Genomic DNA, 57,671 nt, shown 5'->3' with positions numbered 1-57,671 from the left:
CCGCCCAGCGCGTGCCCAGCGCCCTCGCGGCGGACCTCGATCCTGCGTCCGGTAGCGTTCCAGGGCCATGACCGACAGCCCGGCGGACGCCACCCCGTACGAGGTCCTCGGCGTCCCCGCGACCGCCGACGACGACACCCTCCGACGCGCCTACCGTCGGGCCGCGCGTGAGAGCCACCCTGACCTCGGTGGGGACGCCCAGCGCTTCCGCCGGGTGCAGGTCGCCTGGGAGCGCATCGGGACGCCCTCGGCCCGCCGAGCCTACGACGCCGGGACCCTGCGCGCGGGGTCAGCGCCCTCTGGATCGGCCGCGTGGCGGTCGGACACCGGGCGTGACGCCTACGCACCCCCGTCCGCCCGACGTGACTCCCGCCCGCGGGCTCGGTCGTACGGGCACCCCGGCGGGCGCTCCCGCGAGGTCTTCCTCGCCGCCGAACGCGAGTGGGTGGGCCTCGGCGACCCGATCGAGGACCCGTACGACCCGACACTCGTCCGGTCGGCACCCCGGCACGTCCGGCGTCTCCTGGGCGAGGCGCTGGCCGAGGAGGCGACGGCTGCGATCATCGCGGAGATGGGCATCGGCGTCACGGTGTGGCACGACCTCGACGCCGGTGCCGAGGGCAAGCTCGACCACGCGGTGCTGACGCCCACCGGACTCTGGGCACTCGAGTCGATCGACTGGGGCGGCCCGGTCGCGGTGGAGCACGGCGAGGTCGTCGGCGAGACGCTCGGCCCGGGGGAGCAGCCGGTGAAGGAGCTCGTCCGCGCGGCCCGTGCCGTGCAGAAGCAGACGCGGGTCCGGTTCACCGGCCGTGTCCTGGTGGTGCCGGACTCCGCGGTCGACGAGGACGTCCGACTCGTCGGGACCCCCCGCAAGCCGACCGCGTTCATCGTCCGTCGGAGTGCGCTCGGGCAGGTGCTCTCCGGCGTCTGGTCGCCCGAGGGCTCCGTCGACGTCTTCGCGGTCCGCGACCGCCTGCAGCAGACCGTCCGGTTCGTCTGACCCGACCAGCAGCGCCGCCCGGCCAGCAGCGCCGCCCGTCGCGCGCCGTCGGGTCAGTACCCGCGGAGCTTCTCGAGGTCCCGGCGCTCCCGCTTGCTCGGCCGTCCGGCCCCGCGCTCCCGGATCGGGACGAAGCCGGCTTCCTCGCGGGGCAGGCGCGGCGGTGTGCGGTCCTCGAGGTGCTTCGCGGCCTCGGTCGCACCGACGCGCTTGAGGATGATGCTCTTCACGACGACGATCCGGTCGAAGCCGGCCTGGCGCACGCGGACCTCGTCCCCGGGACCGACCGGCTGGGACGGCTTCGCCCGCTCGCCGTTGACGCGGACGTGGCCGGCCTTGCACGCGGTCGTCGCCGCGGACCGGGTCTTGGTGATCCGGACCGCCCAGATCCAGCTGTCCACCCGGGCCTTGTCCATCCGGCCACCCTAGCCGCGCCGGTCCTGCGTCCCCTCGACGTCCCCTCGACGTCCGGTCGACCGGGCCCGCACGTCCGGTGCGAGCCCGTAGCCTCGGAGTCATGACCGACCCCGACCCGCCGGCCACGGTCCCGTCCCAGGCGGCGATCGCCCGCACCCGGGCCCTCGTCGTGCTCGACGGCGCGGCACTCGGTGACCGGCTCGTCGTGCGGGCGCACGACGGAGCCGGCGCGCGGGACGCGCTCGGCGAGCTGACCGGCCGGACCGCCGAGACGGTGACGATCGCCACCCGTCGCGGACCCGTCACCGTGCTCCGGTCCGACGTCGTGGCCGCGAAGCCGGTGCCGCCGCCCCCGCCGCCCCGGGCACCCTGACGGCGTCCCGGCGCGGACGAGCCGGCCGCCTGACCGGACGATCCACCCCGTCCCGGCGAGCCGCCGACGGCACTCCGGGACCGCGCACGTAGCCTCGCTCCATGGCCGTCCCCGACCCACCCGCCGCCGCAGCCGGGACCACCGAGGACCGCACCGCCCGTGTCCGGTTCACCCGCCCGACCGGCTGGCGTGTCGAGGACGCCCCCGGTGCCGACCTCCGCGTCCGCGGTGACGACGTCGTGCTCACGGTCCGGTCGCGTCCCGGCGACCGGGCGATCGGGGACGAGAACGCCTCGCTGCTGGAACGGCTGCCGGGGTCGGTCGACGGCCTGCTCCTGCTCGGCTGTGACGTGTGGACGACGGCCGGTGCCCCCGCACGGCTCGTCGAGTACGTCCGCCCCGACGAAGAGGGCGACGTCGTCGGTGCGCACCTGCTGCTCGTCACGGGTCGGCACCGCGTGGACGTCACCGTGGAGCGTCCGCTGGCCCGGATGACCGCCACCGACGACCCGGTGTTCGCCGTCCTCGACTCCGTCCGGACGCTCGACCGCGTCACCGCCACCGAGTCCCGGACGCTCGAGGCGCTCCCGGTCCTGCTCGCCGGTTCGACGCTGACCCGGCCGTCCCTCGGCGCCGAGGCCGTCGCCACGCTGCAGGACCTCGCCGGCAAGCGCTGGAACCCGGCGCTCCTCCGCTCGGACGGTGGCCGGGAGCTGGTCGCCGCCGACCTCGTCGGTCGCTTCGGGACGGTGCCGCCGGACACCGCCGAGGTCCTCGCGCCCTGGGCGGACGGGGTGCCGCCCACCACGCTGGACCAGCACGACGACGACGGGCGCGTCACGCGTCTCCGGGCCTGGGCCGGCACCGTCGTCGACACGGGGGCCGACGGTCGGTCGGTCATCGCGTCCGTCCGGCGGGACCGGGTGGTCGGACTGATGGCCGGGAGGCTCGGAGTGCGCCCGACGTGGACCTGGCCGTTCCGCACGCCGGTCCTGTCGAGCGACCTGCTCGACCGTCGTCTGGCGGGCGGCCCGTCCGCCACGGCCCTGCCGGACGCCCTCGCCGAAGCCGACCCGACGCTCGCGGCGTTCTGGGCGGCGCCGTGGACCGTGTCCTCGCTGCTGGCGCCCGGTCGGACCCGTCCCGTCGTGGTCGTGTCCGCGGCGGGGATCGGCTTCGCGCGGGTCGGCCGCGCCGAGGGCGGGGCGACGGCGTTCAGGGCCGAGGCATCCGCCAACGTCTACCGGTCGGTCGTCCGCGCCGTGCTCGGCTGACCGCCGCCCCGGTCGACACCGGACGGCGGACGGCGGACGACCCCGCGTGGACGGAGCGCGAGCGTCGTGCCGTCGGTGCGGGGCCGTCGGTGGCGGGCCGCCGGTGCGCGCCCGGTCAGGCGGCCGGGCCGGCGGTCAGGGTGACGGTCGCCGTGGCCGCGGTGCCGTCGGCCGTCGTGTAGCCGACCGTGACCCGGTCGCCGACCGCGTGCCGAGCGACCGCCTCCGTCAGCTCGGATGCGCTCGTGACCGCGGTGCCGTCGATGCTCGTGATCGTGTCGCCGGCGGCGAGCCCGGCGGCCGCTGCCCCCGATCCCTCGACCGTCCCGGCGACGGGCACACCGGAGGTGGTCCCGGTCGCCGCGCTGCTGACCTGCACGCCCAGGAACGCCGGCAGCCCGATCGTGATGGTGTCCGAGGCCTCGCCCGCCAGGATGTGCGCGGCGATCGACTTCGCGGTGCTGATCGGGATCGCGTAGCCGGTGACGTCCGCCGAACCCGAGGACGCGGCGGTCGCCATGCCGACGACCTCGCCCTCGCTGTCCAGGACGGGACCGCCGGAGTCACCGGACACGATCTGCGCCGCGACCTCGATGAGCCCGGTCAGGGACTCGGTCCCGGTACCGGACTCGCTCTGCACCTGGATGTCCTGGTCGGTCGCGGTCACGGTGCCCTCGGCGGCGACCAGGTCACCCGTGCCCTCGGCGTTGCCGACGTCGGTCACGGTGTCGCCGGTCTGGACGCCGTCGTCGTCGAGCGCGACGGTGGACAGGCCGGACGCGTCCCGCAGCTGCAGCACCGCGACGTCGTTCGTCGCGTCGGTGCCCACGACGTCAGCGGTGTACTGCTCCCCGGTCGTCTCGTCGGTCACCGTGATCGAGGTCGCGCCCTGGACCACGTGGTTGTTCGTCAGGACGGTCCCGTCCGCGGTGAGGACCATGCCGGTCCCGGCGGCCTGCTGCGCGTCGTCGTAGCCGATCACGGTGTCGATCGTCACGACGCCCGCGGTCTGCGCGGCGGTCGCGGGTGTGGCTGCCGCCTGCGAGGTCCCACTGCCGCCGGCTCCCGTGCCGTCGGTACCCGTGCCGCCGTCCGACAGGCCGTCCGTCCCGCCCTGGTCCTGGCCGGGGACGGTGAAGCCGTCGATGCCGCTGCCCGCGGATCCGGGACCGGGGACGGTCGTCGTGCCCTGTGACCGGCTCGAGGTGGCCGTCGTGCCGTGCGACGACAGGCCGAGCGCCGTCCCGCCGGCGGCGCCCACGATCGCGAGTGCGGCGATGCCCGACCCGATCGCGAGCCCGACACGGCGACGACGACCCGTGGTCCCCGGAGCGGCCCCGGGGGCGCCCGTCCAACCCTGCGGCGCGGAGGTGGCCCCGAGCGCTGCGCTCCCGACGCGGTACGGACCGCGACCGTCCGGGGAGTAGGCGTACGGACCGGACCCGTCGGGGGCGAAGAGGTACGGACCCGAGCCGTCGAAGGCGTGCGCTGCGCGGAGCGTCGACGGGTCCGCGTGCGGCGGCTCCCACGCCGGTGCCTGCTGCTGTCCGGCATCGTCCGCGGCTGGGGTCGGGGTCTCGTTCATGGTGCTCTCCGGTCGTCCGCACGGCCCGGTCGGCCGTCGATGGGGACCAGTACAGGCCCGCTGCCCATGACCGTCCTATGAACCACCCGAGGCCCGGCCGAGCACCCGCTCGGGAGTCGCCGGACGCCGGTCTCCGCGGCATGCCGGCGATCGGTTAGGCTCGCCGCACCTCCCATGCGTCCCCGATCCGTCGTGCCTCCCGCACCCGCGCCCGCGTCCCGGCTCGTGCTGGCCGTCGTCCTCGCGGTCGTCGCGCTGGCCGTCGCCTGCGCCCTGAGCATCGCCGTCGGGAGCCGACCGATCCCGCTCGGCGTCGTCCTCGACACCCTCGCGCACCCGGGCCGCGACGACGAGACCGGCCTCATCGTGCTCGGCAACCGGCTGCCGCGGACCGTCGTCGGGCTCCTCGCCGGCGCCGCACTCGGGGTCGCCGGCGCCGTCATGCAGGGGGTCACCCGCAACCCGCTCGCCGACCCGAGCATCCTCGGCATCAACGCGGGGGCCGCCCTGGCCGTCGTCGTGGGGATCGCCGTGTTCGGCGTCAGCGGGACCGCCACGTACCTGCCGTTCGCGTTCGCCGGAGCCGCCCTCGCCGCGCTGCTCGTCTACGGCATCGCCGCGGTCGCCCGCGGTGGCCTCACCCCGGTCGGCCTCGCGCTGTCCGGCGCCGTCACCGCCGCCGCCCTCTCCTCGATCACCACCGCGGTGCTCGTGACGAACGCGTCCCTGCTCGACCAGCTGCGCTTCTGGCAGGTCGGCGCGCTCGCGGGCGGGGACCTCGGCACAGCGGGTGTGGTCGTCGCGCCGGTGGTCCTCGGGCTCGTCGTCGCGGTCGGGCTCGGTCGTTCGCTGAACACCCTCGCGCTCGGCGACGAACTCGCGGCCTCCCTGGGCCAACGCGTGGTGCTCGTGCGCGCGGTCGGGGCCATCGTGACGGTGCTGCTCGCCGGGTCCGCGGTCGCCGCAGCCGGACCGATCGCCTTCGTCGGCCTCGCCGTCCCGCACGCCGTCCGGCGCCTGTCCGGACCCGACCACCGCTGGACGATCCTCCTGTCCGCGGTCGTCGCGCCGGCCCTCCTGCTCGTCGCCGACGTCATCGGCAGGGTCGTCGCCTACCCGGGGGAGCTCCAGGTCGGCATCGTCACGGCGCTCATCGGTGCGCCGGTCTTCATCGCGCTGGTCCGGTCGCGGGTGGTGCGGGGCCTGTGAGCACCACGCCGACCGAGAGTGCACCGGCCACCGGCGACGCCGTCCGCCGTCGGGGCGGGACCGCGCGGCGGGAGCTCCTCGTGCTCGTCGCCGCGCTCGTCGTGCTGCTCGGCCTCGTGCTCGTCGGCCTCGGTGTCGGCGAGATCCCGTTGTCGCCCGTGCAGGTCCTCGACGGTCTGCTCGGGCGGGGTGACGCGGTCTCGGACTTCGTGCTCGGACAGCTGCGCGGGCCGCGGGTCCTCGCCGCGCTGCTCGTCGGGGCGAGCCTCGGCACCGCCGGCGCGATCGTGCAGAGCGTCGTCCGCAACCCCATCGCGAGTCCGGACATCATCGGCATCACGTCCGGGGCGAGCGCCTCGGGTCTCGTCGCGATCGTGCTGTTCGGCGCCTCGGGTGTCGCCCTGTTCGGCGTCGTGCTCGTCGGCGCGGTCGCGGTCGCGGTGCTCATCGCCGTGCTCGCCTGGCGCCGGGGGATCACCGGGAACCGGGTGGTCCTCGTCGGGGTCGGTGTCGGCGCGGTCGCCCTGAGCATCACCGGGTGGCTCCTGACGAGCGGGAGCGTGCAGCAGGCGGGGACGGCACTCCTGTGGCTCTCCGGCAGCCTCAACGCGGTCGACCGCACCGTCGTCGGCGCGCTGCTCGTCGGCTTCGTCGTCCTGATGGTGCTCGCGCTCCTGCAGTCGCCCCGTCTCGGTGTCCTCTCCCTCGGCGACGAGGTCGCGGCCTCGCTCGGCCTCCGACCCGACCGGGCCAAGGTGCTGCTGCTCCTCACCGCCGTCCTCCTCACCGCGGCGGCGGTCGCCACCGCCGGTCCGGTGTCGTTCGTCGCGCTCATGGCAGCGCCGATCGCCAGGAGGCTCGTCGGTGGCGGACGCCCCGCCCTCGGCCCGGCCGCCGCCGTCGGTGCGGTCGTGACCCTCGGCTCCGACCTGGTCGCGCAGTTCGCCCTGCCCGGGGTCACGCTGCCGGTCGGGGTCGTCACCGGGGTCGTCGGAGCGCCGTACCTGCTCTGGCTGCTCGCCCGCGGGCGCTGAGCCAGCGCACCCCGCACAGTTCGTCGGTCGGGCGCGACCGAGCGTGTACCGCAGCGCTCCCGACGGACGTGCACCGGGCCTCCAGGCGGGGCGCAGGCGACGGTCGGACTCGCCGGGACCACCCCCGGATGCGGGTCCGCGCGCACGCTTGCGGTATCCCGCAGAAGGGGGTCAGAACCCCCCGTCCGGGGGTCCGCTCCGGGCGCACGGTCGCCGTACCGTCGTCCACGAACACCGGACTCCCGACAGCGGCCACACCCGACGGCCACTGGTCCGGTACGAACGAAGGACAGCATGCCCGAACAGCTGGACGACGCCCCGATGCGCCGTCGACAGTGGGGGGCCGAGCGGCGGACCCGGCCGCTCGACACCATCCACGCTCGCCCCTCCGACCGGAAGCTCGTCTCCGGCCGTGTCGCCATCATCCTGACGATCGCCTTCTGGCTCGCCTACCTCGTCTACACGGTGATCCGACAGTTCCTGGACTACGGCACCGAGAGCTTCCGGTTCACCACCGAGGCCGTCTCGTACCTGGTCGTCGTCACCTTCCTCACCTTCTCCGCCCTCATGCACCTGGTCGCCCGCCAGGGAGCCCTCGAGCGCTTCGCGACCCACGTCCGGGTCCCGCGTGCGGAACTCGACCGGCACTTCGCCGAGGGACACGGGTCGCCGCTGACCGTCCTCGTGCCGAGTTACGCCGAGGAGCCGGACGTCGTCGCGACCACCCTCTGGTCCGCCGCCCTGCAGGAGTACCCGTCCCTCCGCGTCGTCCTGCTCGTCGACGACGACCCGTTCCCCACCGACCCGGAGACCGCCGCGAAGCTCGAGCGCACCCGCGCCGTGGCGGCGTCCATCCAGGCGCAGCTCGCGGCCCCGTCCCACCGCTTCCGCGAAGCCCTGTTCTTCGCCGAGATCGAGGCCGAGCAGGCGCCGATGGCCTCCGTGGCGGCCCTCCGCACCCTGGTCGCGCACCACCGCTGGGCCGACGCCTGGCTCCGCCGGCACGCACGCGAGCACGGCATCGCCGACCACGTGGACCACTTCTTCCACGACCAGGTCCTCGTGGGCCTGGCCGACGAGTTCCGCCTGACCGCCGAAGCACTCGACGCCGCCATCACCGACGCCGGCGACCGGGAGGTCACCGACGTGACCTCGGCCCGTGCGGTCGAACTGCAGCGCCGGCTCACCTGGACGTTCACCGCCGAGATCACCACCTTCGAGCGGAAGCGCTACGCGAACCTCTCGCACGAGGCGAACAAGGCGATGAACCTGAACTCCTACCTCGGCCTGCTCGGCGGCGCCTACCGGTACGAGGAGACCGCATCGGGCACGGTCCTCCGCACCGTCGCGGACCCGGCCGAGGCCGACCTGGTCGTCCCCGCCTCCGACTACGTCCTGACGCTCGACGCCGACTCGGTGCTCCTGCGCGACTACTGCCTGCGCCTGGTCTACTTCCTCGAGCAGCCCGAGAACGCGAACGTCGCCGTCACCCAGACCCCGTACTCGTCGTTCCGCGGTGCGGCCACCCGCATCGAGCGCCTGGCCGGTGCCACGACCGACATCCAGCACATCCTGCACCAGGGCATGTCGAAGTACGGGGCCACGTTCTGGGTCGGCGCGAACGCCGTCATCCGCACCCGGGCCCTCCGCGACATCGAGGAGACCGAGACGGTCGGCGGCTTCGAGGTCAAGCGCTACGTGCAGGACCGCACGGTCATCGAGGACACCGAGTCGAGCGTCGACCTCGGCATGCACGGCTGGACGCTCGTGAACTACCCGGAGCGACTGTCCTACAGCGCCACCCCGCCGGACTTCGGCTCGCTCATCGTGCAGCGACGTCGCTGGGCCAACGGCGGGCTGCTCATCCTGCCGAAGTACATCCGCCAGGTGCGTGAGCGCAAGGCCCGCGGGGAGCGCGTCAGCGTGGTCGAGATGGCGCTCCGCGTGAACTACATGGCGTCGATCGCGTGGGGCTCGCTCGGGCTCATCTTCCTGCTGGCCTACCCGTACGACTCCCGGCTGCTCAGCCCGATGGTGCTCCTCGCCGCGCTGCCGTACTTCTGGCTCTTCGCGAGCGACCTCAAGTACTGCGGGTACAAGCGCACCGACATCCTCCGCATCTACGGGTTCAACCTCATCCTCATGCCGGTGAACGTCGCCGGGGTGCTCAAGAGCATCCAGCAGGCGCTCACCGCGAAGAAGATCCCGTTCGCCCGCACGCCGAAGGTCCGGGACCGCACCGCCTCGCCCGCGCTCTACGTCCTCGCGCCGTACGCGATCGTCGCCTTCTCGGTGTTCACCTTCGTCCGTGACTTCGGCGCCGAGAACTGGGGCAACGCCACGTTCGCCGCGTTCAACGCCCTGCTCGCCACGTACGCGATCGTCGCCTACATCGGTGTCTGGAACTCCGTGGTCGACGTCTTCCTCTGGGCGACCGGGTGGATGTTCTACGACCCGTCCGCCCGCGCCGCACGCCGTGCGGCCCGCAAGGAGGCCCGTCTCTCCGCGAAGGCGGGCCGGCGCGGCCTGGTCCCCGAGCCCGTGCCCGCGACCGAGGACTGGCGCTCGGTGCTGTACTTCGGCCAGCGCGGCACCACCATGCCGGAACACCTGGCGACCCGGCACGACACCGTGCACCACGACGAGAAGACGGCGGCCTGACCATGAGCACCACACGACGACTGTCCCCGATCCGCGTGACCGTGGCCGCCGCGGTGGCCCTCGCGGTCGCCGCCGGAGGCTACGCCGGGCTGGACCGCTGGCAGAGCGCCCAGGCCGCCGAGACGGTGAAGCCCTGGTTCGCCGCCTACACCGACGTCACCGTCACCCCGACGTTCCCGTTCGAGGACGTCAAGTCGACGGCGGGCCGCGACGTCATGCTGTCCTTCGTGGTCGCCGACCACGACGAGGCGTGCACGCCGACGTGGGGCGCGGCGTACGGGCTGCAGGAAGCGGGCGACCAGCTCGACCTCGACCGGCGCATCGCCCGACTCGAGCAGCAGAAGGGCGCGGTCGCGGTGTCGTTCGGCGGGCTCGCCAACGACGAGCTCGCGACGACCTGCACCGACCGGAGCAAACTCGTCTCGGCGTACCAGAGCGTCGTGAAGCGGTACGACGTCTCGACCGTCGACTTCGACATCGAGAGTGACGACCTGACGAAGGCCGACGCCGGCAAGCGCCGTGCGGCAGCGGTCGCCGACCTGCAGGAGCAGCGCCGCGCCGCCGGGCACCCTCTCGCGGTGTGGCTGACGCTGCCGGCCGCACCCGGCGGGCTCACCGCGGACGGCACCCGGGCGGTCGCGCAGTTCCTGCGTGCCGGGGTCGACCTGGCCGGCGTCAACGCGATGACGATGGACTACGGCGCGAGCAAGGGCTCGAGCCAGAGCATGTACTCGGCATCGGTCGAGACGCTGCAGCAGGTCAAGCGCCAACTCGGCATCCTCTACACGCGGGCCGGGACCCCGCTCGGCGACCGGACCCTGTGGCACAAGGTCGGCACCACCCCGATGATCGGGCAGAACGACGTGCAGGACGAGGTCTTCTCGCTCACCGACGCCCGCAAGCTCAACGCCTGGGCGAAGCAGCAGGGTCTCGGGCGCATGTCGATGTGGTCCCTGAACCGCGACACCACGTGCGGCTCGAACTACGTCAACCTCTCCACCGTGTCGAACTCCTGCTCGGGCGTGGACCAGGACGGTGTGCTCTTCGCCGACGTGCTCGGCAAGGGCTTCGGCGGCGGCATCGTCGCGGCCTCGGGCGACGTCACGAAGGCCGAGCCGTCCTCGACCGTGCAGCCCACCGACGACCCGTCGACGAGCCCGTACCCGGTGTGGGACGACGAGGCCTCCTACCTCGAGGGCACGAAGATCGTCTGGCACCGCAACGTCTACGAGGCGAAGTGGTGGACCTCGGGCGACCTGCCCGACGACGCCGTGCTCAGCGCGTACGAGACGCCGTGGCAGCTCGTCGGCCCGGTGCTCGCGGGGGAGAAGCCGGTCACACCGCTCACGCTGCCGAAGGGCACCTACGCGGGGTGGTCCGGGACCGCGGCGTACGACACGGGCGACCGGGTCCTGTTCGACGGCACGCCCTACCAGGCCAAGTGGTGGAACACCGGCGAGAGCCCCGAGGCGTCCACGAGCGACCCGGACGGCTCGCCGTGGACCCGCCTGAAGGACGCCGAGGTGAAGGAGATCCTGCAGGACGTCCGCGCCGGGAAGGCAGCCCCGGAGGGCGCGACGCGCTGACCGGTCGCGGTCCGACAGCCACCGGACAGGAGGCTCCCCGCCGGTCGGCGGGGAGCCTCCTGTGTCCCCTGTGGACGGGGCTCTCGCCGACCGGCTGGTTTCCGATACGCTGGGCGACCAAGAGGAGGAGGTCCACGATGCCAGATCCAGTGGTCCCGCAGCCGGGACGACGAACCCCGGAGCAGCGGCTGGTCGACACCACGCTGACCTTCAGCATGGAGAACGCCGCGGCGCTCACGCCCGAGGCCGGAGTCTCCGCGGAAGAACGCGACGCGATCTCGGCGCTGCCGTCGGGGTCGGCGCTGCTCGTCGTCCGACGCGGTCCGAACGTCGGAGCACGGTTCCTCCTCGACTCCGACGTCACGACGGCCGGACGGCACCCCGACGCCGACATCTTCCTCGACGACGTGACGGTGTCCCGCAAGCACGCGGACTTCATCCGCCGCGGGACGTCCTTCAGCGTGCAGGACCTCGGTTCCCTCAACGGGACGTACTTCGACGGTGTGCGCATCGACGAAGCGCTCCTCGTCGACGGGTCGGAGGTCCAGGTCGGCAAGTTCCGCCTGACGTTCTACGCCTCCCGGGTCGACCTGGCGCGCCTGGCGAACGCGTAGTGGCACCCCGCTCCGCGGCGGCGCGGGCGGTGTCGCCGGCACCGGACCTGCTCACGATCGGACAGGTGCTGGCGCGGCTGAAGCCGGACTTCCCGGACCTGTCCAGCTCGAAGCTGCGGTTCCTCGAGGAACGCGAACTCGTCACCCCGGTCCGGACGCAGAGCGGGTACCGGAAGTTCTCGCAGGCCGACGTCGACCGACTCCGGATCGTGCTCGGCCTGCAGCGGGACCACTACCTCCCGCTCAAGGTCATCAAGGAGTACCTCGCCGACCTCGACGCCGGCCGCGAGCCGACGCTGCCGGGCGGTGGGGACGTGCCCCGTCCGTCCATGCTCGGGCGGGAACGGCGGTACTCGCGCGACGAACTCCAGCGCGTGGCCGGAGCGTCCCCGATGCTCGTGGGGGACGCGGTCTCGTCGTCCCTGCTCCCCGCGGCGGACTCCTACGGGGAAGAGTCCGTCGGCGTCCTCAAGGCCCTCGTCGAGCTCCAGCGCTCCGGGATCGAGCCGCGACACCTGCGCACCTTCCGCGCGACCGCCGAGCGGGAAGTCGGGCTCATCGAGTCCGCACTCATGCCGGTGTCGCGGCGGGGTGACGCCACCTCGCGCGCGAAGGCGCTCGAACTCGCCCGGGAGATCGCCGGACACCTCGAGGTCATCCGCTCGTCACTCATCCGAGCGGCCATCGGTCGGCTCGACTCGTGAGCGCTCCGGAGCGGGTCGACCCTCGACGGCCGTCGGTGCCGGGGCATATCCTCGACACGCCGGACGCGCCGGAGCGGATGTCCCGCCTCCACGCCGCCCGACTCGCTACCGTGGACCTCGGAACAACTCTCAACCCGCTGTTGAAGCTTCGGGTGGGAGCTCGATCGTCGTGGAAGGCAAGCTGATGAGTGGGAACGATGTCCCCGGTACCCCGTCTGACATGACGCGGTACGACCTCGGGCTGCTGTTCACCGACGGCCTGCCCGAGCACGACGAACAGAACGGGTACCGCGGCACCGTCGCCGCCAAGGCAGCCGGCATCAGCTACCGTCAGCTCGACTACTGGGCCCGCACCGAACTCGTCCAGCCCACGATCCGCGGTGCTGCCGGTTCCGGGTCGCAGCGCCTGTACGGCTTCCGCGACATCCTCGTGCTCAAGCTCGTCAAGCGTCTGCTCGACACCGGCATCTCTCTGCAGCAGATCCGCACCGCAGTGAACCAGCTCCGCGAAGCCGGCGTGAGCGACCTGGCGCAGACCACCCTGATGTCGGACGGTGCCTCGGTGTACCTGTGCACCTCCGACGACGAGGTCATCGACCTCGTGTCGCGCGGCCAGGGCGTCTTCGGCATCGCGGTCGGCAAGGTCCTGCGCGAGGTCGAGTCCTCGCTGGTCGAACTCGACGCCACCCCGGCCGAGGACCCGAGCGACGAGCTCGCCGCCCGCCGGGCGACGCGCGCCTCCTGACGCGCGGGGCGCTCGCGCCTCCGCGGCGTCGGGGCCGACCGGCGGGATGCGCCGTCCGCCCCAGGTTCCGCAATTGCGGCATTTCGTCGCTCCGGATGCCGGGATCCCGGAACCGCGACGAACGCAGGCGGCACGTCGTGGAACCTCGACAACACCGACCGCAGCCAGCGGGGGCGCAGACCGCGTCCCGCAGACTCGTCGGTGTCCCGCGGGTTCGCCGAGCGGTCGCGGCCCGGCGCTCCGACGCGCTCGACCCGACGGGCCGAGGCGCGCTCGGCAACCTGAGCGGGACGCCGTGGCCGCTCGGCGATCTGACCGAGCTGGCGTCCGGTCCCGGAACGACGAAGGGCCGCCCACCGGCGGCCCTCCACGACGTCCGGCGCGGACTACTCCGCGCTGGCGCTCGCGCCGTCGGCGTACGGACCGATCTTGCCCGTGCGCATGATCCGCTCGAGCAGTTGGTCGAAGTTCCGCGCCATCTCCTGCGCGGACTCACCCGGCCAAACGTGCAGGGGCTTCGCGGCACCCTGCGCCTGCTGGAGCGAGGTGCGCTCGGGCAGCTGCGGGGAGAGCACGAGCGGCCCGAACATGTCACGGAGTTCCTTGATGCGGAACTGGTGCTCGAGCGACTGCACGCGGGCGCGGTTGACGATGATGCCGAGGGGCTGGAGGCGCGGCGAGAGTCCGCGACGGATCTCCTCGATCGCGCGGAGGGCACGGTCGGCGGCGGCGACGGAGAACAGGCCGGGCTCGGTGACGACGGAGACGCGGTCCGACGCGGCCCAGGCGGTACGGGTCAGGGCGTTCAGCGACGGCGCGCAGTCGATGAGGACGAGGTCGTAGTCGGCCTCGACGTTCGCCAGGGCCTCCTCGAGCTTCCAGATGTCGCGGATCGACGGGTGCGGGCCGTCGAAGTTGATGGCCGAGGGCGATCCGACCATGACGTCGATCTTGCCCTGGGACCCCTTCGTCCAGCCGGAGGGGGCGATCGCCTGACGGACGATCTTCTCCTTGGGGTTCTCGAGGACGTCGGCCACGTTGAGGTGGCCCGTCAGGTCGATGTCGAGTCCCGTCGACACGTCCGACTGGGGATCGAGGTCCACCACGAGGGTGCGCAGACCCTTGGCGAACGCTGCCGAGGTCAGGCCGAGTGTCACGGTCGTCTTGCCGACACCGCCCTTGAGCGAGCTCACGCTGAGTACATGCACGATGAGCAACGTTACCGCCAGTAGGGTTGTGAGACCTCAACCCGGGCTGAAAGGGACCTCGTGTTCGACAAGATCCTGGTCGCGAACCGTGGCGAGATCGCCATCCGAGCCTTCCGCGCGGCGTACGAGCTCGGTGCCCGCACCGTGGCGGTCTACCCCTACGAGGACCGCAACTCCCTGCACCGGCTGAAGGCCGACGAGGCGTACCTCATCGGGGAGCGTGGCCACCCGGTCCGTGCCTACCTGGACGTCTCCGAGATCATCCGCGTCGCCCGCGAGTCCGGTGCCGACGCGATCTACCCGGGTTACGGCTTCCTGTCCGAGAACCCCGAGCTCGCCGCGGCGGCCGCCGCCGCGGGCATCACCTTCATCGGTCCGGGTGAGCACGTGCTCGAGATGGCCGGCAACAAGGTCACCGCGAAGGAGCACGCGATCGCCGCGGGGGTCCCGGTCCTCGCGAGCACGCCGGCCAGCCGCGACGTCGACGAACTCGTCGCCGGCGCCGAGGCGATCGGGTTCCCGGTGTTCGCGAAGGCGGTCGCCGGTGGTGGCGGACGCGGCATGCGGCGGGTCGAGACGCCCGCGGAGCTCCGTCCGGCGCTCGAGGAGGCGATGCGCGAAGCCGACAGTGCCTTCGGTGACCCGACGATGTTCCTCGAGCAGGCGGTCCTGCGTCCACGGCACATCGAGGTGCAGATCCTCGCCGACGCGACCGGTGACGATGCTGGCACCATCCACCTGTTCGAGCGGGACTGCTCGGTGCAGCGGCGGAACCAGAAGGTCGTCGAGATCGCACCGGCGCCGAACCTCGACCCGTCGATCGCGGCGGCACTGCACCGCGACGCCGTGGCCTTCGCGCGCTCGATCGGCTACGTGAACGCGGGGACGGTCGAGTTCCTCCTGGACACCGTGGGGGAGCGCGCCGGCCAGCACGTCTTCATCGAGATGAACCCGCGCATCCAGGTCGAGCACACCGTGACGGAAGAGGTCACCGACGTCGACCTCGTGCAGTCGCAGATGCGGATCGCCGCGGGGGAGACGCTCGCCGACCTCGGCCTGTCGCAGGACGGCGTCGCGGTCCACGGCGCCGCGTTGCAGACCCGCATCACGACCGAGGACCCGACGCAGGGGTTCCGACCCGACACCGGCCGGATCACGACGTACCGCAGCCCGGGTGGCGCCGGCGTGCGGCTCGACGGCGGCACCGTCGCCACCGGCGCGCAGATCAGCCCGCACTTCGACTCGATGCTCGCGAAGATGACGTGCCGCGGTCGTGACTTCCCGGCGGCGGTCGCCCGCGCCCGTCGTGCCCTCGCGGAGTTCCGCATCCGCGGCGTCAGCACGAACATCCCCTTCCTGCAGGCCGTCCTCGAGGACCCGGACTTCGCCCGCGGGGACGTCTCGACCGCCTTCATCGGGGAACGCCCGCAGCTGTTCGACGGCCACGTGTCGAAGGACCGCGGCACGAAGGTGCTCAACTGGCTCGCGGACGTCACGGTCAACCGGCCGAACGGTTCGCCGGCCGCCCACGTGGTGGACCCGGCGCTGAAGCTCCCGGCCACGGACCTCGCTGCGCCGGTGCCGGCGGGGCAGCGCGACCTGCTGCTCCGGGTCGGCCCGGCCGCGTGGGCCGAGGCGCTGCGTGCGCAGACCGCCCTCGCCGTGACCGAGACGACGATGCGCGACGCGCACCAGTCGCTCCTCGCCACCCGCGTCCGCACGAAGGACCTCGTCGCGGTCGCCCCGCACGTCGCCAGGCTCACCCCGCAGCTGCTCAGCATGGAGGCGTGGGGCGGCGCGACCTACGACGTCGCGCTCCGGTTCCTCGGGGAGGACCCGTGGGAGCGCCTGACGGCGCTGCGCACCGCGATGCCGAACATCCCGATCCAGATGCTGCTGCGCGGTCGCAACACCGTCGGGTACACGCCGTACCCGACGGAGGTGACCGACGCGTTCGTCGCCGAGGCCGCCGCGACCGGCGTCGACGTCTTCCGCGTGTTCGACGCGCTGAACGACGTGAGCCAGCTCCGCCCCGCCCTGGAGGCCGTGCTCGCCACCGGCACGGCGGTCGCCGAGGCGGCGCTCTGCTACACCGGCGACCTCCTGGACCCGGCGGAGGACCTGTACACGCTCGACTACTACCTCCGGTTGGCCGAGCAGATGGTCGAGGCCGGCGCGCACGTCATCGGGATCAAGGACATGGCGGGCCTCCTCCGCGCCGGGGCGGCCGAGCGGCTCGTCGCCGCCCTGCGTGCGCGCTTCGACCAGCCCGTGCACGTGCACACGCACGACACCGCGGGCGGGCAGCTCGCGACCCTGATGGCGGCGTCCCGGGCCGGAGCGGACGCGGTCGACGTGGCCGCGGCCCCGATGGCCGGCACGACGAGCCAGCCGAGCATGTCGGCCCTGGTGGCGGCGCTCGCGCACACCGAGCGGGACACGGGCATCGACCTCGGCGCCGTCGGTGACCTCGAGCCGTACTGGGAGGCGGTCCGTCGGGTGTACGCGCCCTTCGAGTCCGGGCTCGCCGGCCCCACCGGCCGGGTCTACAAGCACGAGATCCCGGGCGGACAGCTGTCGAACCTCCGCCAGCAGGCCATCGCCCTCGGGCTCGGCGACCGGTTCGAGCAGGTCGAGGACTGGTACGCCGAGGCGAACCGGATCCTCGGCCGTCCGACGAAGGTCACGCCGTCCTCGAAGGTGGTCGGTGACCTCGCGCTGCAGCTCGCCGCGGTCGACGCCGACCCCGCGGACTTCGAGCAGCACCCGGAGAAGTACGACGTGCCGGACTCCGTGATCGGCTTCATGGCGGGGGAGCTCGGTGACCTGCCCGGGGGGTGGCCCGAGCCGTTCCGGTCGAAGGTCCTGGCCGGACGCGACGTCCGGATCGCCGTCACCCCGGTGCCGGAGCACGAGCGCGCCGCACTGGACACCCCGGGCACCGTCCGGCAGCAGGCCCTGAACCGCCTGCTGTTCGAGCAGCCGACGCGCCGGTTCCAGGAGGTGCGGGACGAGTACGGCGACCTCTCCGTCGTGCCCACCGTCGACTACCTCTACGGCCTGCGCCAGGGGGAGGAGCACGTGGTGCCGCTCGGCAAGGGCGTGAACCTGCTCGTCGGGCTCGAGGCGATCGGCGAGGTCGACGCCCAGGGCGTCCGGACCGTCATGGCGACCATGAACGGGCAGCTGCGGCCGGTGGCCGTGCGGGACCGCTCGGTCGTCGTCGAGACCAAGGCCGCCGAGCAGGCGGACCGATCCGACCCGAAGCACGTCGCCGCCCCGTTCTCCGGGGTCGTGACGCTCAAGGTCGCCGTCGGTGACGTCGTCGAGGCCGGACAGGCCGTGGCGAGCATCGAGGCGATGAAGATGGAAGCGGCCATCACGGCCCCCGTCGCGGGGACCGTCGGCCGTCTCGCGATCCCGGTGACCCAGCAGGTGGACGCCGGCGACCTCTTGGTGGTGCTGCAGTAACGTGACCGTCCGTCCCATCCGCCTGTTCGGCGACCCCGTCCTCCGCTCACCAGCCGATCCCGTCCGGATCGGTTCCGAGGGGATCCGCGACCTCGTCCAGGACCTCGTCGACACCGTCAAGGAGCCCGGTCGTGCCGGCGTCGCGGCGCCGCAGATCGGTGTCGGACTCCGTGCGTTCTCCTACAACGTCGACGGCGAGGTCGGGTACGTCCTCAACCCGGAGCTCGTCGAGACCGCAGGCGAGCCCGAACTCATGGACGAGGGGTGCCTGTCGGTGCCGGGTCTGGCGTACCCGACGCGACGGTTCCCCTACGCCAAGGTGCGCGGCGTCGACGTCGACGGTGCCGAGGTCGTGCTCGAGGGCACCGGCCTGATGGCGGAGGCCCTGCAACACGAGTGCGACCACCTCGACGGCACGGTGTACGTGATGACGCTCGACCCGGAGACCCGGCGGCAGGCGCTGCGGGACATCCGCGCGCAGGACTGGTTCCACTGACCGCCGAACGCTGACCACCCCCCCCGAACTGGAGCGGGTTTGTCCGCTCAAGGGCGGACAGACCCAGGCGCCGGCGTTGTGTACGGTCACCTGGTACCGCCGCCGTGGCGGTCCAGGTCAGGGGATCAGCAGCATGCAGCAGCGTCACCGCGCGGCACGTCGTCGTACCGCGTCCATCGTCGTCCTCGCCGCCTTCGCGGCACTCGTCGGCACGACCATCAGCGTCGTCCCGGCACCCGAACGGGCAGCCGCAGCCACCCGTGAGGTCGAGTCACCCGACTTCGCCTCCGAGGTCTACGGCGACCCGTGGGACTACTCGAACACCGCCGACCAGAACACCGACGCCGTGGGCACCTCCGCATCGGTCTCCGGTGGCAACCTCCGGGTCGCGCTCCGCTCCGGGGACTCCGTCTCCCTCGTCGACACCGTGAGCGGCAGCCTGCCGTACGGCCGTGACGGCGCCTCGCTGCCGATCGACGCCTCGCGGTACAAGCGGCTGTCGTTCAAGATGAACCAGCCGTTCGACCGGCAGATCGGCGCGGTCTGGTGGTGGACCTGCCGCGAGAAGACCTCCGAGTGCGGTGGCGGCATCACCTTCCCGGTGACGCCGGGCACGAAGGTCTACGACCTGTCGCTGTCGTCGGCGTCCACCCTGCAGTCCGGTCGTCCCTGGTCGGGCAAGATCGTCGCGCTCCGTCTCGACCCGGTCGTCCTGCCCGCGGGCAAGTCCGGCACGGCCCTCATCGACTGGACCCGCCTGCGCGGTGCGGGTGGCTCGCACGCCGCCTACCCTCCGGGGACCTACGGGGACGCCGTCGTCGCGCGCCGTCCGCGTCCGGTCGTCGACTCGCCGAACACGCGGCAGGGCGTCGACCTCGCCACCCGACAGCGCGGCAAGCCGTGGGTCTTCACGAGCGCGGGCAACGCGAGCGGCATCGGTGTGAAGTACGCCACGGTGCTCGGCTACGGCGCGGACGGGATGACCGCGCGGAACTCCGGCCAGTACCCCGGCGACTCGCAGCTCTCCCTGCCGGTGTCCCGCTTCAAGGCCGACTCGTACCACCACCTCTCCGTCGAGTACACGTACGACGGCCCGTTCTCGCTCGCGGGGACCCCGGGTGGCGGCAAGATGGCGCGGCTCATCTGGTGGGACCCGTCGTCGACCATCCCGCAGATCGGCAACGACATGCTCACCTGGTCGGGCGGCAACGCCCGTCGGATCGAGATCGACCTGAGTGCCCAGAACGACCTCGACGAGGACGCCCTGAACCCGAAGCTCGGATGGAAGGGGCGCACCATCTCGCAGCTCCGGTTCGACCCGAACGAGGACCCGGGTGCGCTCACCTGGCACCTCAAGGCCCTGCACCTCCGGACCGACCCGAGCGCGAACGGCGCGACCCTCGTGAAGTTCCACGACGCGGCCTGGGTCTCCGGGGCCAAGGCGACCGTCTCGGTGGCCCGCAGCGGCTCCGGGACGTGGCACGCGGTGGCGAAGAACGTCGCCGTCAAGAAGGGGACGAACTCGGTCCGCTGGGCACTGGGCAGCCTCCCCGAGGCCAAGTACCGCGTCCGCGTGTCGATCACACACCCGGGCGTCTCGACGGCCAGCGCGAAGTCGTCGGCCGTCATCGCGATGCGCCGCTGAGCACCCGACCGCGGCCCGTGCGCCGCGGTCGGGTGACACCCGGACGTGGGATTGTCGGTCCTCGTCGAGGACGGAGTACCGTACTCGGGTCGGTCACCCCACCGATGACGATCCCACGCACGAGGACGAGCACGATGGCACCTCAGAACGACGAGCTCAGCTCGCACCGCACCCGCACCAACCGCCGACCCGAACCGGTCTCGACGGGAGCCGCCGCGACGGCGGTCCTCGACCCGATCGACTCGCCGGAGGTCCCGCAGGCGTAGCGGCGCGACCCGACCGGTCCCCGGCGGTCCGGGCGCGCCAGGACCACCGGAGGCCCGTCACCGTTCCCACGGTGACGGGCCTCCGGTGCTCTCACGAGTCAGTGGCGACGGCGCTCCTGCACGACGGGCGTCGACGTCGTCTGCACCTTCGACCCCGAGTAGATGTGGTCGATGTCCGCGGCGAAGTCGCGCAGCACGACCGAGCGCTTCACGGTGAGCTTCGGCGTGAGGTGCCCGGAGGCCTCGGTCAGGTCAGCGTCGACGACCGAGAACGAGCGGATCGACTCCGCGCGCGAGACCCGGCCGTTCGCGGCGTCCACCGCCTCCTGCACGGCCTGCTGCACCCGCTCGTCGTGGACGGCCTGCCGGGGCGTCAGCGCGGGCTCGATCCCGCGCGCCGCACACCAGCCCGGGAGCATCTCGCGATCGAGCGTGACGAGGGCCGCGACGAACGGCTTGCCCTCGCCCACGACCACGACCTGACCGACCACCGGGTGCTCACGGACGGCGTCCTCGAGTGGCGCCGGCGCGACGTTCTTGCCGCTCGCGGTGACGATGAGCTCCTTCGCGCGCCCGGTCACGGTGAGGACCCCGTCGGCGTCCAGCCGGCCGAGGTCGCCGGTGCGGAACCAGCCGTCGCGGAACGCCGCCGCCGTCGCCTCCGGGTTCTGCCAGTAGCGGTCGAAGACGTCGACCCCGCGGATCAGGATCTCGTGGTCGTCCGCGACCCGGACCTCCACGCCCGGCAGGGCACGACCGACGGTGCCGATCCGCAACTCCGTCGCACGGTTCACCGTCGCGGGCGCGGTCGTCTCCGTGAGGCCGTACCCCTCGAGGATGACGACGCCGATCGAGCGGAAGAAGTGGGACAGGCGCGGGGAGAGCGGTGCGGACCCGCTGATCGCGTAGCGGACCCGACCGCCGAGTGCGTCCCGGAGCTTCGCGTACACCAGCTTGTCGAAGAGCCGGAAGCGCAGCGTGAGGCCGAGCGGCACCCGACCGGCCGCGACGGCCTCGGAGTGCGCCACGGCGGTCGCGGCTGCCGCGCGGAAGACCCTGCCCTTGCCCCCGAGGTCGGCCTTCTGCTCGGACGAGTTGTAGATCTTCTCGAACACCCGGGGGACCGCGAGCAGGAAGCTCGGCTTGAAGGTCGAGACCGCCCTGAGCAGGTCCTTCGTGTCCGGTTCGTGGCCGACGAGCACGCCGGCGGAGACCGACATCGCCGCGATGAACCGGGCGAACACGTGGGCCATCGGGATGAAGAGCAGGGTGGAGGCGTCCCCGGCCACCACCTCCGACATGGCCTCGGTGGCGTTCTCCACGGTGGCGGTGAAGTTGTCGTGCCGGAGCACGCAGCCCTTCGGGCGCCCGGTCGTCCCGGAGGTGTAGATGATCGTGGCGTCGTCGCGCCCGGACACCGTGGCCGTCCGGCCGTCGAGCTCCTCGTCGCTGACGTCCTCGCCGAGGCGGGTCAGGTCGTCGAGACCGCCGCCGTCGATCGTCCAGTGCTGGCCGAGGTGCGGCAGGTCGGCGGCGATGCCGGCGACCCGTCGGGCGTGCTCCTCCTGCTCGACGACGATCGCGACGGACTCGGAGTCGGCCAGGACGTGCCGGATCTGGTCCGGCGCGCTCGTCTCGTACACCGGGACGGACACGAGACCCGCGGTCCACACCGCGAAGTCGACGAGCGTCCACTCCATCCGCGTGCGCGAGAGGATCGCCACGTGGGCGCCGGGCTGCAGCCCCGCTGCGACGAAGCCCTTCGCGATGCCGCGGACGCGCGCGAGGACGTCGGCGGCGCTGATGCCGGTCCAGGTGTCGCCGGTGCGCTCGGCGAGGATCGGACGGTCGGGCGTGAGCGTCGCCCGGTCCGTGAGCAGCCGGGCCGCTGAACCGTGGTCCGGTGCGACCGGGCCGGCGCCGTGTTCGGCGGGTGACCCGCCCCTGCTGGTGGACGTGGTGCGGTCGGCACGCTGATCGGTCACGGCAACTCCCTCGTCGGCCGGTTCGATGTGAGTCCGCTCATCGTCGAGACGGCTCACACTCAGCATAGGACGACTCCTCCGGAGTTCGGTGAGCGTCCACCCGTTCGGTGCGCCGCCGCCGAACCGGTAGGCTGCGTGTTCGTGCATGCCATCGGAATCGACATCGGGGGCACCAAGATCGCGGGAGCGGTCGTCACGGAGCTCGGCGAGATCCTCGCCGAGGACCGCGTCGCCACGAACGCTGCGGACCCGATCGCCATGCTCGACGACGTCGTGTCGATGGTCGAGCGCCTCAGCCTCCAGCACCAGGTCGGTGCGGTGGGGGTCGCGGCGCCGGGCTTCATCGACGCATCGCAGTCGATCGTCTACTACACGCCGAACATCCGCTGGCGGAACGAACCCCTGCGCCAGAAGCTGCAGGAGCGTCTCGGCGACCTGCACATCACCGTCGACAACGACGCGAACGCCGCCGGGTGGGCCGAGTTCCGCTTCGGTGCCGGTCGCCTGGTGTCGGACATGACCATGCTGACGATCGGCACCGGTGTCGGGGGCGCGATCGTCACCGAGGACCGCCTGTTCCGTGGCGGGTTCGGCACCGGCGGCGAGATCGGGCACCTCCGCATCGTCCCGAACGGCCTGCCCTGTGGGTGCGGCGCGCGCGGGTGCATCGAGCAGTACGGCTCGGGCCGCGCCCTCCAGCGGATGGCGAACGACGTCGCGGACGCCGGTGGCATCGGCGTGGCACTGGCCGAGGCCCGTGACGCGAACGGCGGCCACCTGGACGGCGCGGTCGTCGGGGACCTCATCCTGGCCGACGACCCCGGCGCCCTCGCCGCGCTGCGTCGGCTCGGACGGCACCTGGGCGAGGCGTGCGCGTCGTTGTCCGCGGTGCTCGACCCGCAGCTGTTCGTGTTCGGCGGCGGGGTCGCCAGCGCCGGTGACCGGCTGCTCGAGCCGATCAAGCAGGCGTACCTCAACAACCTCCCGGCCCGCGGCTACCACCCGGAGCCGGACTTCGTGATCGCCGAGCTCGTCAACGACGCGGGGGTGGTCGGTGCCGCCGACCTCGCCCGCATCCACGCCCGCACGGCCTGACCACACCCCACCCGACGGAGTCGACGATGCTCTACTGGCTGCTGAAGAACTTCGTGCTCGGCCCGCTCATCCTGACGCTGTTCCGGCCGTGGGTGATCGGCCGCGAGAACGTCCCGCGGTCCGGGCCGGTCATCTTCGCGTCGAACCACGTGTCGTTCATCGACTCCGTGATCCTGCCCGCCGTGCTCGACCGGCGGATGTCGTTCCTCGCGAAGAGCGACTACTTCACCGGCCGCGGGCTGAAGGGCTGGGCGACGAAGACGTTCTTCAACGCGATCGGGCAGCTCCCCATCGACCGCTCCGGCGGCAAGGCATCGGAGGCCTCGCTCCGCACCGGGCTGCAGGTCCTGGCCCGCGGCGAGCAGCTCGGCATCTACCCGGAGGGCACGCGCAGCCCGGACGGCAAGCTCTACCGCGGCCGGACCGGCATCGCCCGGATGGTCCTGGAGGGCCGGGTCGTCGTCGTGCCCGTCGCGATGGTCGGCACCCGTGAGGTCCAGCAGATCGGCCAGAAGTTCCCGAAGTTCAAGCGCGTCGGCGTCGTCTTCGGCAAGCCGCTCGACTTCTCCCGCTTCGAGGGACTCGAGACCGACCGCTTCATCCTCCGCAGCGTGACGGACGAGATCATGCACGAGCTCCGCGGGCTGAGCCGGCAGGAGTACGAGGACGTCTACGCGACGAGCGTCAAGGAGCGCGCGACGACCGCCCGGGAGACCGTCATGCGGGAGCGTCGGGTCACACCCGGACGGTAGGCTCGGACAGTCCCGCAACCGTCGGGACGCCGTCCCGGCGACGGCCGCGTGCGACCAGAACACCGAGGTGCAGCCTTGTCCGAGTCGATCGACTCCCTCACCCTGCAGGACCCTGACGTGATCGCGGGGCTCGACCACTGGCGCACGCTCCCGATCAAGCAGCAGCCGACCTGGCCGGACCCCGCCGCTGCCGAGGCCGCCTCCGCGGAGATCGCCACCCTGCCGCCGCTCGTCTTCGCGGGCGAGGTCGACCAGCTGCGCGACCGCCTGGCCGCCGCCGCCCAGGGCAGGGCGTTCCTGCTGCAGGGCGGTGACTGCGCCGAGACCTTCGCCGGCGCCACCGCGGACTCGATCCGCGACCGCGTGAAGACCATCCTGCAGATGGCCGTCGTGCTCACCTACGGTGCGTCGACCCCGGTCATCAAGATGGGCCGCATGGCGGGGCAGTTCGCGAAGCCCCGGTCGAGCGACCTCGAGACCCGGGGGGACGTCACCCTGCCGGCCTACCGCGGTGACATCGTGAACGGGTACGACTTCACGCCGGAGTCCCGCCAGGCCGACCCGCGTCGGCTCGTGCAGGGCTACCACACGGCGGCGTCCACCCTGAACCTCGTCCGCGCCTTCACGCAGGGCGGGTTCGCCGACCTGCGCCAGGTGCACTCGTGGAACAAGGGCTTCGCGGCGAACCCGGCGAACGCCCGGTACGAGAACCTGGCGGCCGAGATCGACCGTGCCATCCAGTTCATGGCCGCGTGCGGCGCCGACTTCGAGGCGCTCAAGCACGTCGAGTTCTACGCCTCGCACGAGGGCCTGCTCATGGACTACGAGCGCCCGATGACCCGGATCGACTCCCGGTCGGGTCAGGCGTACGACACGTCCGGCCACTTCATCTGGATCGGGGAGCGCACCCGCGACCTCGACGGGGCGCACGTCGACTTCCTGTCCCGCGTGCGGAACCCGATCGGCGTCAAGCTCGGGCCGACCACGAGCGTCGACGACATGCGGGCCCTCATCGAGAAGCTCGACCCGGAGCGCGAGCCGGGCCGCCTGACCTTCATCACCCGGATGGGTGCCGGCCGGATCCGCGACGAGCTCCCGAAGCTGCTCGAGGCGGTCAAGGCCATGGACGCGAACCCGCTCTGGGTGACCGACCCGATGCACGGCAACGGGCTCACCACGCCGAACGGGTACAAGACCCGCCGGTTCGACGACGTCGTGGACGAGGTCCTCGGGTTCTTCGAGGTGCACCGCGCGGTCGGCACGTACCCGGGCGGCATGCACGTCGAGCTCACGGGCGACGACGTCACCGAGTGCCTGGGCGGCTCGGAGCACATCGACGAGGCGACCCTCGCGACCCGGTACGAGTCGCTGTGCGACCCGCGCCTCAACCACATGCAGTCGCTCGAGCTCGCCTTCCTGGTGGCCGAGGAGCTCCGCGCGCACCCGTCCGTCCGGCCTCCGGTCCGACGGGGGCTACTGGTCGTAGGCCAGGGTGACGGTGTCGCCCTTGTGCACGGTGGTGCCCGGCGCCGGGTCGGTCGAGCGCACGGGGAGCTTGCTCTCCCAGTCGTAGAACCCGCAGAGGATGTTCGTGCAGTCGGGGTAGGTGACCTCGAGGCCGAGCGCCTCGAGCCTCGCGCGCGCCTCGTCGACGGTGTCGCCGGAGACGTCGGGGAGGGCGATCGGCGCCGGTCCCTGCGAGACGACGACGTCCACGGCCGAGCCCTTCACCGCCGGGTCGTCGGTCACCGTCGCGGACATGACCTGGCCGGTCGGGACGTCCTCGCTGTACTGCTGCGTCTGGGCACCGAGCTCCAGGCCGACGGCGGCGAGGGCGGCCCTGGCGTCGTCGACGGTCTTCCCGGTGACGTCCGGGACGGCTCCGAGTGAGACGGTCAGGGTCACGGGTCCGCGTTCGGGGTAGCGCTCGACCGTGGTCAGGTCGACGGCGCCGGAGCCGTCCCGGCCGGTCGCGGCGATCACGGTGTCGGCGGGGACGTCGGCGGAGAACTCGTACCGCGGGTCCTGCAGCCGGAAGTCGTCGTCCAGGGCGGCCTGCGCGGTGGAGACGGACTGACCGACGATCGCCGGGAGGGCGATCATGCGGGGGCCGCTCGAGACGACGATGCGGACCGCCGTGCCCTTCCGGACCTCGCGGTCCGTGGGCGGCTGGGTCGCGGTGACCAGGCCGGCCTCGACGGACAGGTCGGGACGGCTGGTCGTCGCGGCCGCGGCACGCAGGCCGGTCGACTCGAGGCTCTGGCGCACCTGCTGGACGGTCTTGCCGGCGACCGCGGGGATCCGGACGTTGCCGCCGGGGCCGGGGCCGTACCACGCGGCGATGCCCGCGCCGACGAGCGCGAGGACGACCACGACCACGAGGGCGATCCACCCGCGCTTCCGCCGCTTGACGGACTTGTCCGCGAGCCGCTGCCCGGCGGGGGAGAGCGCGGCGGTGACGGTGCCGGTCCGTCGCGGCCCGGGTGCCGATCGGCCGCCGGGCCGACGCGGCGGGGTCTCCTGCGTCCCGCGGCGGTCGAGCACCGTGGTGTCGTGTTCGCTCGCGTCCTCGACGTCGTCGCCGGAGGTCGCTGCGCCGGCGCTGCCACCCGACGGGAGGATCGCGGTCGCGTTCTCGGGGCGGAGGACGGCCGTCCGGTACTGACCGGTGGCGCGCTGCTGCCCGCCGGCCATGTGGTCGAGCATCTCGCGGGCGTCACGGGGTCGGTCGCGGGGGTCCCGCGCGGTGGCCCAGGCGACGAGGTCGTCGAGCTCCGCCGGGACGCCGGGCAGCGCGGCGCTCGGCGCCGGGACGGTGCCGTTGGCGTGCTGGTAGGCGATCTGCATCGGCTGCTCGCCCTTGTAGGGCTGCTCGCCGGTGAGCATCTCGTAGAGCATGATGCCGAGCGCGTAGATGTCGCTCCGCGAGTCCGCGGCGCCACGGGTGACGAGTTCGGGGGAGAGGTACGCGATGGTCCCGAGCAGAGCCGCACCCGTGGCCGTGTTCGCGGTGGTGGCGCGGGCGAGCCCGAAGTCGCCGAGCTTGATCCGGCCGTCGTCGGCGAGCAGCACGTTCTCGGGCTTCAGGTCGCGGTGCACGATCCCGGCGCGGTGCGCGGACGCCAGCCCGGCGAGGACGGCCCGGAGGATGTCGGTCGCCTGCTCCGGCGTGAGGGCGCGGTGCTCCTGCAGGAGGTCGCGGAGCGTGATGCCCGGGATGTACTCCATGACGATGTAGACGCAGTCGTCCTCCGCACCCTGGTCGTAGACGCCGACGAGGTTGGGGTGGGAGAGGCGGGCGGCCGAACGGGCCTCCTGGATGAACCGCTCCCGGAAGGCCTGGTCGTCCGCGAGGTGGCCGTGCATGATCTTGACGGCGACGCGGCGCTCGAGGCGGACGTCGGTGGCGAGGTACACGGTCGCCATGCCGCCCCGCGCGATGCGGGAGCGGACGCGGTACCGCTGATCGATCATGCGACCGATCATCGGGTCCGTGGCGGCGTTCGTGGTCATCTGCGGCATTCTACGAAGCGGTGCACCGGACGAGCACACCGGCGCACCGGTCGTTACACGATCTCGACCGGAGGGATGACCCGGGGGTCGGGGTCAGGCCGGGGACGACCGGCTCAGAGCGAGCGCAGCCAGGCGGCCGCCGACTGCTCCCACTGGGCGTAGGCCTTCGGGTACGCGGACAGCTGGACGGCCTGGGCGGCCTCGGTGACGCTCATCGACGACCAGCCGGGGACGTCGAGGAGCCCCCGGGTGACGCCCGGGTTGGGGTTCCGCGAGCCGCCGAAGAACAGCTCCGAGGCGTACACGGTGTCCTGGAGCTGCGCGGGCGTCCCCCAGCCCTGGCTCGGCCGCTGCTGGAACAGCCCGACCGAGTCGCGGTCGCCGTGCGCGAGGTTGCGGAGGCTCGACTCCTGCATCGCCGTCGCCAGCGCGATGACGAGCCCGCGGTCGGGCACCCCGAGCGACCGGCCGACGCGGACGATGGTCGCCGCGTTCGCGCGCTGTTCGCTGGACAGGGACGGCCCGCTCGTCGGGAGGACCAGGGTGCCGCCGGCGTAGATCGTGCTCGTGTAGGTCAGGCCGTTCGCGGCGAGCAGGGACGCGACGGACACACCGTGGGTCGTCGCGACCGATGCGATGGTGTCGCCGTCACCGATCGTGACCGAGCCGCCGCGGACGACGGCCGACGACGTGGTCGGGCCGGCGGACGGTGCCACGGGCCCGGCGGTGGTCGCGGTCTTCGTCACGCTCGCGGTGCCGGCGGGGACGCGGAGGGTCTGGCCCGGGTAGATGACGCTGCGCTGGGACAGCTCGTTCGCTGTGAGGAGCGCGGCGGTCGAGACGCCGACCTTGGCGGCGATCCCCGAGACGGTGTCGCCCTGCTTGACGTGGTAGCTCGCGGTGCCGGACGCCGTGGACTGCGCGGCGCCGACCGGGGTCGATGCGAGGCGGAGCGTCTGCCCGGCGTGGATGATCGTGTTCCAGCCGAGGCCGTTGCGGACGAGGATCTCCTGCGCGGAGAGGCCGTACCGGGCCGCGATGCCGGAGACGGTGTCGCCCTGCTGCACCGTGTACGTCGTCGGCGCGGCGGTGCGCGTCGCGGCGACGGTGGAGGCGACCGGCGTCGCGGGGCGCGCCACGGCCGTGGCGAACACCGGGCGTGACCCGAGGTCCCGGTCCACGTGGACGTCCCGGTCTGCGTCGACGTGACGCTTCCCGGTGTCGTCGTCGTGGCGCTGCTCGGCGTGCGCGATCGGTCCGGTCAGCCCGGCGGTCACGGCGATCGTGCCGGCCAGGACGATCGGCATGGTGGCGAAGCGGGCGGAGCGGATGCGGCGCGCTGCCTCGTCTGCGGTCGTGTCCCTGTCCACGGTCGTTCTCCTGTCTCCGCACGTCGTCGGCACGGGGTGGCTCTGGCGGCCGTGCGCGCGCGTCACGCACAGGTGACCACACGCTGACACGCCGATGGTGCCAAGTCAACCAGAGAGTCGGGTGATGCGGGTGTGACTGCTGTGACTCAGCGGGGAATCGGCCGCCCGACACGACGCTGCCCGCCGCCGTGGTGTGCTGCGCGAGCCCGCCCGGCTCTGGCACGATGGTCCCCGTGAGTGCCCTTCCCGGAGACGACGCCCTGTCCGAACGCTGGTTGACCGTGCCCGACCTGGTCGACCTGCTGGGGGTGAGCCCCGGCCGTGTCCACCGTCTGTTCGAGGAGCGCACGCTGCTCCCCGCCCGCGTCGACGGCGTGCTCCGCGTCCCCGTCGAGTTCCTCGACGGCACCGAGCCGCTGCCCGCGTTGCGCGGCACCCTCATCGTCCTCGGCGACAACGGGCTCACCGACGACGAGGCCGTGCGGTGGATGCTGACGCACGACGACGCGATGGGGACGACGCCCGTCGCCGCCCTGCGCGCCAACCGCAAGGCGGAAGTGCGCCGCGCGGCCCAGGCACTGCTCTAGACGCGACCGCCCGACGGACGGGAGGCCTGGGTACCAGCTGGTACCCAGGCCTCCCGTCGGTCTGCGGTGCCGCGCGCGCCGGTCAGGCGGAGCGGTTGCTGACGGTGTCGGCGAGGGCCGCGAGCTGGTCGCGCGCCGAAGGGGTGAGCGGTGCGGCGTCGAGGGCGGCCTTGGCGCGCTGGACGTGCCGGTCGATCGAGCGTTCGACAGCGCTGACCGCACCGGACTCGGTGAGCGTCGCGCGGAGCATCTGCACCTGGTCGTCGTCGAGGTCCGGGTCACCGAGGAGCTCGTCGAGCAGCTGCCGTGCACCGACCGGCAGGGCCTTGCGGGCGGTGGCGACGAGGACGGTGCGCTTGCCCTCGCGGAGGTCGTCGCCGGCGGGCTTGCCGGTCACCTCGGGGTCACCGAAGACCCCGAGCATGTCGTCGCGCAGCTGGTAGGCCACGCCGAGGGGGAGACCGAAGGACCGCAGGCCGTCGAGCTGGTTCGCACTCGCGCCGGCGATGAGCGCTCCGATGAGCAGCGGTGCCTCCACCGAGTACTTGGCGGACTTGAAGACGATCACCCGCTGCGCGCGGACGAGCTGTTCGGCGTCGTCCACGGTCGGCCAGGCGGTCTCCTCGTGGATGTCGAGGTACTGCCCGGCGGTGACCTCGAGCCGCATCGCGTGGAACTCCTGCCGCACGATGCGCGCCCGGACGGGGTCGAGGAGGGCGAGGGCCTCGTCGAACACGGCGTCGCTCAGCGAGAGCAACAGGTCCCCGAGCAGCAGGGCCGCGTTCGTGCCGTAGAGCGTGCGGTCTCCGACCCAGCCGGACTCGGCGTGGAGCGACTCGTACCGGCGGTGGGCAGCGGGACGACCGCGACGGGTGTCCGATCGGTCCATGATGTCGTCGTGCACGAGGGCCGCGGCGTGGAAGACCTCGAGCGCGGCGGCGGCGGTGACGACGGCCTCTGCGGTCGTCTGGCGGGACCCCTCGGACAGCGGGTCGAACGAGCCGGAGCGTCCGGCGACGGACTGCCAGCCCCAGTAGCAGAACAGGGCGCGGAAGCGCTTGCCGCCGGCGAGCAGGTCACGCGCGAACGAGTCGAAGGGGAGCAGGTCCGGACTGATCGCCGCGAGGCGGTCGCGCTGCTCGTCGAGAGCCCGATCGATCCGCGCCGAGACGAGGTCCACTAATCGCGTACTCTCAGCCACGGTCCTTACCTTAGTGGGTGGCCCGGTCGTAAGATCGATCCACCCCTTCCACCGCGTCGATCCCAGGAACAAGAGGGAACCAAGATGCCGCTCTCGGAGCAAGAGCAACGACTCCTCGAAGAGATGGAGCGGAGCCTCTACCAGAACGACTCCGACTTCGTGGCGCGCGTCAGTCGCCGCCAGGGCCGTCCGACGTACACCGCGATCACGATCGGCGTCCTGATCGGCCTCGTCGGCGTCGGGGTGATCGTGCTGGGCCTGGTCATCAAGCAGCCCCTGATCGGCGTGCTGGGCTTCGTCGTCATGCTCGGCGGGGTCCTCTTCGCCCTGCGCCCCGGTGGTCGTACCCCGACCGCTCGCCCGACCCGGACCGCGTCGTCCGGACCAGGAGCCCGCGGTGGGGCCCGTCCCGCACGGGGTTCATCCGGCGGCTCCTTCATCGACCGGATGAACGAGCGCTGGGACAAGCGCAACCAGCAGGACTAGCTCCTCCACATCCCTCCACGGGGTCGGCCTTCCGAGGCCGGCCCCGTTTTTCTGTGCCCTCCGGGCGGTCTCGGCGCCCTCGGCCCGCGGATTCCCCTCCACTCCGCTCCACCGGCGGCCGTCACGCCACGATCCGCGCAGATCCGGGGTCGTGGGCGTGGTCGGCGCACGCTGGAGACCCCCAGTAGGGGTGCCGGGGCACCCGAGTGGGGCGTTTGCACAGCGGAGTGGAGGGAAGTGGAGTACCGTGGGGGATGACGACGACGAGTGGAGCTGAGGGGAGGCCCCGACGTGCTGCTCGGTACCCATGCCCCGAAGCTCGACGAGAAGGGTCGCGTGATCCTCCCCGCCAAGTTCCGGGACGAACTGTCCGGGGGACTCGTCATGACCCGCGGCCAGGAGCGGTGCGTGGTCGTCTTCAGTGCCAGGACCTTCGAGGAACTCCACGAACGGATCCGCCAGGCACCGATGACGTCGAAGCGCACCCGTGACTACATGCGCCTGTTCCTCTCCGGAGCGAGCGCGGAGCAGCCCGACAAGCAGAACCGCGTCACGATCCCGCAGAACCTCCGCGAGTACGCGGGGCTCGAGCGGGACCTGACGGTCATCGGCAGCGGTGACCGTGCCGAGATCTGGTCGACCAGCGCATGGGAGGCCTACTACGCCGAGGCCGAAGAGGCCTTCGCCAAGAACGACGAGGAGGTGATCCCGGGCATCTTCTGATCCGTGGATCGGGACTCCCAGCCGTGAAGCCCTGACACACCTTCCCCGGTGTCAGGTCGCATGGATGGGGATCCGGACCCGCGGCCCAGGAGGGCAGGGGCGCAGATGAGCACACCCGAACGGTTCCCGCACACCCCCGTCATGCTCGAGCGCATCGTCGACCTCTTCACCCCGACCCTCGAGGGTCCGGGCAAGGTCGTCGTCGATGCCACGCTCGGCATGGGCGGACACTCGGCGGGCCTCCTCGAGCGGTTCCCCGACCTGACCCTGGTCGGCCTCGACCGCGACACCGACGCACTCGGCATCGCGGGGGAGCGGTTGGCTCGTTTCGGCGACCGTGTGCACCTGGTGCACACCGTGTACGACGAACTCCCGGCCGCCCTCGACGGGCTCGGCATCGCGGAGGTCGACGGGGTCCTGTTCGACCTCGGCGTCTCGTCACTCCAGCTCGACCGGGCCGAGCGCGGCTTCGCCTACAGCCAGGACGCGCCGCTCGACATGCGGATGGACCGGACGCAGGGCATCACCGCGGCCGAGGTCCTCGCCGAGTACGACGAGCGCGAACTCCGGCGGATCTTCCAGCGCTACGGCGAGGAGAAGCTCGCCGGCCGCTACGCCAAGGCGATCGTCGAACGCCGGGCGACCACGCCCTTCACGATGTCCGGCGACCTCGTGCAGGTGCTCCACGACGCCACCCCCGTCGCGATCCAGCGCCAGGGGCACCCGGCCAAGCGCGTCTTCCAGGCGCTGCGAATCGAGGTCAACACCGAACTGAGCGTCCTCGAGCGCGCGATCCCCGCCGCGCTCGACCGCATCCGGGTCGGCGGCCGCCTGGTCGTCGAGTCCTACCAGTCCCTCGAGGACCGCATCGTGAAGCGGGCCCTCGTCGAGCGCACGACCTCGAGCGCACCGGCCGACCTGCCGGTGGAGCTCCCCGAGCACGCGCCGACCTTCACCCTCGTCGTCAAGGGCGCGGAACAGGCCGACGAGGCGGAACGCGCCGCCAACCCCCGAGCCACCCCCGTGCGCCTGCGCGCGGCCGAGCGGATCCGGAAGTGACATGAGCACGAACCTCGCACTCGTCGACCCTGTCGTCGCCCCGTCGCGTGCCCCGCGCCCGGACCGCGACCGCCGCCCGGAGCTCGTCGAGGTCACCCCGACGAAGGCGCAGCGGCGTGCCCGCCCCCGGGTGGCCTACGCCGTGGTGGCCATCGCGGCGCTCGGCGTCCTGCTCCTCGCGCAGCTCGGGATCAGCATGGCGCTCAGCCAGGGCGCCTACACACTCAGCTCCCTGAAGAGCGAGCAGACCGGGCTGACGCGGACCCAGGCGTCCCTGTCCGAGGACCTCAAGGTGCTCGAGTCGCCGCAGAACCTGGCCCGGAACGCGCAGGCCCTCGGGATGATCGCGAACTCGACGCCGGTCTACCTCGACCCGAAGACGGGGACGGTGTACGGCACGCCGAAGCCCGCGACCCCGGAGGAAGCGACGGGGAACACCGCGAACCAGGTCCCGAACGCCCTGCTCGGTGACGTCCCCCTCGCAGCCCAGGCCGGGGACACCGTCACGAGCAAGGAGACCGGCGCCTCGGACACGGCACCGGCGGCCAGCAGCCAGGCCCCTGCCGCTCCGGCCGCCGCCGCTCCGGCACCGGCCGCCGCCGCTCCGGCACCGGCCGCCGACGCTGGGAACACCGGCGCGGCCAGCGCGTCGGACGAGGGTTCCGCGGGGTCCTCCGTAGAGTCCGACCCGAACCAGCTCCAGGCACCCACGACCCGGTGACCCGGGGCGCAGCTCCATCCCGGAAAGGCCGCTCGTGACGAAGACCCTCCGCTCCCGCCGCCTCCGCTACAGCGTCGTGATGCTCGCCGTCATCGCGCTCGTGGCGGTGTTCGTGGTCCGCCTCGTCGACATCCAGGTCGTGCAGGCCGCGGAACTCACGAAGGCGGCCGAGTCGAAGCGCAGCATCCCCGTGACCCTGTACGGCACGCGGGGCTCGATCGTCGACCGTGACGGCACCGCACTCGCCGAGAGCGTCGTCCGGTACAACATCACGACCTCGCCCCGGTTGGTCAAGGGGTTCGAGGGGAAGCTCGGCGGCAGCCGCGTCAAGGACGTCACCGTCGAGCAGGCACTCGCCGCCGTCGCGCAGGCGTCGGGCGGCGACGTCGCCGAGATGCAGGCGGCCATCGCGGCCGACCCGGGGTCGGACTTCGCCTACCTGGTCAAGGGCATCGACGTGAAGCACTACGAGGCGGTCACCGCGCTCGGCATCCCCTGGGTCTACAAGGAGCAGCAGGCTTCGCGGACGTACCCGACCGCCGCGGCGACGGGCAACATCACCGGCTTCATGGGGACGGACGGCGCCCAGGCCGGCCTCGAGCTCGCGTACCAGAAGTGCCTCGCCGGCACGAACGGCTCCGAGACGTACGAGCGCGGCGAGGACGGGGTGCAGCTCCCGGGCAGCACCGTGACGAAGAAGCGGGCCAAGGACGGCGGCACGCTCGTCACCACCATCGACAGCGACCTGCAGTACATGGCGTCACAGGACATCGCCGACGCCGCGCAGCAGCTCAAGGCGGAGTCGGCGACCGCCACCGTCGTCAACGCGAAGACGGGCGAGGTGCTCGCCGTCGCGGACTACCCGACGGTCGACCCGAACGACGTCGACGCGACGACCGACCCCGGTGCGTACGGCTCGCGCGCCCTCACCGCGGCTTACGAGCCCGGCTCCACGATCAAGGCCGCGATCGCCGCCGCGCTCATCGACAAGGGGCTCGCGACCCCGACGACGCAGGCCGTGGTGCCGTACTCCAGGACGTTCCCGTGGGGCGGCACCATCCACGACTCCGAGTTCCACCCGACCGAGAACCTGACGCTCACCGGCATCCTCCGCGACTCCTCGAACGTCGGGATCACCGACCTCGGCGCGAAGCTGTCGACCCAGCAGCGGTACGACGTCATGCGCGACTTCGGCCTCTTCGAGCCTGAGCCCGCGATCGACTACCCGGGCCAGCCGACGATGGACTACGGCGCGAGCCCGCAGTGGGACCAGCAGACCGACATCAACTCCATGTTCGGACAGGGCATCGTCACGACCGCCATGCAGGTGTCGAGCGTCTACCAGACCCTCGCCAACGACGGCGTCCGGATCCCGCTCCACATGGTGAAGGGCTGCGAGACCGCGGACGGCAGGACGATCGACGCGCCCGACGTGCAGGAGAAGCGGGTCGTCTCCGAGCAGGCGGCGTCGCAGACGGTCGACATGCTGCAGAGCGTCGTCACCGGCGGCACACTCGTCGGCATGAAGCCGATCTCCGGCTACAACATCGCCGCGAAGACCGGCACGGCCGAGGTCGCGGACGGCGCGAAGGGCTACGGCGCGGAGCGCGTGATCTCGGTGGCCGGAATGGCACCCGCCGAGGACCCCCAGTATGTTGTCACGGTGACGTTCACGAAGCCGCAGACCACCAAGTGGTCGAGCGGAGCGGCTCCGGCGTTCCGCACACTCATGTCCCAGGTGCTCGAGAAGTACCGAGTCGCCCCCTCCACGACAGAGGCGCGGACCTACCCGTCCACCTGGTAGCCGCACTGTCCACGTGGTGAGGAAGAAGGAGCACTTGTCAGCACGGATCCCCCCGGTCCTCCGGCCCGAACACCCGACCCCGCGGCCGGTCGCCGAACTCGCGAACGCCTTCGGGCTCCGCGTCGTCGGATCGCTCGACGGCGTCGAGACGACCGGCGTCACCCTGAGCGCCGCCGAGGTGCAGCCCGGTGACCTGTTCGTCGGCGTGCACGGGGCGAACCGCCACGGTGCCGAGTTCGCCACGGACGCTGCCGAGCGTGGTGCCGTCGCCGTGCTCACCGACGCCGCCGGTGTCGCGATCGCCGAAGCCTCCGGGCTGCCGGTGCTCGAGGTCGAGGACCCCCGGGCCGCGCTCGGCGACGTGTCGGCGTGGGTCTACCGCACGAACCCCGACGAGGCCGAGTTGCCGCAGCTCTTCGCCGTCACCGGGACGAACGGCAAGACGAGCACGTCGTACATCCTCGAAGGCGTCCTCAAGCAGCTCGGTCTGGTCACCGGGCTGAGCTCCACCGCCGAGCGCCACATCGGGTCGCTCAGCGTGACGAGCCGGCTCACCACCCCGGAGGCCAGCGAGATGCACGCGCTCCTCGCCCGGATGCGGGAGAGCGAGGTGCGCGCGGTGGCCGTCGAGGTCAGTGCCCAGGCCCTCAGCCGGCACCGGGTCGACGGCATCGTGTTCGACGTCGTCGCCTTCACGAACCTCAGCCACGACCACCTCGACGACTACGCCGACATGGAGGAGTACTTCCAGGCGAAGCTGCCGCTGTTCCAGCCGGAGCACGGCCGCCGCGGTGTCGTCTCACTCGACACCGACTGGGGCCACCGGGTCGTGCAGGACTCCCGCATCCCCGTGACGACCATCACGGTGCACCCGGACGTCGAGGCCGAGTGGCACGTCGACATCGTCGAGGCGCACGCGGCCTACACCGAGTTCCGCCTGACCGGACCGGAGGGCCGCGAGCTCACCACCCGCGTGCCGCTCATCGGCTGGCACATGGCCGCGAACGCCGCACTGGCGATCGTCATGCTCGTGGAGGGCGGGTTCGAGCTCGGTGCGATCGCGCAGGCGCTCGAGACGAACCACCGCCGCTACCCGGACGAGACCGACGGCACCGTGGTGAGCGCCATCGAGTGCTACCTGCCCGGCCGGACCGAGCGCGTCTCGGGCGACACCGGTCCGAGCGTCTACGTCGACTTCGGGCACAGCCCGGACGCGTTCCTCAACACCCTGGCGGCGGTCCGGCAGTTCACCCCCGGCAAGGTCGTCATGCTCTTCGGCGCCGACGGGGACCGCGACACCACGAAGCGCGCCGACATGGCCCGCGTCGCGGCGGAGGGCTCCGACGTCCTCGTCGTCACCGACCACCACCCGCGCTTCGAGGACGCCGCCTCGATCCGGAAGACCCTGGTCGACGCCGCCCGTGCCGCTTACCCGGACCACGAGATCCACGAGGTCAGCCCGCCCGAGGCGGCGATCCGTGCCGCGGTCGCGCTCGTCGGGGAGGGCGACTCGATCCTCTGGGCCGGCCCCGGGCACCAGGACTACCGGGACATCCAGGGCGTCCGCACGCCGTACTCGGCGCGCGACGAAGCCCGCGCCGCGCTCCGCGAAGCCGGTTGGGAACCGAACGCCGGTCCGACGGAGGACGCTCGATGATCGCGCTGACCCTCGCCGAGATCGCCGCAGCGGTCGACGGCGAGCTCGTCCGCGGTGCCGCCGACACGACCGTCACCGGTTCCGTCGAGACGGACTCGCGTCTGGTCGCGTCCGGCAGCGTCTTCTTCGCCCTGCTCGGCGAGGAGACCGACGGGCACCGCTTCGTCCCGGCCGCCGCCGACGCCGGCGCAGCGCTCGTCGTCACCGAACGCGCCGTCGACCTGCCGGACGACGCCCCGACCGCGCAGATCGTCGTCGCCGACGGCTACGCCGCCCTGGCGGCCCTCGCCCACGAGGTCGTCGCCCGCGTCCGTGCCGCCGGTGCCCTGCGCGTCGTCGGCATCACGGGCTCGAACGGCAAGACGAGCACGAAGAACATGCTCCGCACGATCCTGTCGCGCGTCGGCGAGACGGTCGCGCCCGAGGGCTCGTTCAACAACCACGTCGGCGCACCGGTCTCGATGCTCCGCATCACCGCCGACACCCGGTTCCTCGTGGTCGAGATGGGCGCGAGCGGTATCGGCCACATCGCGAAACTCGTCCGCATCGCGGAGCCGGACGTCGGTGTCGTCCTCAAGGTCGGCCTCGCGCACGCCGGTGAGTTCGGCGGGATCGACGCGACCGAGCGCGCCAAGTCGGAGATGGTCACCGACCTGCCGGCCACGGCCACGGCCCTCCTCAACGTCGACGACGACCGCGTCGCACGGATGCGCGGGCGCACAGCGGCACGCGTCGTCGGCTTCGGCACCTCCGCCGGTGCCGACTACCGCATCGGTGGTGTCACGACGGACCGCGACGGCACCCGGTTCACGCTCACCGCGCCTCCCGTCGAGTCGGCGGACGCCGTGCCGGGAGGCCCGTCCGGGTCCCCCGAGACCGTCGACGTCCGTCTCGCCATCCTCGGCGAGCACCACGCCATGAACGCCGCCGCGGCGCTGTCCGTCGCGCACCTGTGGGGCGTGCCGCTGGCCGAGGGCGCCGCCGCGCTCGCATCGATGACGCGCGCCGAGCGGTGGCGCATGGAGCTCCTGCAGGGGCCGGACGGCGTCACCGTGATCAACGACGCCTACAACGCGTCGCCCGACTCCACCGCGGCCGCGCTCCGCACGCTCGCGCAGGTCGCCCGTCCGGGGGAGCGCACCGTCGCCGTCCTCGGCGAGATGGCCGAACTCGGCGAGTACTCCGTCGAGGAGCACGACCGGATCGGTCGTCTCGTGGTGCGGCTCGGCATCGGACAGCTCGTGGTCGTCGGCCGCGGCGCGATGGCCCTGCACCAGGCCGCCACCCTCGAGGGGTCGTGGGACGGCGAGTCCGTGTTCATCGAGGACGTCGACGACGCCGTCCGTGCCCTCCAGGAGATCGTGCGTCCGGGTGACGTCGTCCTGGTCAAGTCCTCGAAGTCGGCCGGGCTGCGGTTCGTCGGCGACCGCCTCGGAGGTGTCCCCGAATGATCGCGCTCCTCGTCGCCGGCGCCGTGTCGCTGGTGTTCACACTGCTGCTCACGCCGCTGTTCATCAAGCTGTTCCACCGGCTCGGGTGGGGGCAGTTCATCCGTGACGACGGTCCGCAGTCGCACCACACCAAGCGCGGCACCGCGACCATGGGCGGCATCGTCCTCATCCTGGGTGCCGTGATCGGGTACTTCGTCGGGCACCTCGCCGGGCGCGACCCGGTGACGCTGTCCGGGCTGCTCGTGCTGTTCCTCATGGTGGGGCTCGGCGTGGTCGGCTTCGTCGACGACTTCCTCAAGGTGCGCCGCCAGCGCAGCCTGGGGCTCGGCGGTTGGGCCAAGGTCCTCGGCCAGGTCATCGTCGGGGTCGTCTTCGCGACGATCGCCCTGGTGGTCCCGACCGGCAACGGGAAGCCGCCGGCGTCGACGATGATCTCCGCGATCCGCGACGTCCCGTGGCTCGACTTCATGGCGCTCGGCACGGTCATCGGCACCGTCCTGTTCCTGGCCTGGATCGTGCTGCTCACGGTCTCGACCTCGAACGGCGTCAACGTCGCGGACGGGCTCGACGGGCTCGCGACCGGGTCGAGCATCCTCGCCATCGGCTCGTACGTCATCATCGGCTTCTGGCAGTCGAACCAGATCTGCGGCGGTGCCCGGATCGACGAGAGCACCCGGCACGCCTGCTACACGGTGACGGACCCGCTCGACCTCGCCGTCGTCGCGGCGGCGGTCTGCGGTGGCCTCATCGGCTTCCTCTGGTACAACACCTCGCCGGCGCAGATCTTCCTCGGTGACACCGGGTCGCTCGGCCTCGGCGGTGCCCTCGCCGGGCTCGCGATCCTCAGCCGCACCGAGCTCCTGCTCATCCTCATCGGCGGCCTGTTCTTCATCGTCACCGGGTCCGTCATCCTGCAGCGCGCGTACTTCAAGATCACGCACGGCAAGCGCATCTTCCGGATGAGCCCCCTGCACCACCACTTCGAGCTCAAGGGCTGGGCCGAGGTGACCGTCGTCGTCCGGTTCTGGATCATCGCGGGGCTCTGCGTCGCGGCCGGGGTCGGACTGTTCTACCTGGAATGGATCGCACGAGTCCAATGAGCGAACGCCTGAACGGTCTCGACAGCTGGTACGCCGGAGGCTGGAAGGGCCTGCGGGTGGCGGTGCTCGGCCTCGGCTCGACGGGGTTCTCGGTCGCCGACACGCTCGCGGAGCTCGGCAGCGAGGTCGTCGTCTACTCGACCGACGCTCCCGCCGACAGCGTCGAGCTGCTCGACGTCATCGGGGCGCGGTTCGTGCAGACGCCGCTCGACACCGTGCCCGCGGCGCTCGTCGAGCACGCCCCGGACCTGGTCGTCGTGTCGCCCGGGCTCCCGCCGCACAACCCCACCGTCGCCTGGGCTGTGGCGAACAGCACCGTGTGGGGCGACATCGAGCTCGCCTGGCGCGTGCGCGACAAGGTCGTGAAGGGGCCGGTCGCCGCGCCCTGGGTGACGATCACCGGCACGAACGGCAAGACCACGACGACGCAGCTCGCGACGGCGATGTACGCCGCCGGGGGACTCCGTGCCGTCGCCTGCGGGAACATCGGGGTGCCGGTGCTCGACGTCGTGCGGGACCCGGAGGGCTTCGACGTGCTCGTCGTCGAGCTCTCCAGCCACCAGCTCCACTACATGCCGACCACCGGGCCCGGCGCCGTGGTCCCGCTCGCGTCGGCGTGCCTGAACATCGCCGACGACCACCTGGAGTGGCACGGGTCGGCGGAGGCCTACCGGGCCGCGAAGGCCAAGGTCTACGAGCGCACCGTGATGGCGTGCGTGTACAACACGGCGGACGAGGTCACCCGGCACATGGTCGAGGAGGCCGACGTGGTCGAGGGGTGCCGCGCCGTCGGGTTCTCGCTCGGCGTCCCCGCGCCCGGGGACGTCGGCGTCGTGGACGACGTGCTCTGCGACCGCGCCTTCACCGAGGACCGCCGCAACAGCGCGCTCGAGCTCGCGACCGTCGCGGACCTGGAGCTCGCCGGCCTGGACAGCCCGCACATGACCGCGAACGTGCTCGCGGCGGCCGCCCTGGCGCGTGCCGCGGCCGTGCAGCCGAGTGCCGTCCGTGCCGCCGTGCAGGCCTTCCGCGCCGACCACCACCGCACCGAGTCGGTCGCGACCGCCGACGGCATCGCCTGGGTCGACGACTCGAAGGCGACGAACCCGCACGCGGCGACGGCGTCCCTGTCCGCCTTCGACCCGGTCGTGTGGATCGTGGGCGGCCTGTTCAAGGGCGTGGACATCGACGGGCTCGTCGAGCGGTTCGGCCCCGGGGTGCGCGCCGTCGTCGTCATCGGGACCGACCGGGCTCCGGTGCTCGAGGCATTCGCACGACACGCGCCCACGGTCCCGGTGCTGCAGGTGGAAGCGACGGACACTGAGCAGGTCATGCCCGAGGCGGTCCGGCATGCCGCTTCGGTCGCGCGACCGGGCGACACGGTCCTCCTCGCCCCGGCGGCGGCGTCGTTCGACCAGTTCGGTTCCTACGCAGACCGGGGCGAGCGTTTCGCGGCTGCGGTCCACGAGCACCTGGGAGGCGACGCCGATGGCGACACCGACGGATCTTCCGACGAACGGCCGTAGCGCCCGAGCACGCGCCGGCGCGGCGGGCGCGGCCGCCTCCGCGCGCGTGGGTGCCGGGGTGGACGGTGCGCGTCGCCGGTCGAACGGGGCCGTCGTCGCGGTGAAGAACGTGTTCGTGGCCGAGTCCACGACGTTCTACACGATCCTCGGCGTCACGCTCTTCCTCGTCGTCTTCGGCGTGGTGATGGTGCTGTCGTCGTCGAGCGTCGAGGAGTACCGCTACAAGCACGGCTTCTTCGGCGCCTTCGCGAAGCAGGGCCTGTACGCGCTCATCGGCGTCCCGCTCATGCTCGTCGTGAGCCGGTTCCCCGGCGAGTTCTGGCGGCGGTGGGCGATGCGCATCCTCGGTGCCGGGCTCGTCCTGCAGCTCCTCGTGTTCACCCCCATGGGCATCGACATCCAGGGCAACCGGAACTGGATCGGCCTCGGTGCGTTCACCGCGCAGCCGTCCGAACTCCTCAAGCTCGCGCTCGTGCTCGGCATCGGCGCCGTGCTCTTCCGGAAGCGCGAGAAGCTGCACGACTGGCGGGAGGTCTTCATCCCGGTGGGGCTCGCGACCGCGGTGTCCATCGGCCTGGTGCTCCTCGGCGGGGACCAGGGGACCGCGATGATCATGATGATCCTGGTCTTCGGCAGTCTCTTCGTCGGTGGGGTGCGGCTGCGACACCTCGCGGTCGGCGTCGTCGCGATCGCGGTGATGCTGCCGGTCGTCACGATGGCCTCGAGCTCACGCCAGACGCGCATCAGTGCGTGGCTGTCCGGCTGCACCGACTCGAACCAGGCCCAGGACCTGTGCTGGCAGCCCGTGCACGGCATGTGGGCGCTGGCGTCCGGCGGGGTGTTCGGCGTGGGGCTCGGCAACTCGAAGCTGAAGTGGTCATGGCTGCCCGAGGCGGACAACGACTACATCTTCGCGATCGTCGGCGAGGAGCTCGGCCTGATCGGCGCCGTCGTCGTCCTCGCGCTGTTCGTGGTGCTCGCGATCGGCATGATCCGGGTCATCCGGCTCTCGCCGGACCCGTTCGTGCGGACCGTCACCGGTGGTGTGCTGGCGTGGGTGATCGGGCAGGCGCTCGTCAACATCGCCGTCGTCCTGGGGCTGCTCCCGGTGCTCGGCGTCCCGCTCCCGCTCATCTCGGCCGGTGGATCGGCCCTCATCATGACCCTCGTCGCGATCGGCGTCGTGCTGTCCTTCGCCCGTGACCTGCCGGCCCGCACCGGGTCGGGCGGTACCGGTCGGAGCGGTGCGCCCGGACGCACCACCGTCCCGGCACCCGGGACGCAGAACGGAGCCCTGCGGTGAGCCGCTTCCTCTTCGCCGGCGGCGGGACCGCCGGCCACGTCAACCCGCTGCTCGCGGTGGCCGACCGGCTGACCCAGCGGTCGCCGGAGGACGAGGTCCTGGTGCTCGGCACCGCCGAGGGCCTGGAGTCCCGGCTCGTGCCGATGCGCGGGTACGAGCTCGTCACGATCCCGCGGCTGCCCTTCCCGCGGAAGCCGAACGCCGCCGCACTCCGGTTCCCGGGCGCGTTCTGGTCCGCCGTCCGCCACACCGAGCGCATCATCCGCGAGCGCGAGATCGCCGTCGTCCTCGGCGTCGGCGGGTACGCGGCCGCCCCGGCGTACGTGGCGGCGAAGCGCACCGGGACGCCCGTCGTCGTGCACGAGCAGAACGCCAAGCCCGGGCTCGCGAACCGGATGGCGGCGGTGCTGACCACGCACGTCGGCGTGACGTTCTCGAACACCCGGTTGCCGCACTCGCAGGTCGTCGGCATGCCCCTGCGCCGGGAGATCGAGCGTCTGGACCGTCGTGCCGAGCGTGCCGCCGGGTTCGCGGAGTTCGGACTCGACCCGGACCGTCCCGTGCTGCTCGTCACCGGCGGGTCCTCGGGCGCCCGGAGCATCAACCGCACGGTGCACCGGGCCGCGGCGACGATCCTCGGCGCCGGCTGGCAGATCCTGCACGTGGTGGGCGCGGCGTCCGACATCGGGCCGAGCGACCTGGACGGCTACCACGTGCTGCCGTACTGCGACCGGATGGACCTGGCGTACGCCGCGGCCGACTTCGTGGTCTCGCGCTCCGGTGCCGGCATGGTCTGCGAGCTGACGGCGGTCGGCCTGCCGAGTGTGCTCGTGCCGTACCCGGTCGGCAACGGCGAGCAGCGGCACAACGCGCGGGACGTCGTCGCCGCCGGGGGAGCGCTGCTGGTCGACGACGCGGAATTCACGCCCGACTGGGTGACGTTGCAGCTCCTGACCGTCCTGGAGGACCGTGCCGGCATCGCCGACATGGCCGTCCGCGCCGGCAGCGTCGGGCACCGCGACGGCGCGGACCGCATGACGGGACTCGTGCTCGCCGCCGCGGCCGGACGTCGCGGGAGCAGCACCGGCCGACCGACCGGCACCAGCACCACCAGCACCACGGAGGAACCATGACCATCAAGCCGGACCTCACCCAGCCGATCCCGGACGACCTCGGCACGGTGCACTTCGTCGGCATCGGCGGGTCCGGCATGAGCGGCATCGCCCGGATGTTCCTGGCCGCGGGCCACCGGGTCTCGGGGAGCGACTCCCGCGAGACCGCGACGACGGGCCGGATGCGCGAACTCGGTGCGGACGTCCGCATCGGGCACGACGCCGCCAACCTGGGCGACGCCGACACCGTGGTCGTCACGAGCGCGCTGTGGCCGGACAACCCGGAACTGCTCGAGGCGAAGCGCCGCGGGCTCCCGGTCCTGCACCGCTCGCAGGCCCTCGCCGCCCTGATCTCCTCGCACCGCCTCGTGGCGGTCGCCGGGGCGCACGGCAAGACGACCTCGACGGGCATGGTCGTGACGGCGCTCGTCGAACTCGGGCTCGACCCGAGCTTCGTGAACGGCGGCGTCATCCAGTCCCTCGGCACGAGTTCGGCGCCGGGCAGCAGCGACCTGTTCGTCGTCGAGGCGGACGAGTCCGACGGCTCCTTCCTGCTCTACGACGTCGCCGTCGCGCTCATCACGAACGTCGACCCCGACCACCTGGACCACTACGGCAGCGAGCAGGCCTTCATCGACGCGTTCGTCGAGTTCGCGGCGAAGGCGCGGGAGCGGGTCGTCGTGTCGAGCGACGACGCCGGAGCGGTGCGGGTCACAGCGGGCCTCCGGGAGCGCGTGGACGCTCCCGAGATCGTCACCTTCGGCGAGGCCGAGGACGCCGACGTCCGGATCGAGCGCGTCGACGAGGGTGCCGGTGTCGGCGTGGACCTCCGCTGGGGCGGCGCCTCGTACCACCTGGCACTGCGGGTCCCCGGTCGCCACAACGCGGTGAACGCGGTCGGCGCGTTCGCCGTGCTCGTCGGCCTCGGCGTGGACCCGGCGGACGCGGTGCGCGGCATCGAGGCGTTCGGCGGCACCGAGCGTCGCTTCGAGCTGCACGGCGTCGAGCGCGGCGTGTCCGTGTACGACGACTACGCGCACCACCCGACCGAGGTCGCCGCGGCGCTCCGGGCCGCGCGCGACGTCGTCGGCGACGGTCGGATCATCGCGATCCACCAGCCGCACCTGTACTCGCGCACCCGGATGATGGCCGGGGAGTTCGCCAGCGTGTACGAGGAGCTCGCCGACCACACCGTCGTCCTCGACGTGTACGGCGCCCGCGAGGACCCGGAGCCCGGTGTCACGGGCGCCCTGGTGCAGGAGCGCTTCGCGGACCAGAGCCGTGTGGACTACCTGCCGGACTGGGCCGAGGCGTCGGCACGGGCCGCCGCCGTGGCACGGGACGGCGACATCGTGATGACCCTGAGCTGCGGGGACGTCTACCGCATCATCCCGCAGGTGCTCACCGCACTGCAGACCGGACCCGGGGCCGCGGGCCGGTGAAGCGACCCGAGGGCTTCGACGAGCACGCCGGGCTCGACGACCGCCACGCCGGGTCCGCCGCTCCTGCCGACGGCGCGCGGGAAGCCCGGCGTCCGTCCCGGACAGCGGGTCTCCGAGCCGCGTTGGACGGCGCCCGGGAGGCCCGACGCGCGTCCCGCACGCCGGCTGCGGACGAGCGCGCCGAACGTGGTGTGGGTCGCGACGCGGACGGCACCGCCGGACGCGTGACCGGCTTGCCGGACCTGCCGGAGGTGGACCTCACCGAGGACGAGCGGTCGACCGGGCCGGTCGACACGGGCACCACCCGACCGGGTCGGGCCTCCCGTCCGCGCGTCCGGGTGGCGACGGACGCCGACCGGGCCCCGTCCGCCGGCACGACCCCGGACAGCGGCACGACCCCGGACAGCGGCACGACCCCGGACAGCGGCACGACCCCGGACAGCGGCACGGACCGGGCCGGCAGGTCGGCCGCGCTCGGCGGGACCGACGACGACCGTCACCTCGGACACGACGGCCCCGGCGCGCCGGACGTCGCGCCGCACGTCCCCTCGACGACCCCGATCGGCGCGCGCGTCCGTGCGGCGGAGACCGCACGAGAGGCCCGCGTCGCCCGCAAGCGCCGTCGGCTGCTCGAGCGGGCCGAGGTCCGGCGCTTCACGCGGCGGAGCCGACACCGACGTGCAGCGTGGCTCGCGGCGGGCGGTGTCGTCGTCGTCCTCGTCGCGTCCGTGCTCGTCGCCGTGTACTCGCCGCTCATGGCCCTCCGGACCATCGAGGTGAAGGGCACCGACCGCGTCGACGCCGCCGAGGTCCGGGCCGCGCTGTCCGGGCAGATCGGCACACCCCTGGCCCGGATCGACCTGGACGAGGTGCAGGAGCGGATCGCCGGCTTCCCGCTCATCGAGCGCTACGTGACCGAGGAGGAACCACCGCACACCCTCGTGGTCACGGTCACCGAGCGGACCCCGGTCGTCGCGGTGCAGTCCGGGAAGGGCTTCGACCTCGTCGACCCCGCCGGGATCGTCGTGCAGTCGTCGACGAAGCGGCCGGACGACATGCCACTGGCGGACATCGGTCGGGCGAAGCTCGGCTCGACGGTGTTCCGGACGATGACGGAGGTCGTCCTGGCGATGCCGACGGACGTCCGGAAGCAGGTCTCGGGCATCGCCGCCTCGACGTCGGACGACGTCACCCTGAGCATGCGGGACGGGTCCAGCGTGGTGTGGGGGAGCCCGGACGAGTCCGTGGCGAAGGCCGACCTGCTCGCGGCACTCGTGGCGGACCACGCGCAGCGGTCGCCGGACACCGAGGTCGAGTTCGACGTGTCGGCTCCCGACAACGGGATCATCCGACCGCGGTCCTGACGGCGGCGGACAATTGCCGGGCGGCATCGACGACACGCGGCGTGGCGGGTCGTCACCGAGCGGACGGCACCCGTAGCGTCGGGACCAGCACCATTCGTAGCAGCTAGAACTCTGAACTTCAAGCACAGGTTGAGGGTTTTGACCGGAGGCCGGACAGACGTGACCACGAACCACAACTACCTCGCCGTCATCAAGGTGGTCGGTGTCGGCGGCGGCGGTGTCAACGCCGTCAACCGCATGATCGAACTCGGCCTCCGCGGCGTCGAGTTCATCGCCATCAACACCGACGCGCAGGCCCTGCTCCTGAGCGACGCCGACGTCAAGCTCGACGTGGGTCGCGAGATCACCCGCGGTCTCGGCGCCGGCGCCGACCCCGAGGTGGGCCGACGTGCCGCCGAGGACCACGCCGAGGAGATCGAGGAAGCCCTCGCCGGTGCGGACATGGTCTTCGTCACCGCCGGTGAGGGTGGTGGCACCGGGACCGGTGGCGCCCCCGTCGTCGCCCGCATCGCGAAGTCCATCGGCGCCCTCACCATCGGTGTCGTCACGAAGCCGTTCGGCTTCGAGGGCAAGCGTCGCCAGTCCCAGGCCGAGAACGGCGTCGCGAGCCTCAAGGACGAGGTCGACACGCTCATCGTCGTGCCGAACGACCGTCTGCTCGAGATCTCCGACCGCGGCATCTCCATGGTCGAGGCGTTCGCCACGGCCGACCAGGTGCTCCTCGCCGGTGTCCAGGGCATCACGGACCTCATCACGACCCCGGGTCTCATCAACCTCGACTTCGCGGACGTCAAGAGCGTCATGCAGGGTGCCGGCTCGGCCCTGATGGGCATCGGGTCGTCCCGCGGGGCGGACCGGGCGATCAAGGCGGCCGAGCTCGCCGTCGCGTCGCCGCTGCTCGAGGCCTCGATCGACGGCGCACACGGTGTGCTGCTCTCGATCCAGGGTGGCTCGAACCTCGGCATCTTCGAGATCAACGACGCCGCCCGCCTGGTGCAGGAGGCCGTCCACCCCGAGGCGAACATCATCTTCGGTGCGGTCATCGACGACACCCTCGGCGACGAGGTCCGCGTGACCGTCATCGCCGCCGGCTTCGACGGCGGCGAGCCGTCGCAGCAGCACCAGGAGCGCCGCTCGAGCTACGTCGACCCGGACGCCGGTGCCACCGTGCCCGTCGCCACCGGTTCGTCCAACCGCATCGAGGACTCCGGCCACACGACCCCGTCCTGGGCGTCGCAGGAGCACGAGCCGCCGGCGCAGCGCGCCGCCGACCCGGCCTTCGACGACGACGACGAACTCGACGTCCCCGACTTCCTGAAGTGAGTCGGCCCCGCGTGAGCACGAGCGCATCGTGACCGCTGGGCACCAGAGCGAGCCGAGCCTCCCACCCGACACCGGACTGGAGGCTCGGCTCGCGTCCGTCCGCGGCAGCATCGCCGAGGCGGCCCGGACCGCCGGGCGCTCGGTCGACGAGCTGGCGCTCGTCGTCGTCACGAAGTACCACCCGGCGTCCCTGGTCCGCGAGCTCGCCGCGCTCGGCGTCACCGACGTGGGGGAGAACCGGCACCAGGAGGCCCAGGCGAAGGCGGCCGAGCTCGCCGACCTCGGCCTGACCTGGCACTTCATCGGACAGCTGCAGTCGAAGAAGGCCCGGCAGGCGCGACGGTACGCCGACGTCGTGCAGTCGCTCGACCGGGCGAGCGTCGTCGACGCCTTCGCGCCGACGGACGCCGAACCGGACCCCCGCGTGCTCGACGGTTTCGTCCAGGTGAACCTGACCGACGATCCCGGACGCGGCGGTGTCGCACCCGAGGACGTCGACGCCCTGGCGGAACGGGTCCTGGCGACGGGGACCCTGCGGCTGCGCGGCGTGATGGCGGTCGCCCCGCTCGACGAGGAGCCCCGCGCCGCGTTCGCCCGGCTCCGGGCGGTCTCCGAGCGGGTCCGCGCGATCGAGCCCACCGCGACCGACATCTCGGCAGGCATGAGCGGCGACCACGCCGAGGCGATCGCCGAGGGCGCGACACACCTGCGGATCGGGACCGCAATCACCGGGAAACGGCCGGACGCGCCCTAGCCTCGACACAGGGCACCAACGAGCACGGACTTCCCGGAGGAACCATGGCCAACCCCCTGAAGAAGACGATGGTCTACCTCGGCCTCGCCGACGAGGAACTCGAGTACGAGGACGAGCAGCAGGCTGCGCCGACGCAGGCGCGCCAGCCGTCCTCCACCCCCGCGGCGCAGCAGGACGCCCCCGCTGCCGCTGCCCCCGCGGTCGCGACGGCCGCAGCCCCGGCCGCGTCGGCTCCGGCCGCCGTCGCCGTGAAGCCCACGCACACCTCCCAGCGCGGCGCGCAGGTCACCCCGCTCCGCCGCTCGCACACGACCGCACAGAAGGCGACCCCGGTCCAGGAAATGAACGAGATCCTCACCGTCCACCCGCGCGAGTACAAGGACGCCCAGTCCATCGCCGAGAGCTTCCGCGACGGCATCCCCGTGATCATCAACCTCTCGCAGATGACCGAGACGGACGCCCGTCGCATGATCGACTTCGCGAGCGGCCTGTCGCTCGGTCTCTACGGCAAGATCGAGCGCGTCACGAACAAGGTCTTCCTGCTGTCGCCCGCGCACATCGCAGTGAGCGGCGAGCCGGCTGAGGTAGAGTCCGACATCGAGGCGAACTTCTTCGCCCAGTCCTGAGCCGCCCGTGCGGTACCGGGGTCCGACGGGTCCCGGGACACCGCGCGGCACCCAGGCCCACCCGCCCCGTGACCGGCCCGTTCCGGTACCGGTCACACGAGACGAGCGAGCCGAAACGTGTTCATCTTCACGATCCTCTCCCTGGTCCTGACGCTCTACTTCTTCATCATGTGGGGGCGTTTCATCCTCGACCTGGTCCAGTCGTTCAACCGCGGCTGGCGGCCGCAGCGCGTGCTGCTCGTCATCGCGGAGTTCGTCTACACGGTGACCGATCCGCCGATCAAGGCCGTCCGCCGCGTGCTGCCGCCGCTCCGACTCGGTCCGGTGATGCTCGACTTCGGGTGGACGATCGTGATGCTCGTCGTCATCATCCTGCGCGTCGTGGTCCAGTCCCTGGCCTACCGATTCGTCTGATCCCGGTCCGTCCGACACGCGCCACGCGGCGATCCGACACGGTTCGGCCCCGCCCTCGGTGTACGGTGGTCGGGATCGATGCCCCGCCCCGGCGGGACATCCGCACCGGGAGTCCCGCTGGTAGGTTCAGCACGGACGGCCAGCAGGGCCCCGGTTCCACACGTTCAGCAGTTCTATTGAGGTGACGGCAATGGCTTTGACGCCGGAAGACGTAGTCAACAAGCGGTTCCAGCCGACCAAGTTCCGCGAGGGCTACGACCAGGACGAGGTCGACGACTTCCTCGACGAGATCGTGGCCGAGCTGCGTCGCCTGAACCAGGAGAACGAGGAGCTGCGCCAGCGCCTCGAGTCCGCCGGCTCCGCGCCGTCGCTCGCCAAGGACGACGAGCCCGCGCCGGCACCGACGCCCGAGCCGGCCCCGGTCGCCGCTGCTCCGGAGCCCGCCCCGGTCGCCGCCGCCGCACCGAGCACCACGGTCAACCCGGACGAGGACACCGAGGGCACCACGAACCTCCTGACGCTCGCTCGTCGTCTGCACGAGGAGCACGTGCGTGAAGGTGTCGAGAAGCGTGACGCCCTCATCGCCGAGGGCCAGGCGCAGGCCGCCCGCCTCGTCTCCGAGGCCGAAGCGAAGCAGCGCCAGATCATCGCCGAGACCGAGAACCAGAACCGTCAGCGTGTCGCGGTCCTCGACCAGGAGCGCACGCAGCTCGAGGGCAAGATCGACGAGCTCCGCACGTTCGAGCGCGACTACCGTGCGCAGCTCAAGAGCTACATCCAGGGCCAGCTCGCCGAGCTCGACTCGTCGGCCAGCACCGAGCAGTCCGGCTTCGCGCCGGCCCCGGCCTCGGCGCAGGGCTTCGGCAACTGACGTTGGACCGACCCGTCCCACGAGCGAAGGTCAGTGCACGCGCGATCGCGGCACTGGCCTTCGCCGCTGTCGTGGTGCTGGCCGCCGACCAGGTCACGAAGGCGCTCGTCGTCGCGGAGCTGCCGGAAGGCGTCGTCGTCCCGGTGCTCGGGGACGCCCTGCAGTTCCTCTCGGTCCGCAATCCGGGTGCCGCGTTCTCCTTCGCGGTCAACATGACGTGGGTGTTCTCGCTCATCTCGGCCGCGGTGGTCGTCGCGATCGTCGTGTACGCGCGTCGGATCCGGTCGATGTGGTGGGCACTCGTCCTCGGCATGCTCCTGGGCGGCGCACTCGGCAACCTGACCGACCGGCTCTTCCGGGAGCCCGGCTTCGGACGCGGGCACGTCGTCGACTTCATCTCGACGCCGTGGATGATGCCCGCGATCTACAACGTCGCGGACTCGTTCATCTGCATCAGCATGGTGGTGTTCGTGCTGCTCGTGGTGTTCGGGGTGAACCTCGACGGGACGCGGTCGGTGTCGGAGAAGCAGGCGCGCCGGACGGCCGCGGCACAGGCCGACGCCACCGACACGACGGACGCGGGGCACGCGCCGGACGCGGGTCGGGCCTCCCGGCCCGACGGCAGCCGGCACGACGGTCGCACGCACGACGCCCTCGGGCACGACGCGACGTGACGCGGACAGCATGAGCGAGTCCCGCAGTCTGCCCGTGCCCGACGGGCTCGCCGGTGAGCGTGTCGACACCGCCATCGCGAAGCTCCTCGGCTTCAGCCGGTCCTTCGCCGCGGACGTCGTCGCGGCCGGCGGTGTCCGGGTCGACGGCGTCGTCGTCGACAAGTCCGACCGGTTGCACGCCGACACCTGGCTCGAGGTGGAGTGGCACCCGAAGGAACCGCCGCGCATCGTCCCGGCCGTCGTCCCGGGCATGACCGTCGTGCACGACGACGAGGACATCGTCGTCGTCGACAAGCCGATCGGCGTGGCAGCACATCCGTCCCCGGGCTGGGACGGTCCGACGGTGCCCGGCGGGCTCGCCGCCGCGGGCTTCACGATCGCGACCTCCGGCGCCGCCGAACGTGCGGGCATCGTGCACCGCCTCGACGTCGGCACGTCGGGCCTGATGGTCGTCGCGAAGACCGAACTCGCCTACACGCACCTGAAGCGGGCGTTCAAGGAGCGGACCGTCGAGAAGGTGTACCACGCGCTCGCGCAGGGCCACCCGGACCCGACGTCCGGCACGATCGACGCCCCGATCGGTCGGCACCCGTCGAGCGACTGGAAGTTCGCCGTCACCGCCGACGGCAAGCCGAGCGTCACGCACTACGAGACGCTCGAGGCGTTCCGGTCCGCGACCCTGCTCGAGGTGCACCTGGAGACCGGGCGCACCCACCAGATCCGCGTGCACATGGCCGCGACACGCCACCCGCTGGTCGGCGACACCATGTACGGCGCCGACCCGGTGCTGGCGGGCGAGCTCGGCCTCACCCGGCAGTGGCTCGACGCCGTCCGGCTCGGCTTCGCGCACCCGCGGACCGGGGAGTGGGTGGAGTTCCAGGCGTCCTACCCGGACGACCTGCAGCAGGCGCTCGACCGGATCCGCGCGGCCTGACCGGGAACACGACCAGCAGAACCGGCCGACCGCACGGTGTCCTCCGCGACACGCTCGGGATCGTCACCGGTCGCGGTTAGGCTGTCCCCACCCCGCAGCAGACCGTACGAACCGGAGGTTCCGTGTCGGATTCCGACTCCTTCGTCCACCTGCACGTGCACAGCGAGTACTCGATGCTCGACGGTGCCGCCAGGCTCTCCGACCTCGTGGCGGAGACCGCCGCGCAGGGCATGCCGGCCGTGGCGGTGACCGACCACGGCAACATGTTCGGGGCGTTCGAGTTCTGGAAGACCGCGAAGGCGGGCGGCGTCAAGCCGATCATCGGGACCGAGGCCTACATCACGCCGCGCACCCACCGGTCGGACAAGACCCGTGTGCGCTGGGGCGACGGTGGCGGTGACGACGTCTCGGGTGCCGGTTCGTACACGCACATGACGATGTTCGCCGAGAACACCACGGGCATGCACAACCTGTTCCGGTTGTCGTCGAAGGCGTCGCTCGAGGGGTACTACTTCAAGCCCCGCATGGACATCGAGCTCCTGCAGGAACACCACGAGGGCATCATCGCGACGACGGGATGCCCGTCGGGCGAGATCCAGACGCGTCTGCGGCTCGGGCAGTACGACGAGGCCGTCCAGGCCGCCGCGGACTACCGCGACATCTTCGGCAAGGAGAACTACTTCGCCGAGGTCATGGACCACGGACTCGAGATCGAGCGCCGGATCATGAGCGACCTCATCCGCCTGGCGAAGGACCTCGACATCCCGCTGGTCGGCACGAACGACCTGCACTACACGCACGCGCACGACGCCACCTCGCACGCGGCGCTGCTCTGCGTGCAGTCGGGGTCGACGCTCAACGACCCGAACCGCTTCAAGTTCGACGCCGACGAGTTCTACCTGAAGACCCCGGCGCAGATGCGGCACGTCTTCCGCGACAACCTCGAGGCGTGTGACAACACGCTCCTCATCGCCGAGCGCTGCGACGTCGAGTTCGACACCTCCGCCAACTACATGCCGAAGTTCCCCGTGCCGGAGGGGGAGACCGAGCACTCCTGGTTCGAGAAGGAGGTGGCGAAGGGGCTGCAGTACCGCTACCCCGGCGGCATCCCGGCCGAGGTCCAGGAGCGTGCCGACTACGAGGTCGGCATCATCAACCAGATGGGCTTCCCGGGGTACTTCCTGGTGGTCGCCGACTTCATCAACTGGTCGAAGAACAACGGCATCCGGGTCGGCCCGGGTCGCGGGTCCGGCGCCGGCTCGATGGTCGCCTACGCGATGCGCATCACCGACCTCGACCCCATCCGGCACGGGCTCATCTTCGAGCGGTTCCTCAACCCGGACCGCGTCTCGATGCCCGACTTCGACGTCGACTTCGACGACCGGCGCCGCGGTGAGGCGATCAAGTACGTCACCGAGAAGTACGGCTCGGAGCGCGTCGCGCAGATCGTCACGTACGGCACGATCAAGGCGAAGCAGGCCCTCAAGGACTCGTCGCGCGTGCTCGGGTTCCCCTTCGGGATGGGCGAGAAGCTCACGAAGGCGATGCCGCCGCCCGTGATGGGCAAGGACATCCCGCTCACCGGCATCTTCGACAAGGACCACCCGCGGTACAAGGAAGCCGTGGACGTCCGGACCGTCGTCGAGACCGACCCGGAGGCCAAGACGGTGTTCGACACCGCGCTGGGGCTCGAGGGGCTGAAGCGGCAGTGGGGCGTGCACGCCGCCGGCGTCATCATGTCGAGCGACCCGCTGATCGACATCATCCCGATCATGAAGCGGGAGCAGGACGGCCAGATCGTCACGCAGTTCGACTACCCGGCAGCGGAGTCGCTCGGCCTGATCAAGATGGACTTCCTGGGCCTCCGGAACCTCACGATCATCAGCGACGCCCTCGACAACATCAAGAGCAACCGCGGGATCGACCTCGACCTCGAGACCATGGGCCTCGAGGACCCCGAGGCCTACGCGCTCCTGCAGCGCGGCGACACGCTGGGCGTGTTCCAGCTCGACGGCGGCCCGATGCGCGGGCTCCTCCGCCTGATGAAGCCGGACAACTTCGAGGACATCTCCGCGCTCATCGCCCTGTACCGACCGGGGCCGATGGGTGCGAACTCGCACACGAACTACGCGCTGCGCAAGAACGGTGAGCAGGCGATCACCCCGATCCACCCCGAGCTCGAGGAGCCCCTGGCGGAGATCCTCGGCGGGACCTACGGCCTGATCATCTACCAGGAGCAGGTCATGGCCATCGCGCAGAAGGTCGCCGGGTTCTCCCTCGGCCAGGCGGACATCCTCCGCCGCGCGATGGGCAAGAAGAAGAAGTCCGAGCTGGACAAGCAGTACGCCGGGTTCCAGCAGGGCATGAAGGACAACGGGTACTCCGACGCGGCAATCAAAACGCTGTGGGACATCCTGCTGCCGTTCTCCGACTACGCCTTCAACAAGGCGCACTCGGCCGCGTACGGCGTCGTGTCGTTCTGGACCGCGTACCTCAAGGCGCACTACCCGGCCGAGTACATGGCGGCGCTGCTGACGAGCGTCGGCGACGCCCGTGACAAGCTCGCGCTCTACCTGAACGAGTGCCGCCGGATGGGCATCCGGGTCATGCCGCCGGACGTGAACGAGTCGATCGGGTTCTTCGCCGCCGTCGGGGACGACATCCGTTTCGGCATGGGAGCCATCCGCAACGTCGGGTTCAACGTCGTCGACGACATCGTCGCGGCGCGCACCGAGAAAGGCGCCTTCGAGTCCTTCCACGACTTCCTCCGCAAGATCCCGATCTCGTCGGCGAACAAGCGGACGGTCGAGTCGCTCATCAAGGCGGGCGCGTTCGACGGGTTCGGCGACAGCCGCCGTGCCCTGGTCGAGATCCACGAGGGCGCGGTCGAGGCCGCGGTGAAGGTCAAGCGCGACGAGGCCAACGGCAACGTCGGGTTCGACTTCGACTCCCTGTTCGCCGAGGTCGCGGAAGAGCAGCCGGCATCGCTCACGGTGTCCCAGGTGCCGGAGCGGCCGGAGTGGTCCAAGCGCGACAAGCTGGCGTTCGAGCGGGACATGCTCGGGCTCTACGTGTCGGACCACCCGCTCGCCGGGCTCGAGATCGAACTCGCGAAGCACCAGTCGATCACCATCGCCGACCTGCTCGGAGCGGACGACTCGGTGGAGGGCGAGACCGTCACGGTCGCCGGGCTCCTGACGAGCGTGCAGCACCGCGTGGCGAAGACGAGCGGCAACCCGTACGGGATCGTCGACATCGAGGACTTCGGCGGCCAGATCGGCGTGATGTTCCTCGGCAAGACGTACCAGGAGTTCGGGCCGTCGCTCGTCCCGGACTCGATCGTGGTCCTGCGCGGCCGCGTCAACGTCCGCGACGACGGCAAGGCCCTGCACGCCGTGAGCATGTTCCAGCCGAACGTCGGCGACGCGATGGGGTCCGGGCCGCTCACGCTGTCCCTGCCGGAGCGCCAGGCCACCACACAGACGGTGACCGAACTGGCGGCCGTGCTCGGTCGGCACCAGGGCGACACCGAGGTGCGGTTGAAGCTCCTCAAGGACGACGTCGCCCGGACGTTCGAGCTGCCGTTCCCGGTCGCGCTGACACCGGACCTGTTCGGCGAGCTGAAGAGCCTGCTCGGACCGCGCTGCCTGGTCTGACGGCTCCGGTACCAACCGCGACCGAGCACCCCCGTCGTCCCCGGTCGACGGTGGTGCTCGGTACGCTGGGGGCCTCATGATGCAGCGAATCGACCTCCGCGGGGGGCTCCCGCCCCGCGCCGAACTCCTCCGTCTCATGCCGCGTGCCGCCGGTGACGTCAGCAGCGCCACGGCCGCGGCCCGGGACCTCGTGGACGCCGTCCGCGAGCACGGCGCGGCCGCGCTGCACGAGCAGGCGGAACGCTTCGACGGTGGAGCGCCGGAGCACGTGAGGGTCCCGGCCGCCGAGATCGACGCGGCCGTCGCGGGCCTCGCGCCCGAGCTCCGGGTCGCCCTCGACGAGGCGATCCGCCGGGTCCGGGCCGCCAGCGCGGCGCAGGTGCCCACCGGGTCCGTGACCACGCTCGCCGACGGAGCCGAGGTGCACCAGCGGTGGCAGCCCATGCGTCGCGTCGGCCTCTACGTGCCCGGCGGCAAGGCCGTTTACCCGTCGAGCGTCGTCATGAACGTCGTCCCCGCGCAGGTCGCCGGCGTCGGCTCCATCGCCCTCGTCTCCCCGCCGCAGCGCGACCACGGGGGACGCGTGCACCCGACGATCCTCGCCGCGGCCGGACTGCTCGGCGTGGACGAGGTCTACGCGATGGGCGGCGCCGGCGCGGTCGGCGCGCTGGCGTACGGCGTGCCCGAGATCGGTCTCGACCCGGTCGACCTGGTCACCGGCCCGGGGAACAACTACGTCGCCGCCGCGAAGCGCCTCGTCCGGGGCGTCGTCGGCATCGACTCCGAGGCCGGTGCCTCCGAGATCCTCGTGATCGCCGACGACACGGCCGACCCCGGGTACGTCGCCGCCGACCTCATCAGCCAGGCGGAGCACGACGAGCAGGCCGGCAGCGTGCTCGTGACGACCTCGGCCGCGTTCGCCGACGCGGTGGAGGCGGTGATCCCGGAGCGCACGGCGGTGCTCGGGACGGCCACGCGCCTCCAGGCCGCGCTCGACGGACCGCAGTCCGCGATCGTCCTGGTGGACTCGCTCACCGACGCCGCGACCGTGAGCAACGCGTACGGGCCGGAGCACCTCGAGATCCAGACCGCGGACGACGACGCCGTGCTCGCGGACATCGACGCCGCCGGCGCGGTGTTCGTCGGGCCGCACGCGCCCGTCAGCCTCGGTGACTACCTGGCCGGGTCGAACCACGTCCTGCCGACCGGCGGCCAGGCACGGTTCGGCTCCGGGCTGTCCGCGTCCACCTTCCTCCGGCCGCAGCAGGTGGTGCGGTACACCGCGCAGGCACTCGCCGAGGTGGTCCCGCACATCGTGGCGCTCTCGACCGCGGAACAGCTGCCGGCGCACGGAGCGGCCGTGTCGGAACGCACGAACCGCTAGCCTGGGGGCGCCATGTTCTGCCCCTTCTGCCGCCACCCGGACTCCCGCGTCGTCGACTCCCGGACGAGCGACGACGGAACTTCCATCCGCCGCCGCCGCCAGTGTCCGAACTGCGGGCGGCGGTTCTCGACGACCGAGACCGCGTCGCTCAGCGTCGTCAAGCGCAACGGCGTCCTCGAACCGTTCAGTCGCGAGAAGATCATCTCCGGCGTACGGAAGGCCTGCCAGGGGCGCCCGGTGACGGACTCCGACCTCGCGGTGCTCGCGCAGCGGGTGGAGGAGATCGTGCGGTCCTCCGGCGCGAGCCAGATCGAGGCGAACGACATCGGCCTGGCCATCCTCAGCCCGCTCCGCGAGCTCGACGAGGTCGCGTACCTCCGCTACGCGAGCGTGTACCAGGCGTTCGACTCGCTCGAGGACTTCGAGGACGCGATCGGGCAGCTGCGGATCGACCACCACGCCGGCCCCCGGGAGCTCCGCGCCCCCGACCGCA

General features: G+C 72.0%; 47 protein-coding genes and 1 pseudogene (1 of these 48 cut by a window edge). 41 read left to right on the top strand and 7 right to left on the bottom strand.

Annotated elements, in window-relative coordinates:
• Positions 1-67: 67 nt before the first annotated feature.
• Positions 68-1,003 carry a DnaJ domain-containing protein gene (locus DEI95_RS08910; protein ID WP_111060012.1) on the top strand — a complete coding sequence of 312 codons (936 nt, stop codon included), beginning with the start codon at positions 68-70 and terminating at the stop codon, positions 1,001-1,003.
• Positions 1,004-1,056: 53 nt separating this feature from the next.
• Here the strand turns inward: DEI95_RS08910 and DEI95_RS08905 are convergent, their stop codons facing one another.
• Entirely contained in the window at positions 1,057-1,419 is a 363-nt protein-coding gene (locus tag DEI95_RS08905; RefSeq protein ID WP_110825249.1) for an RNA-binding S4 domain-containing protein, read from the bottom strand.
• A gap of 101 nt (positions 1,420-1,520) precedes the next feature.
• On the opposite strand from DEI95_RS08905, the gene DEI95_RS08900 reads away from it, so the two are divergent.
• Together DEI95_RS08900 and DEI95_RS08895 are read left to right on the top strand one after the other, a co-directional pair.
• Complete coding sequence (locus tag DEI95_RS08900) at positions 1,521-1,793, top strand: hypothetical protein (protein ID WP_220036643.1); 273 nt, start codon at positions 1,521-1,523, stop codon at positions 1,791-1,793.
• A gap of 101 nt (positions 1,794-1,894) precedes the next feature.
• A complete protein-coding gene (locus tag DEI95_RS08895) occupies positions 1,895-3,067 on the top strand; it encodes a hypothetical protein (RefSeq protein WP_111060011.1) in 1,173 nt (390 codons plus the stop codon).
• Between the two features lie 115 nt (positions 3,068-3,182).
• On the opposite strand, the gene DEI95_RS08890 is transcribed toward DEI95_RS08895, so the two are convergent.
• Positions 3,183-4,652: a trypsin-like peptidase domain-containing protein gene (locus tag DEI95_RS08890; protein WP_111060010.1), complete on the bottom strand. Its 1,470-nt coding sequence runs from the start codon at positions 4,650-4,652 to the stop codon at positions 3,183-3,185.
• A 174-nt stretch (positions 4,653-4,826) separates the two neighbouring features.
• Between DEI95_RS08890 and DEI95_RS08885 the strand changes: the two genes are divergently transcribed.
• The 7 genes from DEI95_RS08885 to DEI95_RS08855 all read left to right on the top strand — a co-directional run bounded on the left by DEI95_RS08885 (position 4,827) and on the right by DEI95_RS08855 (position 13,205).
• Positions 4,827-5,861 (top strand): iron ABC transporter permease, encoded by a 1,035-nt coding sequence (locus DEI95_RS08885; RefSeq protein WP_110825252.1) that lies wholly within the window; start codon positions 4,827-4,829, stop codon positions 5,859-5,861.
• Positions 5,858-6,895, top strand: a complete 1,038-nt coding sequence (locus DEI95_RS08880; RefSeq protein WP_110825253.1) for an iron chelate uptake ABC transporter family permease subunit — start codon at positions 5,858-5,860, stop codon at positions 6,893-6,895. Before DEI95_RS08885 ends, DEI95_RS08880 begins: the two co-directional genes overlap by 4 nt.
• A 294-nt stretch (positions 6,896-7,189) precedes the next feature.
• Positions 7,190-9,556 carry a glycosyltransferase family 2 protein gene (locus DEI95_RS08875; protein WP_111060009.1) on the top strand — a complete coding sequence of 789 codons (2,367 nt, stop codon included), beginning with the start codon at positions 7,190-7,192 and terminating at the stop codon, positions 9,554-9,556.
• 2 nt (positions 9,557-9,558) lie between these two features.
• On the top strand, positions 9,559-11,142 hold the full coding sequence (locus DEI95_RS08870; protein WP_220036641.1) for a chitinase: 1,584 nt from the start codon (positions 9,559-9,561) through the stop codon (positions 11,140-11,142).
• A 137-nt stretch (positions 11,143-11,279) separates the two neighbouring features.
• Positions 11,280-11,756, top strand: coding sequence for an FHA domain-containing protein (locus DEI95_RS08865; protein WP_110825255.1), 477 nt, complete (start codon positions 11,280-11,282; stop codon positions 11,754-11,756).
• Complete coding sequence (locus DEI95_RS08860) at positions 11,756-12,460, top strand: MerR family transcriptional regulator (protein WP_111060008.1); 705 nt, start codon at positions 11,756-11,758, stop codon at positions 12,458-12,460. Before DEI95_RS08865 ends, DEI95_RS08860 begins: the two co-directional genes overlap by 1 nt.
• Before the next feature lie 184 nt (positions 12,461-12,644).
• A complete protein-coding gene (locus tag DEI95_RS08855; RefSeq protein WP_110825505.1) occupies positions 12,645-13,205 on the top strand; it encodes a MerR family transcriptional regulator in 561 nt (186 codons plus the stop codon).
• Positions 13,206-13,591: 386 nt separating this feature from the next.
• Here the strand turns inward: DEI95_RS08855 and DEI95_RS08850 are convergent, their stop codons facing one another.
• Complete coding sequence (locus DEI95_RS08850) at positions 13,592-14,413, bottom strand: ParA family protein (RefSeq protein WP_110825506.1); 822 nt, start codon at positions 14,411-14,413, stop codon at positions 13,592-13,594.
• Positions 14,414-14,473: 60 nt separating this feature from the next.
• Between DEI95_RS08850 and DEI95_RS08845 the strand changes: the two genes are divergently transcribed.
• The 4 genes from DEI95_RS08845 (at position 14,474) to DEI95_RS16975 (ending at position 20,291) form a co-directional block, all read left to right on the top strand.
• Positions 14,474-17,884 (top strand): pyruvate carboxylase, encoded by a 3,411-nt coding sequence (locus DEI95_RS08845; RefSeq protein ID WP_111060007.1) that lies wholly within the window; start codon positions 14,474-14,476, stop codon positions 17,882-17,884.
• A gap of 1 nt (position 17,885) precedes the next feature.
• Positions 17,886-18,380, top strand: coding sequence for a peptide deformylase (locus DEI95_RS08840; RefSeq protein WP_111060006.1), 495 nt, complete (start codon positions 17,886-17,888; stop codon positions 18,378-18,380).
• Positions 18,381-18,513: 133 nt separating this feature from the next.
• Entirely contained in the window at positions 18,514-20,025 is a 1,512-nt protein-coding gene (locus DEI95_RS08835) for a hypothetical protein (RefSeq protein ID WP_111060005.1), read from the top strand.
• Positions 20,026-20,159: 134 nt separating this feature from the next.
• Entirely contained in the window at positions 20,160-20,291 is a 132-nt protein-coding gene (locus DEI95_RS16975) for a hypothetical protein (protein WP_258365980.1), read from the top strand.
• Between the two features lie 98 nt (positions 20,292-20,389).
• Here DEI95_RS16975 and DEI95_RS08830 read toward each other — a convergent pair whose 3' ends face one another.
• The gene (locus DEI95_RS08830) at positions 20,390-22,171 is read right to left on the bottom strand and encodes an AMP-dependent synthetase/ligase (protein WP_375342350.1); all 1,782 of its coding nucleotides are present in this window, start codon (positions 22,169-22,171) and stop codon (positions 20,390-20,392) included.
• 246 nt (positions 22,172-22,417) lie between these two features.
• Between DEI95_RS08830 and DEI95_RS08825 the strand changes: the two genes are divergently transcribed.
• From DEI95_RS08825 to DEI95_RS08815, 3 genes and pseudogenes are all read left to right on the top strand, one after another.
• On the top strand, positions 22,418-23,371 hold the full coding sequence (locus DEI95_RS08825; RefSeq protein ID WP_110825507.1) for an ROK family protein: 954 nt from the start codon (positions 22,418-22,420) through the stop codon (positions 23,369-23,371).
• A 26-nt stretch (positions 23,372-23,397) separates the two neighbouring features.
• Complete coding sequence (locus DEI95_RS08820) at positions 23,398-24,123, top strand: 1-acyl-sn-glycerol-3-phosphate acyltransferase (RefSeq protein WP_110889603.1); 726 nt, start codon at positions 23,398-23,400, stop codon at positions 24,121-24,123.
• 117 nt (positions 24,124-24,240) lie between these two features.
• Positions 24,241-25,563 (top strand): annotated as a pseudogene (locus DEI95_RS08815) (class II 3-deoxy-7-phosphoheptulonate synthase); the annotation flags it as partial.
• A gap of 33 nt (positions 25,564-25,596) precedes the next feature.
• Here the strand turns inward: DEI95_RS08815 and pknB are convergent.
• Both pknB and DEI95_RS08805 read right to left on the bottom strand, forming a co-directional pair.
• Entirely contained in the window at positions 25,597-27,636 is a 2,040-nt protein-coding gene (gene pknB / locus DEI95_RS08810; RefSeq protein WP_111060027.1) for a Stk1 family PASTA domain-containing Ser/Thr kinase, read from the bottom strand.
• Positions 27,637-27,749: 113 nt separating this feature from the next.
• Positions 27,750-29,006: a LysM peptidoglycan-binding domain-containing protein gene (locus DEI95_RS08805; RefSeq protein WP_258367538.1), complete on the bottom strand. Its 1,257-nt coding sequence runs from the start codon at positions 29,004-29,006 to the stop codon at positions 27,750-27,752.
• 233 nt (positions 29,007-29,239) lie between these two features.
• Between DEI95_RS08805 and DEI95_RS08800 the strand changes: the two genes are divergently transcribed.
• Entirely contained in the window at positions 29,240-29,593 is a 354-nt protein-coding gene (locus DEI95_RS08800) for an Rv2175c family DNA-binding protein (protein ID WP_258365978.1), read from the top strand.
• Between the two features lie 82 nt (positions 29,594-29,675).
• On the opposite strand, the gene DEI95_RS08795 is transcribed toward DEI95_RS08800, so the two are convergent.
• Entirely contained in the window at positions 29,676-30,794 is a 1,119-nt protein-coding gene (locus DEI95_RS08795; protein WP_111060003.1) for a polyprenyl synthetase family protein, read from the bottom strand.
• Between the two features lie 84 nt (positions 30,795-30,878).
• Here DEI95_RS08795 and DEI95_RS08790 point away from each other — a divergent pair, with 84 nt between their 5' ends.
• From DEI95_RS08790 to nrdR, 23 genes are all read left to right on the top strand, one after another.
• Positions 30,879-31,280 (top strand): DUF3040 domain-containing protein, encoded by a 402-nt coding sequence (locus DEI95_RS08790; protein ID WP_110825265.1) that lies wholly within the window; start codon positions 30,879-30,881, stop codon positions 31,278-31,280.
• Positions 31,281-31,571: 291 nt separating this feature from the next.
• Positions 31,572-32,003, top strand: coding sequence for a division/cell wall cluster transcriptional repressor MraZ (gene mraZ, locus DEI95_RS08785; protein ID WP_111060002.1), 432 nt, complete (start codon positions 31,572-31,574; stop codon positions 32,001-32,003).
• A 105-nt stretch (positions 32,004-32,108) separates the two neighbouring features.
• On the top strand, positions 32,109-33,062 hold the full coding sequence (gene rsmH / locus DEI95_RS08780; protein WP_110889605.1) for a 16S rRNA (cytosine(1402)-N(4))-methyltransferase RsmH: 954 nt from the start codon (positions 32,109-32,111) through the stop codon (positions 33,060-33,062).
• A gap of 1 nt (position 33,063) precedes the next feature.
• A complete protein-coding gene (locus tag DEI95_RS16675) occupies positions 33,064-33,783 on the top strand; it encodes a hypothetical protein (protein ID WP_181436251.1) in 720 nt (239 codons plus the stop codon).
• A 34-nt stretch (positions 33,784-33,817) separates the two neighbouring features.
• Positions 33,818-35,587: a penicillin-binding protein 2 gene (locus tag DEI95_RS08770; RefSeq protein WP_111060000.1), complete on the top strand. Its 1,770-nt coding sequence runs from the start codon at positions 33,818-33,820 to the stop codon at positions 35,585-35,587.
• 34 nt (positions 35,588-35,621) lie between these two features.
• On the top strand, positions 35,622-37,244 hold the full coding sequence (locus DEI95_RS08765) for a Mur ligase family protein (protein ID WP_110825511.1): 1,623 nt from the start codon (positions 35,622-35,624) through the stop codon (positions 37,242-37,244).
• On the top strand, positions 37,241-38,695 hold the full coding sequence (murF, locus tag DEI95_RS08760) for a UDP-N-acetylmuramoyl-tripeptide--D-alanyl-D-alanine ligase (protein ID WP_111059999.1): 1,455 nt from the start codon (positions 37,241-37,243) through the stop codon (positions 38,693-38,695). The genes DEI95_RS08765 and murF overlap by 4 nt, the downstream gene beginning before the upstream one ends.
• Positions 38,692-39,795: a phospho-N-acetylmuramoyl-pentapeptide-transferase gene (gene mraY / locus DEI95_RS08755; RefSeq protein WP_110825271.1), complete on the top strand. Its 1,104-nt coding sequence runs from the start codon at positions 38,692-38,694 to the stop codon at positions 39,793-39,795. The genes murF and mraY overlap by 4 nt, the downstream gene beginning before the upstream one ends.
• On the top strand, positions 39,792-41,321 hold the full coding sequence (gene murD, locus DEI95_RS08750; protein WP_110825272.1) for a UDP-N-acetylmuramoyl-L-alanine--D-glutamate ligase: 1,530 nt from the start codon (positions 39,792-39,794) through the stop codon (positions 41,319-41,321). The genes mraY and murD overlap by 4 nt, the downstream gene beginning before the upstream one ends.
• Positions 41,284-42,624 (top strand): putative lipid II flippase FtsW, encoded by a 1,341-nt coding sequence (gene ftsW, locus DEI95_RS08745; RefSeq protein ID WP_111059998.1) that lies wholly within the window; start codon positions 41,284-41,286, stop codon positions 42,622-42,624. The genes murD and ftsW overlap by 38 nt, the downstream gene beginning before the upstream one ends.
• Positions 42,621-43,757, top strand: a complete 1,137-nt coding sequence (locus tag DEI95_RS08740; RefSeq protein WP_111059997.1) for a glycosyltransferase — start codon at positions 42,621-42,623, stop codon at positions 43,755-43,757. The genes ftsW and DEI95_RS08740 overlap by 4 nt, the downstream gene beginning before the upstream one ends.
• A complete protein-coding gene (gene murC, locus DEI95_RS08735; RefSeq protein WP_111059996.1) occupies positions 43,754-45,178 on the top strand; it encodes a UDP-N-acetylmuramate--L-alanine ligase in 1,425 nt (474 codons plus the stop codon). The genes DEI95_RS08740 and murC overlap by 4 nt, the downstream gene beginning before the upstream one ends.
• Positions 45,175-46,542, top strand: coding sequence for an FtsQ-type POTRA domain-containing protein (locus tag DEI95_RS08730; protein WP_111059995.1), 1,368 nt, complete (start codon positions 45,175-45,177; stop codon positions 46,540-46,542). Before murC ends, DEI95_RS08730 begins: the two co-directional genes overlap by 4 nt.
• A 159-nt stretch (positions 46,543-46,701) precedes the next feature.
• Complete coding sequence (gene ftsZ / locus DEI95_RS08725) at positions 46,702-47,865, top strand: cell division protein FtsZ (RefSeq protein WP_111059994.1); 1,164 nt, start codon at positions 46,702-46,704, stop codon at positions 47,863-47,865.
• 28 nt (positions 47,866-47,893) lie between these two features.
• Complete coding sequence (locus tag DEI95_RS08720; protein WP_111059993.1) at positions 47,894-48,619, top strand: YggS family pyridoxal phosphate-dependent enzyme; 726 nt, start codon at positions 47,894-47,896, stop codon at positions 48,617-48,619.
• 44 nt (positions 48,620-48,663) lie between these two features.
• Positions 48,664-49,245 carry a cell division protein SepF gene (locus tag DEI95_RS08715; RefSeq protein WP_110889614.1) on the top strand — a complete coding sequence of 194 codons (582 nt, stop codon included), beginning with the start codon at positions 48,664-48,666 and terminating at the stop codon, positions 49,243-49,245.
• Between the two features lie 117 nt (positions 49,246-49,362).
• The gene (locus DEI95_RS08710; RefSeq protein ID WP_110825280.1) at positions 49,363-49,659 is read left to right on the top strand and encodes a YggT family protein; all 297 of its coding nucleotides are present in this window, start codon (positions 49,363-49,365) and stop codon (positions 49,657-49,659) included.
• Positions 49,660-49,849: 190 nt separating this feature from the next.
• Positions 49,850-50,530, top strand: coding sequence for a DivIVA domain-containing protein (locus DEI95_RS08705; protein WP_110825281.1), 681 nt, complete (start codon positions 49,850-49,852; stop codon positions 50,528-50,530).
• Positions 50,531-50,532: 2 nt separating this feature from the next.
• Positions 50,533-51,204 carry a signal peptidase II gene (gene lspA / locus DEI95_RS08700; RefSeq protein WP_181422207.1) on the top strand — a complete coding sequence of 224 codons (672 nt, stop codon included), beginning with the start codon at positions 50,533-50,535 and terminating at the stop codon, positions 51,202-51,204.
• Between the two features lie 10 nt (positions 51,205-51,214).
• Positions 51,215-52,138 (top strand): RluA family pseudouridine synthase, encoded by a 924-nt coding sequence (locus tag DEI95_RS08695; RefSeq protein WP_110825283.1) that lies wholly within the window; start codon positions 51,215-51,217, stop codon positions 52,136-52,138.
• Positions 52,139-52,311: 173 nt separating this feature from the next.
• Positions 52,312-55,794, top strand: coding sequence for a DNA polymerase III subunit alpha (dnaE, locus tag DEI95_RS08690; RefSeq protein ID WP_375342349.1), 3,483 nt, complete (start codon positions 52,312-52,314; stop codon positions 55,792-55,794).
• Between the two features lie 76 nt (positions 55,795-55,870).
• Positions 55,871-57,178: a histidinol dehydrogenase gene (gene hisD, locus DEI95_RS08685; RefSeq protein WP_111059991.1), complete on the top strand. Its 1,308-nt coding sequence runs from the start codon at positions 55,871-55,873 to the stop codon at positions 57,176-57,178.
• Positions 57,179-57,190: 12 nt separating this feature from the next.
• A protein-coding gene (nrdR, locus tag DEI95_RS08680) for a transcriptional regulator NrdR (protein WP_110825286.1) crosses the window boundary here: on the top strand, positions 57,191-57,671 show its 5' portion. Its footprint extends 23 nt past the window's final position; 481 of the gene's 504 nt are visible here — the first part of the coding sequence; its start codon is at positions 57,191-57,193; the stop codon falls past the right edge of the window.

It is taken from the genome of Curtobacterium sp. MCBD17_008 (genome assembly GCF_003234475.1).
Classification (GTDB): Bacteria; Actinomycetota; Actinomycetes; order Actinomycetales; family Microbacteriaceae; genus Curtobacterium.
The sequence above is the reverse complement of the archived record's forward strand: the minus strand, read 5'-3'. Positions and strand labels throughout refer to the sequence as shown.

Excerpts from the sequence above, each read along its gene's own strand:
- DEI95_RS08695 (WP_110825283.1), top strand. The coding sequence starts at position 51,215 with ATGAGCGAGTCCCGCAGTCTGCCCGTGCCCGACGGGCTCGCCGGTGAG.
- DEI95_RS08910 (WP_111060012.1), top strand. The coding sequence starts at position 68 with ATGACCGACAGCCCGGCGGACGCCACCCCGTACGAGGTCCTCGGCGTC.
- murC (WP_111059996.1), top strand. The coding sequence starts at position 43,754 with ATGACCATCAAGCCGGACCTCACCCAGCCGATCCCGGACGACCTCGGC.
- hisD (WP_111059991.1), top strand. The coding sequence starts at position 55,871 with ATGATGCAGCGAATCGACCTCCGCGGGGGGCTCCCGCCCCGCGCCGAA.
- ftsW (WP_111059998.1), top strand. The coding sequence starts at position 41,284 with ATGGCGACACCGACGGATCTTCCGACGAACGGCCGTAGCGCCCGAGCA.
- DEI95_RS08715 (WP_110889614.1), top strand. The coding sequence starts at position 48,664 with ATGGCCAACCCCCTGAAGAAGACGATGGTCTACCTCGGCCTCGCCGAC.
- DEI95_RS08835 (WP_111060005.1), top strand. The coding sequence starts at position 18,514 with ATGCAGCAGCGTCACCGCGCGGCACGTCGTCGTACCGCGTCCATCGTC.
- DEI95_RS08905 (WP_110825249.1), bottom strand. The coding sequence starts at position 1,419 with ATGGACAAGGCCCGGGTGGACAGCTGGATCTGGGCGGTCCGGATCACC.
- DEI95_RS16675 (WP_181436251.1), top strand. The coding sequence starts at position 33,064 with ATGAGCACGAACCTCGCACTCGTCGACCCTGTCGTCGCCCCGTCGCGT.
- DEI95_RS08870 (WP_220036641.1), top strand. The coding sequence starts at position 9,559 with ATGAGCACCACACGACGACTGTCCCCGATCCGCGTGACCGTGGCCGCC.
- mraY (WP_110825271.1), top strand. The coding sequence starts at position 38,692 with ATGATCGCGCTCCTCGTCGCCGGCGCCGTGTCGCTGGTGTTCACACTG.
- DEI95_RS08790 (WP_110825265.1), top strand. The coding sequence starts at position 30,879 with ATGCCGCTCTCGGAGCAAGAGCAACGACTCCTCGAAGAGATGGAGCGG.
- DEI95_RS08820 (WP_110889603.1), top strand. The coding sequence starts at position 23,398 with ATGCTCTACTGGCTGCTGAAGAACTTCGTGCTCGGCCCGCTCATCCTG.
- dnaE (WP_375342349.1), top strand. The coding sequence starts at position 52,312 with ATGCTCGACGGTGCCGCCAGGCTCTCCGACCTCGTGGCGGAGACCGCC.
- DEI95_RS08875 (WP_111060009.1), top strand. The coding sequence starts at position 7,190 with ATGCCCGAACAGCTGGACGACGCCCCGATGCGCCGTCGACAGTGGGGG.
- DEI95_RS08900 (WP_220036643.1), top strand. The coding sequence starts at position 1,521 with ATGACCGACCCCGACCCGCCGGCCACGGTCCCGTCCCAGGCGGCGATC.
- rsmH (WP_110889605.1), top strand. The coding sequence starts at position 32,109 with ATGAGCACACCCGAACGGTTCCCGCACACCCCCGTCATGCTCGAGCGC.
- DEI95_RS16975 (WP_258365980.1), top strand. The coding sequence starts at position 20,160 with ATGGCACCTCAGAACGACGAGCTCAGCTCGCACCGCACCCGCACCAAC.
- DEI95_RS08895 (WP_111060011.1), top strand. The coding sequence starts at position 1,895 with ATGGCCGTCCCCGACCCACCCGCCGCCGCAGCCGGGACCACCGAGGAC.
- DEI95_RS08865 (WP_110825255.1), top strand. The coding sequence starts at position 11,280 with ATGCCAGATCCAGTGGTCCCGCAGCCGGGACGACGAACCCCGGAGCAG.
- DEI95_RS08855 (WP_110825505.1), top strand. The coding sequence starts at position 12,645 with ATGAGTGGGAACGATGTCCCCGGTACCCCGTCTGACATGACGCGGTAC.
- murD (WP_110825272.1), top strand. The coding sequence starts at position 39,792 with ATGAGCGAACGCCTGAACGGTCTCGACAGCTGGTACGCCGGAGGCTGG.
- pknB (WP_111060027.1), bottom strand. The coding sequence starts at position 27,636 with ATGACCACGAACGCCGCCACGGACCCGATGATCGGTCGCATGATCGAT.
- murF (WP_111059999.1), top strand. The coding sequence starts at position 37,241 with ATGATCGCGCTGACCCTCGCCGAGATCGCCGCAGCGGTCGACGGCGAG.
- DEI95_RS08890 (WP_111060010.1), bottom strand. The coding sequence starts at position 4,652 with ATGAACGAGACCCCGACCCCAGCCGCGGACGATGCCGGACAGCAGCAG.
- DEI95_RS08885 (WP_110825252.1), top strand. The coding sequence starts at position 4,827 with ATGCGTCCCCGATCCGTCGTGCCTCCCGCACCCGCGCCCGCGTCCCGG.
- DEI95_RS08705 (WP_110825281.1), top strand. The coding sequence starts at position 49,850 with ATGGCTTTGACGCCGGAAGACGTAGTCAACAAGCGGTTCCAGCCGACC.